The organism is Anaerobacillus sp. 1_MG-2023, assembly GCF_030547345.1.
In the GTDB taxonomy this organism is placed as follows: Bacteria; Bacillota; Bacilli; order Bacillales; family Guptibacillaceae; genus Guptibacillus; species Guptibacillus hwajinpoensis_B.
Map to the genome: position 1 here is coordinate 1 of NZ_JAUORD010000019.1, position 57278 is coordinate 57278.

The window sequence follows — 57278 nt, forward strand, 5'->3', positions numbered from 1 at the left end:
AACGCGCGCCGATTGAATATCGACACGCGTTGGCAGCGTAGTTTTTTTAGACTGTCTACTTGACAGGGGTAGGACCAGATATGCCGGGTTTTGCATTATTTAATGATTAACACGGGACAATGAGAACGCTGAAGGACCGTATGACTCACGCTTCCAAGGAACCACTCACGTAAACCGTTCAGTCCCCTGCTCCCCATAATAATAAGATCACGATTATGCTCATCTGCATATTTCACAATTTCATTTCCAGGGTTCCCTTCAAGAACCATTGTCTTCACTTTATGATTTGGTAGCTGAACGTCTAACTTCTCGCTAATTCCCTTTAGCATATCCACCGCTTCTTTTCTAAGTTCATTTAAGATGCTCGCGTAAACAACAGCAGAGCTAATTTGCGCTGTAGGGTTTAATGCAGTGACAACATCAATTTCAAGAGAGTCATTTTCTTTTGCCATGGCAATCGCTTCATTTAATGCTTTAACACTCAGGTCAGATCCATCAAAAGCTACAAGAATTTTATTATATTTTTTCATTGCAACATTCTCCTCCCCTGTTCTACTATCATTTTAACATAAGAAAAGAACTAGTCCTGTGACATTAATCACGAAGAGATGGTTATTTACGTTGCCTTTTGTAGAGAATTTGTTCTGTCAAAATAGCTGTAATGGAACCGAGAATAAGTCCGTTGTTTAGAATAGAAGCCGCAATTGGAGGTGCTTGCTGAAAGGCTTCGGGTGGAATAAACATTGTTCCAATCCCAACCATAAAGGAAATCCCTATTATAAATGGTTTTCCCTCTGACTGATCTTTCTTAAACTCATTAAAAGCAATTCCAACCATATTCACAAATACAATAAAGATAACAGCATACCCAACCGGTTCAGGTAGCGCTGCAAAGAAGCCCATTAAGGCTGGAAACAAACTAATGATAATAATAAATCCACTTCCAAGTACAAAAGGAAGTCTCTGCTTTAATCCTGTTGTTAATATAAATCCAGCGGCACCTGAGATCGGCACGCTTCCCACCGCAGAAAAAACGCCTCCAAGTAATTGATTTATGCCAGAAACAAAACCTGCTTGTCTATAGCGCCCCATTGGCTTCGTATTAGCCAACTTATTCAACACCTCTTCGACTACGCGTATACTCGCAATCATGTTGGTGAGAAGAAGCAGCGTGACTAGAAAAGCTGTGATAATCATGCCGGAATCCCATGTAGGATAACCAAATGCAAGCACCTCTGGAAGCTCAATCATTCCTCCCTCAGGAACAACGATCGGTTTGGCTAGTCCAAACACCGCAAAAATGATCCACCCTATAATTAGGATAATGAGAATACTGTATTGTTGAATCATGGCAGGCATAGAACGTGAAAACCAAATGGAGATAAATACAAGTAAAAGCGATAGTCCAGCAATTCTAAGATCAATGCCTTCTTTTAAATAACCAACGCCCATCATCCCATTTAGAAACGATCCGCTAAGTTGAGCAACAAGAAGCAAGAGATAAATTCCTGTCACGACCGGTGTAAAGAGACGAGATAACTTTTCTACTAATCCAAACGCACTAAGAAGAATGAAGATCACTCCGCTTGCGATCATCGCAAGTTCAAGTGCTTGTAGCGTCTCTATATCAGATCCGAAAAGGGTAGAGCTTAATCCCGCATAAAGCACAAACACTCCCCACCATAACCCGGCAGGACCTTCGTTAATAGGTAATCGATGACCGAACGTTACTTGAAGTATTCCCGCTACGCCAAGCACAAACATCGTTCTTTGCACGAACCCTGCTGCCATCGCAGGATCCATATTGAACAAGCTAGCGATAGCAACGGGAGCAACGATTGACCCTGCAATCATAAAAACGGCCCATTGAAGGGCTGATAAGGTATTACGCATGTAAAAGCCTTCTTTCCTTAAAACAAATTATATACCCCACTTATTTTATCAAAGTGACTGAATGAGGTCATTACGTATTTTTCCACTATAAAAAAGATCAAGGCTCTGTTATACTATTTTATTGGTGATTTGATTTAATCAAATACACGGGTGGGAGAGGGAAACACAAGTAAGAAGGGAATAAAGTGAAAACGAAAATTAATTTTGATTTTCAGGCTCACGATACTTCACTGAAGAAAGAAATTCTTGCAGGCATTACATCATTTTTTACGATTGTTTATATTGCAGCGGTTAACGCGTCAATCCTTGCTGATGCAGGAATTCCTTTCGAAGCAGGAATGATTGCAACAGTCCTGACGTCAGTGTTCGGCTGCCTGTTAATTGGTTTCTATGCAAATGCACCGATTATCCTCGTACCAGGAATGGGTGTAAATGCGTTCTTTACGTATACAATGGTTGAATCAATGGGATTAAGTTGGGAGGTGGCACTCGCTTCCGTCTTTGTTGCAGGGATTCTCTTTGCGATCACGGCGTTCACACCACTATCCGGTGTCCTTTCAAAGTCAATCCCAAGATCATTAAAAGAAGCAATTACTGTTGGAATAGGCTTATTCTTAACATTTATCGGATTACAAAAAGGTGGCATTGTCGTTTCTAGCGATACGACTTTTGTAGAACTTGGAAACCTTGGATCTGCTCATGTTATTGCAACTCTTGTGACGCTTGCATTAGCAGCCATCCTGTTTATTCGAAATGTAAAAGGTCATTTCTTAATAAGCATGCTTCTCGGCACAGCACTTGCCTGGTCACTAGGCTTAATTTCAACCGGAAAGCAGGAAAGCTTTTCTTTTTCATCATACGGATCTGTTTTTGGAGCGATGTCATTCGATGATATTCTTATGCTCCCTTTCTGGATCGCCACCTTTTCGATGGCGATGATTCTTGTTTTTGAGAATATGGGCTTGCTTCACGGCTTACTTCCAGATCAATCGAAATTCGATAAATCCTACAAAGCAAATGCCATTTCAGCTATCTCGTCTGGTCTTTTCGGCACAAGTCCTACCGTCTCAACTGTCGAGAGCGCCTCAGGTATTTCTGCAGGAGGGCGTACTGGTTTAACGTCCATCACAACAGGATTATTGTTCTTAACGTCTCTCTTTTTCATACCTGTCTTCAAGATGATTCCTGATTCTGCGATCGCTCCAGTTCTTATTATTATAGGCGGACTGATGATCACATCCATTCAGAACATCTCATTGCAGGATTTCTCTGAAGGGTTTCCAGCGTTCTTAATCATTGTGATGATTCCACTCACGTATAGTATTGTGGACGGTATTGCATTTGGTTTTATCGCCTATCCTTTTCTTAAAATTGCTCTAGGCAAAGCAAAAGAAGTTCCTGTTCCAATGTACATTATCGCGAGTTTATTTTTCATTAACTTCTTTTTGCATACGATCTAACATTAACGTTGTAAAGGTATGAATGAAACCTCCCTTGTTGGGAGGTTTTTTTATTCTCCATCACTACATCCAAATATTGTGTGATAAGCTTAGAAAAGGTGATAAAATTGACGAACACGAAAACAGCTTTTCTTTTACTATCCTTTCTTCTTATCTCTGCTTGCGAGCAACGAGAAGCCCAACACTCCTTTTCTGAAGCCACTTTCATCAAAAGATCTATTCCCTATATGCATTATGACGTGCCAACAGAACTTATCCTTACAAAATACGAAACCGTTCAGCCAAATGAATGGGGGGAACGCACCACAGGAGTCCAAACACACTTTGAAACAACAGAAAAAGAAATCGCTCTTACATTCGATGCATGTGGTGGCCCTCATGGAAGTAACGTCGATCGTGAACTTATCAGATTTTTACAAAAAGAGCAGATCCCTTCAACCCTTTTCATTAATAGCAGGTGGATTGAAAAGAACACTAAACTATTTCAGCAGCTCGCTACTAATCCGCTATTTCAGATTGAAAATCACGGCACCCATCATCAACCTCTATCTGTAAACGGAAAATCCGCCTGGGGTATTTCAGGAACGGCATCAGTCAAAGAAGTGATTGCCGAAGTCAAAGAAAACCAGGAGAAAATAGAAAATCTTACAGGATCAAAATCAACTTTGTTTCGGTCAGGAACGGCATATTACGATGAAGTGGCAGTACAAATCGCTAAGGATCTTGGTATACAAATTGTAAACTATACCATTCTTGGAGATGCTGGTGCGACTTTTACAAGCGGACAAGTGAAGAACGCTCTTATAACGGCCAAACCTGGTGATATCGCTTTGTTACATATAAATCAACCAAAAAGTGGAACGTCTGAAGGCGTGAAACAAGCCGTTCCTATTCTCCATGAGAAAGGTTTTACCTTTGTTCAACTTCACAACCAGAATTTGCAGTGACTACAATTATTCTGAATGGTCACCTTATAAATGAACAACTAATAAGGGGTGACAACACATGAGCCAATCAAAAGGCCAGCGTGAAAGACAATTTCGAAAAAGAAAAGAAGCGCAAAACCCACATGGCAAGATTAAGTCGCTTGAACAGCTCGCTAACGAAACACCGAATAAACCTTAGGTCGATTAAACTCCTTCTAATATGGGTAAAGGTTTGTAGAGTAAGAAAGGAGTTTGTGATATGAATGAAATGACGGTATCCGTATCCGGCATGAAAGGTGAAGACTGCATTCAACGCATTGAATCTGCCCTTCTCTCTTTAAACGGTATCGATCGAGCTCTCGCCGATCTGAATGAAGAAACAGTGACCATTGTATATGATGAAGATGCCGTTGATCCATCGGCAATCATGCAAACAATTGAAGACGCTGGCTATCAGCCTTCGTAGCTCCGTTAGAGTCTGTGCAACTTGCAGGCTCTTTTTTAGTGACGATATTCAACACATATCAACAAAAAAAATCGAATTCTTTCCTATGAACTTTCAATCTTCGCATTTTCATGGTGGTAAGGTATAACTATGCGCTAATGAAAAGTTAAGGAAAGGGGTGGCGTGAGTGGATCACACTAACCTGAATGTCGAAAAAAAACTCCCTCTAATGCCAGAACATTATCCATCACCTTGCTCATTAGAGGAATACAACGAGTTAATCGAGAAACTTGAAGCTTTAGCTTATGAAAATAAAACACTAAGTACTGTTCATTATCTTGTCGCAGGTGTAGCACATGAAATCAAAAACCCTCTTACCATCATGAAAGGTTTCCTCCAGCTCATTAAACCCGATTTGGATAAATTACAAAAAAACGATATAGCTGATTTACTATTATCAGAAATCCATCGAACCAATACATTGATTGAAGAATTTCTTCAAGCTGCACGTCCTATAGAACATATCAAAGAGCGTATTGATGTTGTGCCATTCCTAAAAAATATTATTCTTCTTTTCCATAGCCAGGCAACTCTGAACAGATGTGATATTACTACGAATCTAAATCACTTCTCCGAACCACTCGAAGTGACGATCGATTCAGGACAATTTAAGCAAGTGTTCTTAAATATGATTAAGAATAGTATTGAATCGATTCGTAGTAGCAATAAAGAAAACGGAAAGATTTCATTATCAATTGCAAAGCGTCTTCACTCCGTTACGATCAAAATTAGTGATAACGGAGCTGGCATGGATACGTCCACCCAACAAAAGGTCTTCCAACCTTTTTATACGACAAAAGAAAAAGGAACAGGACTTGGCCTATTCCTCTGTAAACAAATTATTCAAAACCATAAGGGAACGATTAAGGTGAGCAGTGCCCCATCGTTTGGAACAACTTTCACTATTCAATTACCACTGACTCATTAAAATCCAATTTGTTCGCTTTCTGCTGAAGTCGTTGCTCTCCTTCTGTTCTTATGGAGAAGCGCGTTTACCTCACCGCCTACGAGAAGAATGATGCCCGTTAAATAGAACCAAAGCATTAAGATAATGACACCACCAAGACTACCGTAAGTTGCTGAATAGTTACCGAAATTACTTACGTAAAAAGCAAAAGCAAGAGAAATCACTTGCCAGCCAATCGTCGCAACGACTGCTCCAATAATAACTTCTTTAAATGGAAAATGCTTATTAGGAGCAAATCGATAAAGAGCTGCCAGAATACACGCCATAATCCCTACAGCTATAACCCATCGTAAAATACGGAAAAGAAACTCAGTCGAGCTCGGAAGGTTAAGCGTCGAAGTAACAGCATCTATAATGACGTCGCCGAAAACTGGTAGAACAAGTGTGACAATAAAGACAAGTATAAGTCCAACTGTTAGGCAAATCGAAAGCAGTCTAGCTTTAATAAAAGATCTCGTTTCTTCAACGTCATATGCAAGGTTAAGGGCCCGCATCAGAGCCATCATACCGTTCGATGCAGACCAGAGAGTACCGAGTAAACCAATCGTTAAGAGCCCTCCCTGCGGCTCACTTATGATTGATAGAACGTTATCCTGAAGTATACTTCCGGTCTCTCCGGGAGCATATTTTGTGAGAAAATCCACTGCTTCCTGTTTATCAATCGATAAGTATGGAAGAATTGAAAGAATTAAAATAAGTAAAGGAAAAATGGAGAGCATAAAGTAGTATGCTAATTCTGCTGCAAGGCTTGTTACACGATCTTCTCCTATTTCTTTACCTAATTTTTTAACGAATGCAATCCCTGACATCTTTACTAGTCCCCTTTCTATAGTTCTTCCCTTCTATTCCCTATTATGACTCACTGTAATCATCAACACGAAAAGGGAGCAGACGCGATGTCTGCTCCCTTTAGGCCTTACTTTTTACTCTCAATTTAAGTTCATCCATTCCATTTAAGGCGTTGTTGAACTTTGCTCTTCTTCTATAGCATTCATATTCCCATTTGGATCGTCAATTTGATCTTCCAGGTTCAAATGAGTTTTAAGCTCCGTTTTTGCAGTCGCTAGCGACTGATCGTCCAGTTTGAAATAATAAGTCCCAGCAGGTTGAAAATCAGTACCTGTTAACTGTAGTTTTTCAATTGAATCGATTTTCGTAATAAATGGATAAAGTCCTAGAGCTTCGTTAAATGTAAAGCTCATCGTTAAGTTCTCACCTATTCGATCTACTAAGTCCCCATATTTCGGAATAGAAGATAGTGAACTGACTTTATCAATGGCCGCAGTAATAACTTCCATTTGGCGCTGACCACGCTTCAAATCTGAATCAGCCTTACGGGTTCTTGCAAAAGCAAGGGCCTCTTTCCCATTTAGCGTCTGCTCTCCTACTTCTAAGTCAATTTTCCCTTTTGATTCCTTGTATAGTTGATCTGCGATAAGCTGTGAATCGATATTAACTTTGATTCCGCCCATTTCATCAATCACTGTTTTAAAGGCATCAAAATTAACTCTCACAACTTCATCAATTGGAATTCCTAACAAACCTTCCACTGTATCAATCGTCAAGTCAATTCCACCATAAGCATGAGCGTGAGTAATCTTGTCCATTCCTCTTCCGGGAATGTTAACATAAGAATCACGTGGGATACTAAGAAGCTTCATTGATTTATCATCTTGATTAAATGTGGCTACCATCATCGAATCACTGCGCCCATTCGATGTATCCTCTTCATCATCAACACCGAGTAATAACACAGAAAAATGATCTTTCCCCATATCAACTGCACCATTTCTAAGATCTGACTGGTTTCCACGTTCTGGCTGCATTACTGATTGGTCTGATACGCTGGAAACTTTATAATAAAGGTATCCTGCATACCCACCAAAACCGACTATAATAAATAATAGAATGAATAGCGTTATTCTTAATCCACGTCGTTTTTTCTTAGGCTTATATCGACTTCGAGGTTCCATCTGTTCATCATTCATAGAAATTTATCTCCTTCAATATAAATCTTCTTTTACTACATGCATAGATCATTCGTATCCCAAACCGAATGATCGTCGGTCTTTCGCTGACCGATTCCATTGTAAAAGGTTTATTCTGAAATAATCCTAACTATAAATGTATCACTCTTTATTACGACTTTCTACCTAAATATTTTTCCAATTAGTTGGGAGTACTTTGTAAAAATCTCGAGATATATGTAGAATACAATAAGATGCTATAGAGAAAGGACAAACTCCAGTGCACATAAAAACCGAATCAATCCCCTGGATCATTATAGGAAGCTATTTTCTATTCGGCTCAGTTTGGATATTGCTTTCTGATACAATTCTGTATCACTTCTCTTCCGATTTCTTAGCGAATAAGCAAATTGGTCTATATAAAGGCTGGTTTTTTATTTTACTAACTTGTTTGTTTCTTTATTTTCTATTGAAACACCTTCTCTATAAAAATGAAGTAATGGAAAATCAGCTTCTTGAGAGTGAAGAACGATATCGGCGCCTTGTTGAATCTTCTCCGTATGCCATTTGTCTTATGGAAAATGATGAAATCACCTATACCAACCGTACTGGACTGCAAATGGTAGGTGTTGAATCGATTCAAGATCTCTATGTTAATCGTCAATCACTTATCGCTAACTTGGAAGATACTGAGAGATTCAAAAGCCTACTAAATAAAATACAAGCTCAAGAGGAACCGTCTTCTGAAACAATTGAATACCAGTTGTTACGTTCAAATAACGAAGTCATAGATGTAGAATCAACGCTGATTCCTATTATGTTCAATCACAAATCCACCACGATCATCCAAACTCGAGACATTACAGAACGAAAAAAAGCTGTGAAAGAACTATGGGAAGCGAAACAACTCATACAAGCTATCATTAGCGCTTCTCCTATCGCCACTCTTGCCCTCGACATGGAGTCAAATATTCGATTGTGGAATCCAGCTGCCGAAAAAATATTTGGATGGAAAAGCGAAGAAGTGATCGGCAAGAAAAGTCCCATTGTTCCTGTAGAGGAAAAGGATATTACTATTCCTGAAATTATTGAATATGGACATATCGTAAACAAAGAAGTCAAACGGATGCGCAAGGATGGATCCATCGTCTATACAGCTTTGTTTACAGCGCCTATCCAAGATGAAAATGGTCAGATCAATGGGATCATGGCTGCGTTTATGGATATAACAGACAAAAAGAAGACAGAAGATGCTCTGCTAAAAACAGAAAAGCTATCCGCTGTTGGCCAACTTGCCGCTAGCGTAGCTCATGAAATACGGAATCCTTTAACATCAGTCAAAGGATTCATTCAGCTTCTAAGTAGTGATAATGATTTCGCTGATAAGACGCCGTTCCTTTCCATTATGCTATCTGAGATTGATCGGATGGATTCGATCATTAAAGATTTGCTTGTCCTTGCCAAGCCTCAGGCTGAGCATTTTACATTTTTTAATGTAAACACATTGCTCTCATATGTCGTACAGCTTTTAAGTACTCAGGCATCTCTGTACAACATTACTTTTATAACAGACTTCACGGAGCGTCATGAATCTCTATACGGAGAAGAGAATCAGCTGAAGCAAGTTTTTATTAATTTAATCAAAAATGCGATGGAAGCAATGCCTGATGGCGGCGTTTTACGATTAAAGACTGTAGTAAAAGACACTAACATTAACGTGATCATTGTCGACGAAGGTGTTGGTATCCCTGAGCACAAACTAAAAACACTTGGAGAACCTTTCTACACAACAAAAGAAGAAGGCACTGGTCTAGGTTTGCTATCTAGTTTTAAAATTATTGAGAACCATCAAGGGGAAATCGATTTTGATAGTACTGTCGGAATTGGAACCACTGTGACCGTTTGCTTTCCGATTGAACGTGAGACATGATAGGAATGAATACAAAAATAGTCATTTCCGCTCGGATTTTGTCCATTTTTTGTGCTTTTAGCCATTTCTATGCTAAAATATCATTCGTCTCTTATTCTCGAATAAGCTTGACCTGAAGGAGGAAGCAACATTGCAAAAAACAAAAAGAAATGATCCCTGTCCTTGTGGCAGCGGCAAAAAATATAAAAAATGCTGTATGACATCTGAAAGTGCACAGGATCAATTAGAAGAACAGCTTTATACACAAGAACTATATACAATTCAAGCACAGCTTGTAGAGTATGCGATGAGTGAACATGATCAAAAAATGGTCTCTCTAGCAAATGATTTATTTAACCGTTTTGAAATCCCCAAAAATCTTGAGGAAGCTTATATGCACGGTATTTTCCCATGGGCAATCTTCCATCAATCTCTTAACCAGTGGAACAAAACGATTGTTAGAGAATATCTTCAACTTTATGCGCACACCTTCTCTACTGAGAAAGTTAAAGAAACCGTGAACGACTGGCGCGATGCTTACATGTCTATTTATACAGTGGAAGAAGCATCAGGCCACACAGCGGTCGTAAAAGAACTGGGGTCAAACCAACCGATCAGTGTCCTTCTACATGAAGAAGTAATCCTTACTAGCGGAGAAAGTTTAGCAGGCATTCTTCTTCCTGTCAAAAATGGTGCCATGCCATTTATTGAACTTCTTAAAATCGCACCAGATGCTATGGAAATGGTGGAAAAGAAACTTTCATCAGAAGAATCAAACTACAATGTTCGTTCTATGATGCAACGTGATTTCCCAGAAGTACTTAGTCAAATTGTGAAACACGGCAACGGTTCAGAAGAATCAAACGAATCGATTGAAATGATTTGGTCTAGAAAAGAAGATGCAGAAGTAGCTTCACTCTTTATGGAGCAGGTTAGTGAAGAGTACTCTCAGGAACAAATTCAAGAAATTCTTCGTTTTTGGAAGAAATATGCTGATGATGAAAAGCCTATTGTTAGAAAAGCTTCTATCTTTGCAGCATCTCTTGAATATCTTGCTGCCAAAGTTTATGACACTTCAATCAGCCAGAGTGCTCTTGCGAAAAAATATGGAACATCTGCTTCTAGTATTTCTAGTAAATATAAAGCTTTCCACGAACGCTTTATCCCTGCTATGAGCTAAAATTAATGATCTTACATTCAAGCTGGTTTTATCCTAAAACCAGCTTTTTCATTAATTTCGAATGAAATGTAAGATATAATAAGATAGTTACGTAAAGGAACATTGTAGTTTACAGCTCCTTTACGTTCTATAATAACCTATTACTTCGAGCAAAAACCGAGAATCAACAATAGAAACGAACTTGGCTAATAAGAAAAAGGGGGAACTGAAGTGACCGATCAAACATCTACTCAACAAGTAGGAACTTATATACTTGAGCAAGCCTTAGAGATTGCACAAAGTACATACGAACGACAGCGCCAGGACCTTGATGACGCAGATTTTAATAATGAACCGAAACTTTCCATAAAGAACACGACCTATCTTATAAAATTGATTGGTAAAAGTCTTCAAAAAGACAATTTGAACGCATTTGCAGCAATAGAAGAATTTGGAGAAGAATCTGGAGAACTTGTTCAAGACGAAAATGAGATGATCATTTCTCTTATTGTAACTGTACCTCTCATTCGAGAGGCGATATGGGAGGCAATTGAACCTGTCGTTGAAAAATTAAATATGAAACCACGGGATGTTATTCAACTACCAAGTAGAATTGACCCACTACTTGACCAGTTTGTGTATAGCTATGGGAGTTCTTATATCACTAGTAATCAACAGCTTGAAACAAAATATAACTCGACTCTCGAAGAACTTTCTACACCTATCATTCCTATTATTCAAAACCTTGCTATTCTTCCACTCGTTGGTAATATCGATACGTACCGCGCAACGCTAATCATGGAGAAAACGCTTGACCAATCTCGTAAACTTCAACTCGACCATATGATCATTGACTTGTCAGGAGTTGTGACAATGGACACGATGGTCGCAAAGCACTTGTTTGACATAACAGAAGCGCTAAGTCTTATGGGCGTTCAAGTGACACTGACAGGGATAAGCCCTTCGATTTCGATTTCAGCGGTCCAGTTAGGAATTGATTTACACAAACTAACCATCAAATCTAGTCTTCATAACGCCCTTACTGAACTAGCCGTTCTTTCAAGCCCCTCTGAATAGTTCAAAAGGCTGTTCACAAATCTGTCATTCTTATCAAAAACATCCCATAATCCTCATTTCTTTATGAAAGCCTGCTATACTTTAGTCATTCCAGAAAAGCTTTCTCCCAACCCGGAAAGCTTCTCTGGTTCCAACGTATAGTAAATAATGCATCCCTTCCCTCCCCCGGGAAACCTCCTTATTTTAGTAAAGAAGAAGGCGCGTCGAATGACGCGCCTTCTTCTTTTTGTAGCAAAAAGTATTATTGAAATCGGTCATCATTCTACCAATAAAAACTAAAGCTCATGTAAAATGTAGGAAGGAGGTGAGAAGTATTTTAACCGTAACCATTCTTCAACAAGAGCTTGAACCGCTCCAAAATCCAGAGCAAGCTAAAAAAATGCAAAAGTATATGCGAAATCAATTTCCCTTTCTCGGCATTAAGACACCAGAACGAAGGAAAGCTGTTATTAATGCGCTTAAAAGGCATGGAAATCCAGATCTTGATACCCTTAAAGAACTACTTGAAAAGCTTTGGGCATTACCAGAACGAGAATATCAGAATGCCGCCCTTGATCTTCTTGACCGAGTCAAACGTTTTCCCAAAGACTATATCGTTCTTATTGAACAACTTATTATCACAAAATCCTGGTGGGATACTGTAGATGGACTTGCTGTTCATAGTGCAGGTATTTATTTTCAACAATATCCTGATCAAATTGCACCGATTACAAACAAATGGGTGAACAGCCCAAACTTATGGCTAAACCGTAGTGCGATTCTTTTTCAACTTTCTTATAAAGATTCCACAGATTTTGGTCGACTCAAAAGATACATCCTACTACACAAAGATTCAAATGAATTTTTCATCCAAAAAGCCATCGGCTGGTCGCTCAGAGAATATTCCAAAACAGATCCAGAAACCGTGAAAACCTTTATAGAACATCAAACCTTACCTCCTCTTAGTAAACGTGAAGCGAGTAAGTACATTCATAAAGTAAAAAAATAACCCATCTGCTAGAGATGGGTTATCATTCCATTATTACTTACCAATAAATTGTTGTGTCCAAATATTACCTTCTTCTACATAACCAACACCAATATGTGTGAAGCTACCATTCATAATGTTCTTGCGGTGTCCTTCGCTGTTCATCCAAGCATTCACGACTTCTTCTGGTGTTTGTTGTCCTTTAGCAATGTTTTCTCCAGCTGATTGATAATCTACGCCAAACTGGTTCATCATATCGAAAGGTGAGCCGTACGTTGGGCTATTATGAGCAAAGTAGTTATTATCTCTCATATCTTCAGACTTTGCTTGTGCTACTTTACTTAGTTCAGTATCTACTTCAAGTGCTGGCAATCCAGCTTTTTCACGCTCTGCATTTGTAAGATTAACAACCTGCTGTTCAAATTCTGATAATCCTGTGTCTTCATTAGTTTCCTTAGCTGGTTCTGCCTGCTCTGTTTCTGGTGCAGGTGCTTCTTCTGGCTGTGCTTCAGAAGGTGTAGCTTCTTGAGCTTCGGCTTGTTTAGCAGGTTCTTCAGAAGGAGCTTCAGCTTTCTCAGTCTGCTCCTCTTGTGCTGGCTGTTCAGTCTTACCTTGCTGTTGGAAAAGCTGATCTAGATTAATAGAATCTTTAATAGAAATATTGTATTGATTTTCAAAACGATCCAGAATAGACTGCAACTCATTTATATTGTTAACCTGGAATGTTTGTGCATTAACTTCTGCTTTGACAGCGTGTTGATCACCTGTATTAGCAGAACTATTAGATGGATTTGCTGCCAGCAGGGCTGCTGCCGCTGTGACACCTAGAATAATTGACTTTTTCAATGTGATTCCTCCCTGATTGGTGAAATTTCTTACACACTGAGAATATCATAAGATTGCTAGTCTAAAAGACCATAATAACTTCCTACGCTAGTAATTCATACCAGGTAATTATTCGTATAAATCAGGTTAACTTTTCATCAAAACCCTTTTATACCAACGGTTTTGAGAAGAACCTCTTGAAATATTTGAAAATGTAAATTTGGTAATAGACCCACATTTTAGGAGGTTATTTACTGTTAACGTTTCATTTCAACTGTTTCAAAAACGTAACAAAAAAAGAAGAGCGATTACGCTCCTCTAGTTTACTTCAATTTGTTGATCTCACTTCTTTAAAAGGAAACCACACCACTTCTGCTTTTCCAACAACTTCTTCCAGCTCAATTTTCCCAAGACCATTTCGGCTATCCATACTTCTTAAACGATTATCCCCCATCACAAAAAGCTGTCCTTCGGGTACTTCAACAGGACCAAAATCTTCTGTTAATCTCATACCCATTGTTTCTGCATCAGCACGATTTCCGTCTAAGTAAGGTTCTTTAAGCTGTTTGTCGTTTACATAAAGGTTATCCTGATTCATTTCGATAATGTCTCCAGGTAATCCAATCACTCGTTTCACATAATGCTTCTCTGCATCCTCATCCTTAATAATAATAATGTCTCCTCTTGCTGGCTCTTCCTGCACATAGGAGATGAATTTATTAACGAGCAGACGATCTCCATCATGTAGCGTTGGATCCATTGAAGCTCCTTCTACAATGTATGGAGCGATGATAAACATTTTAATCACAAATGCCAGGATAATAGCAAAAAGGAGAGGTGCGCCCCAATCTTTTAGCCAATTTGCTTCTATTTCTGTTTTCATTTCACCCTCCAGCGTTCAATCAAGATTCTATATTAAGTCTAGCATAATTTTCCTATAAAGTTCCATATTAATACCACTGTCTTTCAGCCTATTTTGAGCAAAAAATTTTATCTTCCCTTCTTTTTGTGGAACACTTAATCAAGTTACATCTATAAAGGAGGATTCTTATGAAAAATATAAAGGCTTTCGTATTTGATGCATATGGTACGTTATTTGATGTTTTTTCAGTATCTAAAAAGTGTGAGGAATTGTTTCCTAGTAAAGGAGATCAAATCAGTCAAAGTTGGAGAAAAAAACAACTTGAATATAGCTATCTCAGACAAATGATGGGAAACTACCGACCTTTTTCTGAGGTTACTCGGGATGCACTTCGTTACGCTGTAGAAGAAGCAAAAACAGAGTTAAGTCATGAGAATGAAGAAATTCTTCTCGAAGCTTATCAGCAACTAGATGTGTATGAAGAGGTTCCAAAGGTACTTAAAGAATTAAAAGCACAAGGTATGACGCTTGCTATTTTTTCAAATGGTTCACACGATATGCTCGATCCGCTTGTAAAACAGTCTCCTTTATCTGAACACCTGGATTACATTATAAGCGCAGATGACATTAAACAATTCAAACCATCACCTGCTGCTTACACTCATGCACTTGATTTCCTTGAGCTTAAGCGAGAAGAAGTTCTTTTCATGTCCTCAAATGGATGGGATATATCTGGCGCCAAGAACTACGGTTTTCATACAGCCTGGATCAATCGTAATGAAAACCCTGTTGAAAAGCTAAACCTTCACCCAGATAGTATCTACCATGAGTTAAGTGGTATAACGAGCTGGTCTTAATTCTTTACTCATATTCAAATGGATATCTCTCCGTTTCGCCCGCTTGCGTCAAACTAAGAGTATTAATTATACTTATGAAAACCTGAACGAAAGTTCGGGTTTTCGTATTGACGTTTTTTCCCCATGCTTAAATCAGAAACGATAAGATCGTTCTTTTACACGAACGATACTTTAGACCCACAGCCAAATCACCCATTTACCAAAATAGGCCCATTGACCAGCACTACGCTTAGCCGTATAATCTACACATCAAAGCGTTCATTTACTAAAATTTGAGAGAAAGAAGCCAGGTACTCGAACTATGATACAGGTAAATCATTCGATTCAGAAAGAAATCATTCGCTATCAGGAACAGCTACGTTTATTTCGTATTACACTAAAAAAGCTGCCAGCTAGTACGCCGGCAGAGCATGCAACTCGAGACTTGTGTAAAGAAATAGCCTTTAAACTCGCTTCAACCGAAGATCTTGTTAGGAGCATTTTTAAGTCAAGAAAATTACCCTATCGTGAGCTTTCAAAGCAATTCTTTTATAGCGTTAGCATCCTTAAACGTAATAGCAAATACATCATAGCTCTCTTTCTGTTGAGGCATGGCAATTATCAATTGCTTAATGAACACCTTACCTGCATGCTATAGAATAGCTCTCAAAGCTTGATGCAGGTGAGCATAAGTATTCACATTATTAAAATCAATTCCAAGCTGCACAGCGGTTTGCGCAATTTCTGGCCTAATGCCCGTTAGAATCGATTCAATCCCTGAGAGTTCAAGCATTTTGATAAGCTGGAAGATTTCATTTGCTACCATCGTATCCATAATTGGCACGCCTGATAAATCAATCACAAGGTATGATAGCTGGAGCTCCGAGCTACGCTCAATTCCTTTTCTTTGAATAAGTGAAGCACGGTATGTGTCAATCGTTCCAATAAGAGGTAGAACGCCAATTTCTTTTGATATTGGAATGATTGGCACGCTTAATTCGGTAATTTTCGTTTGCTGAGCTGCAATCTGTTCTTCATTTAATTGATTTGTATAGACAGTTACCTTATGAAGAAGCAAATCAAACGATTTGTTCATGTAACTGCCCCACTCCGCTAATCGACTTGCTTCAATTAACTGATCTTCTTGTGAACTAAACTCTACCATTACATCCCAAAGAATTTGCCTGAGATAGGTTAGACTTGCCACTGACTGCTGAAGTGAGAAGGTATGATTCGAAAATATTCGCACCATTCTTTCAGCCCATTCTTGAACATCTCTGTTATTCGATTCAAGAAATATCATTTGTTTAACAAAATCAGAACAAAATGATTGCACTTCCTTTTTTAATTCTGGAACTTTAAGAACCGCCGTATCGGTTGCTTCTCTCTCATCAACCAACAGTTGAAGTCGTTTTGTCCATTTGTCTCCAATCTCTTCTAGACGCTCATGAAAATATTCGACATACATTACTTCCACTTTTTCCATTGTTATGTCTCTCCTATTTCATCATTAATAGTTCATTGTTTCCCGAAAATACCATTTTGTACACATCTGGCAAATCATTTAGAAAAACCGTGCTTTTTGTATGTTTATTCACTTAATCAAAGCACAAAAAACGGAGGCCTCACTGGCCTCCGTTTTTTATTCTCTATTTGCTTTTGGGTTTCCTTCTAAACTTCATGAAGAATTCGTACACAACAGGCACAATAATTAGCGTAAGAAGAGTTGAACTTGTTAAACCACCGATAACAGTTACACCAAGTCCTTTGGAGATGAGCGCTCCGCCTTCTAAACCGAATGCAAGTGGTGCTAATGCGCCAATTGTCGCAAGTGCAGTCATTAGAATTGGTCGAAGTCGCGTACCACCAGCTTCAAGTAGCGCTTCCCTTGTTGTATATCCTTCTTTTTCCTTATGAATCACTCGGTCAATCAGTACAATCGCATTTGTCACAACAATACCGATTAACATGAGCATTCCAATCAGTGAAGAAATACTAATTGTTTCTCCAGCAATCAACAGTCCGACAAGTCCACCGATCACGGTAAACGGAAGTGAGAACAAGATCGCAAGTGGTGCAAGACCACCTCCGAAGGTAATAACAAGCACAAGATACACAATCGCAATAGCAGCAAGCATTGCTAAACCAAGCTGAGTAAAGGACTCATTGATATCCTGAGTTACCCCACCAAGACTTACTTCTGATGAGTCCGGTAAGTCCATGTTATCAATCGCTTCTTGCACATCTGCAGAAACTTGTCCAACATTGTCATCAAGTACTTCCGCTGTCACGTTAGCATACACTTTGCCATCGCGACGAGTGATTGTGTTAGAAGACTCCCCTTCTTCAATCGTCGAAATTTCACTTAGGGGTACGTCCACTCCAAGTGGTGACGTAATTGTTGTACCTTCTAAATCTTCTTGATCTTTATATGTCTTCTCATTCACTTCAAGAACGACATTTATTTCTTCTCCATCTTTTTGAATGGTTGTAAGAACTGGTGCTTCCCCTGTGTTTCGAAGCTCCATTCCTATTTGACCAGCTGATAGCCCTAGCTCACTTAGTTTTTCTTGATTTGCTACAATCGTAAACTGATCGTAGGATTCAGAAATACTAGAACTAATATTTGTAAGATCCTTTTCTTTCTCTAGAATGGCCGTTACATCTTCAACAACTGGACCAAGGTCATCCATTGTTTCTCCATTCACAACTAAAGTGATCTGGTTACTTCCTCCAGAAGCTGAGATGTCCTGATAGCCCCATTCACCTTTTTCACTCATTTGTTTCAAATCTTCGAGCACGTTTTTGCGTTCTTCCTCAAATCCTTCTGCTTCTTCATCATAACTTACGAAGAAGAGAACCTGGTTACTTGCACCTGGATTCATTGGGTTTTCTCCACCAACTGAGAACTGAATTGTATCAACATCTTCCTTATCAAGGAAATAATCTTCCGCTTTAAGAGCGAGATCATTGATATTTTCAGTCGTTTCACCTGGCTCTGGATTATAGGTCGCTACAATCATTTTCTCTTGATCGGAAGGTAAAAAGCTTACGCCAACGATCGGTGCAAGGAAAAGACTTCCTACTAATACAAGTACACTTGCTCCAAAGGTAATCAGCTTATGATTGAGTACCCAATTCAGCATCTTCTTATAACCATTCGCAAGACGACTAGTTCCTTCTTCTTTATGCGAAGGTTTTCCAGATTTTTTCACAAGCCCTTTTTTAAAGAGAGAGTGAGCCATCGATGGCACAATGGTAATCGCAACAAGCAATGATGCAAGTAGTGCGAAAACAATCGTTAGTGCAAATGGTAAGAATAGTTCACCTACTGGTCCCTGCACTAGGCCAAGTGGAAGGAATACGGCAATCGTTACAATGGTAGAAGACATAATTGGAAGGAACATTTCCTTCGTAGCTTCTGTAATGAGTTCTTTCCCTCGTAGCTCCTCGCCTTCAATGGCCATACGTCGATATATATTCTCTATGACAACAATGGAATCATCGACAACACGACCAATCGCAACCGTCATCGCACCAAGCGTCATAATGTTCAGTGTAATATCTAATTGATTTAAAACTAACAATGCGATTAATAAACTCAGCGGTATTGAAATAACTGAGATTAAAGTTGAGCGAATGTTACGTAAGAACAATAGGATAATTAGTACTGCGAAAATCGCTCCAATAATGGCTTTATTCAACATTGTACTAACAGATTCTTCGATAGGTTCTCCTTGGTCGAATATCGTCACAATACTAATGTCGCTATTCGAATCTTCAAGTGATGCAATTTTATCTTTTACACCATTTACAACATCAACAGTGTTAGCATCTGCGCTCTTTGTAACTTGGATACCAATCGATTCTTGACCATTCGTACGTGAAATGGATTCCGCTTCACCAACTAATTCAATGTCTGCAATGTCCTGAAGCTGAACGGTTGGAACTTTCGGTTGTGCTTGAGCTTCGCTAGCTCCTTCAGCAGAAGCGGACGGGGCTTGTGCACCATCAGTTGATGAAGGTGCTTGAGTAGCTGAGCCTGCTTGAGCTCCCTGACCCTGCTGTGATGGAATGACTGGAATTTCAAGTTCTTTTAAATCTTCTAATGACGATACATTACCGTCTACAACAACTGCTTTTTGATTATCGTCAAAGTTATATAGTCCAAGAGGAATGTTAACAGCAGAACCTTTAATGAGATTCTTAACAGTCTCTTCGTCTAAACCGTACTCTTCCATTTTCTCATCTTTAAATGAGAAGGATACTTCTTCGACTTCCTGCCCAGCAATCGATACAGAAGAAACACCTTCTACTCCTTCAACAGCTGGAAGTACTTCATCTTCTACACGCTGGGTTAATTCTGTAAGTGAACGATCTTTCTCTGAAACGCTTAGAGACATGACTGGAAAAGCATTAAAACTTAGTCGTGACACGTCTGGGTCTTGCGTTTCTTCAGGTAATGAAAGTGACTGAATGGTTTCCCTTACTTCATCTTCAGCTTCATCCATGTTTTTACTGAAATTATATTCAATTTGTACATTCGAAGCATTTTCAAATGAAGATGAACTAACGACCTTCACTCCTGGAAGACTTTCCACTTTGTTTTCAATTGGTTCTGATACTTTATCAGACACTTCTTCTGGTGTTGCACCAGGATACACTGTCGTCACGGAAACGAGCGGGGTATTAATATTTGGAATGGTCTCCATCTTCATATTAAACCCTGAGTATAATCCGGCAGCGGTTATGATAATCGTTAATAACCAAACTGCAAACTTATTATTTAATGAAAATTGAATCAGCTTTCTCAAGCAGCTTCCACTCCTTTTTTCTAGTTCTACTATGACTGACCGGTCATTACACAATAACTATACTTAATTAACCATTATAATTCAAGTTATTTTGTTTACAAATCCCTGTAAAATATACGTAAAAAATGAGGTTAGGAAAAAAATCTTGAACATGATATAATAGATGTGACCAATTGGTCATCAAAACCCGGTCAGTGAAATTACTGGCGAACAGAGGTGTAAGATGAATGAATGATAAAAAGAAAGTGATCCTTGAAACGGCGATGCAGCTTTTTGCCAAAAAAGGATTCCATTCCACGTCTATACAGGAAATCGCTAATGAAAGTGGAATTTCTAAAGGAGCCGTTTATCTCCATTTCCAATCTAAAGATGATGTGCTTTATTCCATTTTCGCTTATTATTATGAGAAATTAAAAAAGAAAATATCAGAAGCGAAATTAGATTCCTTCACCCCTGAAGAACGGCTAGAGAAGCTTCTATACGTTCAAGCACAAGAAATTTTGCATCATAAAGAGTTTATTATTATGCAATTCCGGGAACAAGCTATTTCGATGAACAAAGAAATTGACGATTTAATTCTTAAGATAAGAATGGAGTCCCTTGAAACGTTAGCGAGTAGCATTCAAGACTTATATGGCGATCGGATTACTCCGATTCTCCCGGACTGTGTTTTGCTCCTAGATGGTATGTACTCCTCCTATATCAAGTTAATTGTCTTACAGAATGCTGACCTAGACCTGGAGTATCTTCCACGCTTTATATTAAGTCGCTTGAATGACATGGTAAGCGGTATGTTAGAAAATAACACTGCCCCCTTCCTCTCATTGGATCATGCCTCTGCAATCTTCCAGAACATGAGTCATTCAGATGGATGCGAGCGAAAATCCCCTTCTCATATATTGAATGAAATGGCTACGTTGATTAATCGAATGAACATTCAAGAAAATCAGCGTAAAGAGTTGCTTGAAACCATTCAATTTTTGAAGAAGGAAGTAAGTGATCCAAACCCGCGTCGCTTTATCTTTAAAGGAATGCTACACCAGTTTGAAGGATTCTCCGAACTTGACTTATATAAGACTGCACTTATTGACGCATTGGAACTTGATCAGTAATCCAAAATTAGTGGAGGTGGAAGATTGTGAAAGAGCCGCTCCTAACAAAAGAAGAGTTAAGACGTATTGTCCGCGAACTTCAATTAAAAGGAATTAATGCCCAGCTTTGCTATCGAAAAGCATAAGTCCTCTCCTCCGAAAACGATCTAATCTTAGATCGTTTTTTTATGTTTCTTTAAGATTTTGGTATACCGAATCTGAAAAAGGAATGATTGTCTGTTAGGGAATTATAAGTGTGCCTGTACTCCCCATCTCCACAAGCATGAAGTGATGTACATATTAATTCTCCTATACGAAACTCTAAGTTTGCTCATATGACTCTTCCCCCTTATTAACGTATCGTCTGATTTACCGGCGGAATAAAAGTAAGGTGCACCTGATTACAGGAGAAAATTTCATTGGAAGATAGCGTATTTGAAGATTTGGTTGAACAATACATGCCACTCATCAAAAGTCAGATTAAAAAGCTTCACCTCACGAACCATTATATTAGATATGAACAGGTAGCCATGATCGCCCTATGGGAATCTGCCGAAAGCTATCAAAATGGAAAAGGAAGTTTTTCATCTTACGCCTACATGAAAGTCCGAGGCAAGCTAATTGATGAATGTCGCCAAGAAACACGATTGTCTAAACAGCTCTCTCTTCACTCAGATTGGAGTGAATATGAAGAAAGGCTACCATTTCATCAACAAACTCTATTACCTGAACTTGACTTAAGTAATCTTACAGAAAATCAGAGTAAATGGGTGGACATGGTCGCTTTGGGTGGGGAATCCCTGAAGACATTAGCAGGTGTTGAAGGAGTGAGCATTGAAGCAGTAAAATCCTGGAGAAAAAGTGCATTATCAAAGTTACGAAAACAGCTTTCATCGTCTTGAGAGTTTCATAAAAGCTCCTATCACTTTTATCGTTTATTTTGAGTAAAAAAAGAAAACACTCCTGGGAGTGTTTTCTACTTTTATTAGCGGTTGTATTTCTTTTTGAACTTTTCAACACGACCACCAGCATCGTTAAAGCGCTGCTGACCAGTGTAGAATGGGTGAGATTCAGAACTAATATCAACTTTGATTAGTGGATATTCGCTACCGTCTTCCCACTCAATCGTTTCGTTAGATCCCATAGTAGAACCAGTTAGAAACTTAAAACCAGTACTAACGTCTAAAAATACAACTTGCTGGTATTTTGGATGGATTCCTTCCTTCATTGCTAGACCTCCTTTATCAATCAAATCATCATTTACGTTAAATGAATGTTATAGAAATAAACAGAGGTTTGGGGCCACATAATAATGGGCACCAAAACCCGTCCTTTCTAGTATATAATTTTTGAGCCATTTGTTCAAACATTGTATGAAAGTTTTTTTAAGAAATTAATAAACAATATGTAAGTCATACAACTAAAGTAGTTCAAAAGACCTAATTTTACAGAAAATAATGAATTTTTCAAGAACATTTGAACGATTTTAAGGAAAAAGGATTGACGATTAAGTATCTAATTTGTCATGATTGGGTGTATAAACTGAATCTCGAGGAGGATGTTGAAATGAACGATGCAGTTCGTGAGGAAATCATACTAATTCAACAAATTCGTGATTGTATTCGTGAGTTCCAAAACGATTATCCACCAGTCGTTAAGGAAGCCATTTTTCACTCGATCCAAAGGTTAACTTCTAAGTTGGTTGACGGAGGTCAAACGTTGATACGAAGTTAGTAAATCATCCAACTCCTGACTACACTGTAAAGTTTCTTGATGTGATATCCCTTTAGTTGTGCCAATCTCAATCATTTCCTCTTGCTTACGCTTTATCCAGTGAAGCAATTCTTCTTTTGCGTCCTGTTTAACATATAACAAGGTTCGTCACCCCTCCTATCCATTTAAGTACAAGCTCTATTATCCAAATTATTCTATGTCTTGTGAAGGCTTTCGCCAAAACTAGACAAAATGACTCTATTTCTTTATTAAAACGTTCTTTACACTATTCGAACAAGTTCTTAATATAAGACCATTCATGAATAAAAATAACAGCTTCTATATAGAAGCTGTTACAAACTAACCTTTGTAGTTAATCGTTGTAATTTATCTCTCGTTATTGAAAGATAATAGTAGTACAATTCTGTTTGGGAGCACTCATATAATTGCTTGTGCTTCACTTTATATATTCCACGATCTAGAAGAAGCACGATTAGCTCTTCTTTTGATCGGAACGATCTTTCTTTTTCCATAACATCCTCCATTGTGCTATTCAACTTCAGAAATGCCATCTTCATAGTAATCAAGCGTTAACTTTCCATCAGAGTGAAGCTGCGCAAGAAAAACATCTTCTACTACAACCTCTTTGTCTAATAGGTAGCTTCTCAACCACTCTTCGCTCTTCCCTACTTCATTAAGCATTTCTTTAATAATTTCCCCATCCATAATCACGGTTTTTGGCTCTTTCTCTTCAGGTAGACTAAGCCAGATTTCAGTTGGCCGTATCATCCGATAATCTCGCTTCAATAAAACGCTGAGCTCACCATCCGCTTCAAATAGTGCAAACTCTACTTCATTTACAGAAAAGACGCTTTTTTTGCGGAGCATTTCTAGCAGTTCATCAATTGTAAAACGCTCTTTCTTTAAGTTACCCTCAAGGATCTTTCCATCTTTTATAAAAATTCGTGCTTTTCCTTCCACGAAATCTCTTACTTTTTTATTTTTCATTGATAAATAGCTGAGTAATACAGATGCGAGCGTCCATATTAAAAGGCTTGTAGTTCCATGAAGGACGCTTACCTCGATGTCCATTGATAAACTACCGGCAATGTCACCAATAATGATGCCAACAATATATTCAAAATAGGAAAGCTTTGATAATTGCTTTTTCCCTAGAAGCTTTGTAATGAAAAATAGTCCGATAAGAATAAACAAAGATCTTATTATAACTTCAAACCAATCCACCATACTCATGTTCCCCTTTGATTACGCTTAAAAACCACTTTTTATTTGCACATTCTACCATTTTGCCCATTTCCTAAACATTTATCCTCTAATAATACTGAAAGAACGATTGATGAATGCTTTCATTAATCTTGTTCATTAACCCTTGCAGTGATCACTTCCATTTTGAAAGAATCACGGAGGTTGTCTATACACAATTCAACGGGTACGGTAAGATGAGAAAAGCAAACGAACTTCTGACGAACCAGAAAGGAAGATACGATGCTCCAACAAGCACGAGAACAACTTAAACATCATTTTGGGTATGATCAATTTCGAGGTGGACAGGAACAGATCATTTCAAGTGTTCTATCTAACTATAATACGCTTGGCATTATGCCTACTGGTGGAGGAAAATCAATTTGTTACCAAATTCCTGCTCTTCTATCAGATGGATTAACGATCGTCATTTCACCGCTAATTTCACTAATGAAAGATCAGGTTGATGCGCTTGCCGGATACGGTATAGAAGCTGCCTATATTAATAGCTCACTTACAGAGACTGAAATTAGAGACCGTATGGCTGAAGCTGAAAGTGGAGAAATAAAATTACTGTACGTAGCTCCAGAACGCTTAGAAGCACCAACTTTTCAGCGGTTGCTTAAGCGGACTAAGATTTCGCTTATTGCCGTAGATGAGGCCCATTGTATTTCCCAATGGGGGCATGATTTCAGACCTAGTTATATGAAGATTAGCCAGATGCTTCATCACTTTGAAGTGCAGCCTCCCGTCGTTGCTTTAACCGCTACGGCAACACCTGAAGTTATTCAGGACATCCAGCGAATCTTAAACATAACCCCAGAGCAAACCTTTATCTCCGGATTTGCCAGGGAAAACTTGCACTTCTCTGTTATTAAAGGAGAGAAGAAAAAATCATTTATCGATAAATACCTTAGCCAAAACGCTTCTGAGTCCGGTATTATCTATACCGCCACTAGAAAGGAAGCAGATCAACTTTACGCTTCCTTACAAAAACAGGGCATTAAAGTAGGCAAGTACCACGCTGGTATGACAGAAAAGCAGCGCAAAACAGCGCAAGAAGAATTTTTGTTCGATAACATTTCAGTGATGGTCGCAACTAATGCTTTTGGGATGGGGATTGATAAATCGAATGTTCGGTTTGTGATTCATCATAATCTTCCAAAGAATATGGAATCCTACTACCAGGAAGCTGGACGAGCTGGGCGTGATGGAGAAGAAAGTGATTGCTTCGTTCTCTTTTCCCCTGGTGATATTCACGTGCAGAAGTTTCTCATTGATCAGAACCAACATGAACCTGAACGTAAATCCGCTGACCTCGCCAAATTAAAAGCGATGGTTGATTATTGTCATACTGAAAAATGCCTCCAAGGAACCATTCTTCATTACTTTGGAGATGAGCGGCCGGGCTATAAATGTGGTAAATGCAGCAATTGTATTGACGACAGAGAAGCGGTTGACATTACCCGTGAAGCGCAAATGATTTTCTCAACGATTAAACGAGTGAATGAGCGATTTGGGAAAACGATCATTGCACAGGTACTGAAAGGATCGAAATCAAAGCGTTTGAACGAACTACGACTCGACAGCGTCTCAACCTTTGGTTTATTAAAACATCTCACACAGCAAGATATTGTGGATATGATTGATTTTCTAACAGCCGAGCAATATATTCTTTTAACTGATAGTAAGTACCCCACCCTCGTTCTACAGGAAAAAACGTTACCTGTGTTAAAAGGACAAGAAAACATATATAAGAAAGTAGCTCGTAAACCAGTAGCGATTGAAGAGGATGATCAACTCTTTACACAGCTGCGAACGCTACGGAAGCAAATTGCCGATCGAGACAACGTGCCACCTTACGTTGTGTTTGCCGATAGTACATTGCGAGAAATGAGCGCAAAAACACCTTCCACACGTGAAGAAATGCTTGAGATCAAGGGCGTCGGGGATATGAAGTTTGATAAATACGGCGAAGACTTTCTTGAGCTACTCTCATCGGCGAAATCGGCGAAACCAACCTCTTCAGAGGATGCGAGTCATAAAGCTTCATTAAAATTATTTGATGAAGGTAAAGACATTCCAAACATCTCAGCAGCGCGTTCATTAAGTCCAACCACCGTCGAGAGTCATCTACTAAAGGCAATGGAAGAAGGTTTACTTGAAGATACGAGCCGACTCATCGATCAGGAAACAGAACATAAGATTCTTGAGAAAGCGGCAGATGTAGGGTTTGATAAACTAAAGCCAATTAAAGAAGCACTACCCGAATCGTTTACTTACTTTCAAATTAAGGTCGCTTTAACAAAACATCGTCAAACTTCGAATAGTTAACGCAAAAAAGAGGATGAGCCGGCTCATCCTCTTTCTTATTATTCATAACGAAGGGAATCAATTGGGTCTAACCTTGAGGCTTTGTTCGCTGGCAATAAACCAAATACAATTCCAATCAGCATGGAAAAGACGACGGCACCTAAAACGACCTGCCATGAAATTAACGATGGCCAGTCTGCAAAAAAGGAGACAAGGTAAGCCGTACCAGATCCTAGCAATATACCAATGATTCCTCCAATTAACGTTAAAATAATGGATTCGACGAGGAACTGAAGCAAGATTTGCTGCCTAGTCGCACCTAAAGACTTGCGAATTCCAATCTCACGCGTTCGCTCTGTTACAGAAACGAGCATAATGTTCATCACACCAATACCACCTACAAGAAGCGAAATTCCAGCAATACTCCCGATGATCGTGGTCATAATGGTCGTTACCTGACCAATTCCCTGAGCAATTTCTTCCATATTGATGACTTGATATGAATCTTCTGTATCGTGTAGCTGATTTAATAACAACGTTGCACGGTCTCCAATCGGTTGGATATCATCAGCGTTCTCGACTTGAAGCGTCACCTGACTGTAGTTACTCGTTCCAAGCATATTTCGCATCGCCGTCCAAGGAATGTACGTTTCGACTGAACCGAACGCAAAAAGCCCTGTTGGTTTTTCAAGTACCCCAATCACTTCAACAGGCTGAACACCAATACGAATGATTTCTCCAATTGGTGATTTACCTTCGAATAATTCTTCCTGCATCGCTGCACTTACAACGGCTACTCTTCGACCACCAAGAAAATCCGCACTTGTAAATGAACGACCTTCTTCTACTTTTAGTTGGTTCACATCTAAATAAGCTTCATTGATACCTGTAATCGAAGTTTCGGCTTCCTCTTCTCGAAGTCGAGCCGTGGAAAACTCGGAGGAAGAGGCCACAACATTCGAGACCTTTTCCACTCCCTCTAACTGACGGATGTCTTCCTGTGTAAAGGGATTATCTTCCCATTTCCCCTGCTGCATTTCTTCTTCAGAAGGCTGGTAAAATACTTCAATCGTGTTTCCATCACCAGCAATTTGAGACTTTAGCATCGCCTCTCCGCCCTGCCCAATAGCGACAACAACAATCACGGCAGCAACACCGATGATAATGCCAAGCATCGTTAAGATGGAACGCATCTTATGCGCTTTGACTGATGTCAAAGCCATTTTGATATTTTCCCAGAGACTCACGTTGTATGCCCCCTGTTCGAAAGAGGATTCTGCCCGAGTAAACCGTCCCGTACGTAGATCACACGGTTTGCATACTCGGCTACTTCTGGCTCATGTGTGACGACAACAATCGTCGTTCCTTCTTGATTAAGCTGAACGAACAAATCCATAATTGCAACGCTAGTAGTCGTATCAAGGGCTCCTGTAGGCTCATCAGCAAGAATAAGAGACGGGTCATTCACGAGTGCTCTTGCAATAGCGACACGCTGTTTTTGGCCGCCTGAGAGTTCATTCGGAAGGTGTTCTACCCGATCCTGTAGTCCGACCTTCGTCAAAGCATCTCTAGCGCGCTCTTCTCGTTCTTTTTTTGTAGCCCCAGCATAAACCATGGGAAGCTCCACATTTTTGAGCGCTGTTAGTCTTGGTAATAATTGAAACTGTTGAAACACGAAACCAATGGATTGATTTCGAACTTTCGCTAGCTCCTGATCTTTATGTTTCGACACATCTTCTTCATTTAAGAAATAAGATCCAGTTGTTGGGCGATCAAGGCAACCAATTATATTCATTAAGGTTGATTTACCTGATCCAGAAGGGCCCATAATGGCAACAAATTCACCACTATTAATTTCCAAACTAATTCCTCTAAGAACATTGACCGATTCCTTACCAAGGGTATAGCTTTTTGTAATCTCATCAAGTTGGATCATTGTACGGTCACTTCCATATTGTCTTTAAGCTTATCCGGCGGATCGATAATAACTTGTTCCTCCGTAGAGACCCCTTTCGTAATTTCAATCCGCTTCGTTGTAGAAGAACCTGTTTCAATCTCGCGTTTCACAGCTTTTCCATTCTCCACAATAAAGACAAATGATTCTTCCCCATCTTGCTGAACCGCTTCAAACGGAAGTGTTAATGCTTCATGTGATTCTGTTTCAATTTCAAGAATCATCTGGAATCCTGGCTTTAAATTCAACTCTTCTGGCTTCTTTAATTTAACCGTAACAGGATATTGAACAGCAGAAGCGTTTGATTCAGCTCCCGAGGCTTCTGGTAAATAGCCTACATCCATTACTTCCGCTTCCCATTTTTCGTCAGGTAGCACATCTGTTGTAATGGTAACTTTTTGACCTGATTCAATGTTCAACGTATCGTATTCAGAAAGTGTTCCTTCGACGATAAGATTTTCCATGCTTCCAATCCGCAAAAGAGGCTTTTCCACTTGAGTCGACTGCGGTGCGCTTGCATCATTGGCTTCTAGCACAACACCGCTAATGTCACTTGTTACTTCAAGATCGCTTATTTTCTGCTTCAAACGATCTTGCTGCAATAATGCCTGACGTAAATCAAGATTCGCCATCCGCTTATCCATTTTCACTTGATCAAGCTCTGCTTCCATTGTTTCGTCTGCTTCTTCTTCTCCAACATCATCAGCTAAGTCGCTTTTTTTCTCGTTTAAACGCTTTTCTTGTTTATCAAGTGAATTGATTCGTAGATAAAGCGACTCGATGTTAATATCGTTCTGCTCTTTCTCCATTTCTAAATCCTGATTCTCGTATGTAAGTACTGAATCTCCCTTTTTCACGGAGTCTCCTTCTTTAACAAGAACCTCCTTCACTTCACCCTTAGCAGGATCCTGATAAAGGGTGCTTTCATCAGCCATCGCTAACGTACCAGGAGTCATAACTGTGGAGTTTATTTCTTCTTTTATAGCTTTTTCAGCTTCAACAGTAGCCGTGCTATCCGCATAAGTCCGATAAATGTTCACACCTACTACAATAACAATGACTATAACAACAGTGATTGCAATCCAAATTTTCTTTTTCATTGCTTATATTCCTGACATGTTATTCGTTACACCAGTGATTACGGCGCCACCGATTGTAAAAAGAAAAAGGATAATAACGATTGTCCATACGAGTGCCTTTGGCCATTGAGCTGTAATACGAAGACCTAGAGCCGTCAGGATAATCGTCCAGATACCAAAGATCTCAATTCCATTCAGAAAACCACCTAGAAATCCTTCTCCACTCACTAAACTACCAAGACTTGTGTAGAGCTTATCAACTGTGCCTCCAACAATAGCTATAATAAGTCCGTTAAGAACAGCACCTATTGCTCCTATAAACCCTATATACGTATTCATCGAAAAGAATTGTTTGAACGTAACTTCTGAGCTTGTTGCTTTGTTAATCAACCAAAGAATAAAACTACCAACGAGGATGGATAATACCGGCCCAACTCCAACAGAAACGATTGTAATAATTTTAGTAAATAAAATAAGACCGTCTACATTTTCTCCTTGCAAATCCCCTGTAGCGAATTGCTCTTCGAATCCTGGCCCAAGTATCATCAACCACCCGCCGATTAATGATAGTACCGTAACAACGATTAAGGGCAACCATACTTTAGGAGCCTGTCGAATGCTTTTAAACTGTTCACCAGGACTCCAAATCATTCCAAGTAGTGATGGCTTTGCTGCATTTCCTTTTTCTTCATAATCTTCGTTCATTATGTACACAACCTTTCAAAATAATGTCATCTCTTTCTACGAGTCTAACAGAAAAAGGTTCCATTATTTTTGAAAAATAGTTATTTTTTCTATAAGACGTCATATTTTAAAACACAAAAAAAGCTGATTATTTCATAATGAAATAATCAGCCTCCAGCTATAGTGATAGCTGCTCTCTTAATGAACAAGGTTCATCTAAGAGTTACATGCCCTAATAGTGGCTCTACAACGCATAACGTTACGTCTAGCTATAGTGCAAACGCAGCTTCCTGATGTAATCGACATCACCAAATTCGAGAGATTCTAAGATCTCTTCTTCTGAGAATCCAGTAGCGGTCGCGATCGTCCTGATGTACGGTTTCTTATCAACCTTTAAGCATCGTGCCCTGGCTTTCTGTGTCTGGTAAAGGACTTGCGAATAGCGATTGTTAGAGATCATTCGCTTCACTGATTTCTCCTTTCACACCCATAATGCATGCTCGCAACGCTATGGTTGAAGTGCCATGGGCATGTAACATTCTATACCCCGGTATCAAAGAAAAGAAACAGAATTTAATGTACTGAGCAGCACCAAAAAACCTATTTCTCATCATATTAAAGAATTTTTTTGATTTCATATGTTATCATCCAAATAAGATGATAGCAAGATAGTTTTTTATTCAGAAAATCCTCCTAGACACTAAACGATAAAAAAAGACGCTCAGCTAAGAGCATCTTCTTCTTGATGGAGCATTGATTTGATCATATAGTGATAGCGATCGATGATTTGTTTCTTTGTAAGAGGAAGGATACGGACAAAGTCTTCCACGACTTCCTTATCAGAACGGAGCCACGCATGATAAGAGCGTTTGACGTATCGTTCTGCATCCTCAAAGTGTTCGAAGTCATTCTTTTCAACCTCGCCACGGCACATGATTTCCCATTGGTCTTCTCGACCAGGACGAATGTAGATGGTCTTTCCTTCATGATTCTCATAGAAAGTACCACTTTCACTGTTTCGCTCATTGAGCTTATTCCGTTCAGGATCTTTACGAAGTGGCTTGAGAGCGAAGGATGGCGCTACAAAAATCCGAAAGGTCTCCTCATTCATTTCACAACCGGAAGCTTTAGGGTGGCCTCCGCCTCCATAACGTGATGCAAATTCAGAGACATCCGCTTCATCATGAATCGTTCGAAAACCAAGTCGTCGGCTTCCATCATTGATGATCGTAATGAAATCAAGATGTGGATTTCGTTTATTTAACTCATTACCAAGTTCTGAATGGTACGATTCAGCATGAACAAGACCGATACAGTATTCATCCACTTCCATTTGAACGAGCTGACGATTTTTCTGATGAATGTAACGCTCAATTTTCCGCTCCTCTAGATCAAGAATCATTTCTTCTGATTCATTGAAAGCAAAGGAATCGGGATCTCGCGTTAAACGCCTCAGCATCTCGGATTTAAATGTTTCTCTTCCCATAATGGAAAATAGATCATTCAATCGTTTCGCATCGACCTCATTATCCTCTTCCCATTCCCAAGTATCGTACTTTCGCACAAGCTCAAGAAACTGTTCTAATGATTCCAAACGCTCGATTTTCTCTTTTTCCAACAGAAACTGATAAAAAAGTGTTGCGGCACACGTTTTTTTATCATCACCTGGATCAACATAGCCCCAATCGTAGTCGTTAAAATGCATCGCTGTAGCATGATGATCAATCATTTGGACATGACTTCCTTTTTGAAATCGTTCCTCCAAGCGTTTTTCAACATGCTCATTCACTGATAAATCAGTAATAAAAATCGGATCACCGCTGTTTTGTAAAAGAAAAGCTTCTACCCTGTCATCTAAATTGCGATATGTACAATGTGTGGTCTCAGCTTCATTCTCAAATGCCAACTCGGCAATAAGAGCACAGGCCGTTCCATCAAGATCACTATCCGTAAACAATTTAATCATGAGCAACTCCTCCTATTCGATGTTAGTATGTACGCCATTTCAAAATTCATGAATACACGATTCATTGAAAAAAGCGAGCAAATGCCCGCTTCCTTCTTACAATTTTTCAATTATACAGGTCTTTTACAACCCCTGTCCAATATAAAAGAACAAAATCATTTCACATGTGAATGAGCCCCTTATCGAATGATCAACCATATTAGCTAATAAAGTCTCAAAGGGCCCTCCCCTAGCTGACCTTAACGTTTAGGAACCATTTGTTTCAACTTGATACTTTTCTCGCAAGCGAAACTTTTGAATTTTGCCACTAGCATTTCGCGGAAGTTCTTCTAAGAATAAATATTTTCGAGGACGCTTATAGTCAGCAAGGTTTGGACTTTCTTTACAATAACGATCGAGTTCTGCCTCTGTTAACCCTTCCGCTTTCTTCACAATAATAGCGGTGACAATCTCTCCCCACTTCTCATCTGGCTGCCCTAGTACCGCCACATCTAAAACTCCTTCATGACCATGGAGAACATCTTCCACCTCTCTCGGGTAGACGTTCTCCCCACCTGAAATAATCATATCATCCACCCGATCCGAAACGTAAAGGTAGCTATCTTCATCCATATAGCCGAGATCTCCTGAATGATACCACCCTTTATACATCGCTTCGTTCGATGCATCAGGACGATTAAAATACCCCATCATCATACATGGTCCTTTTACAATAATTTCACCTACTTCCCCAGGAGGAAGCACATCATCAGGTTCTGAAGGACCTCGTTCATTCGGACGAACAACTCTTACTTCATGGTTTAAGGCTGCTCTTCCTGCAGAACCTACTTTTGTTAACTGTTCGTGCTCATCAAGAAATGTGACAGCCGGCCCCATTTCAGTCATGCCGTAAGCTTGAATTAAATGAATACCAAGCTTTTCTTTTACCGAAACGACTAGGGAAGGCGCCATTGGGGCAGCACCATAAAGGCCGACCCTTAAACTACTTCGATCATATTTAGCGTAATCTTCTTGAAGAATCATATTCCACATCGTTGGAGCCGCAAAGAGAACTGAAACTTTCTCGTTCTGAATGACTTCAAGTACTTTTTTCGGTTCAAAGTGATGAATAATGATATTCGTTGCACCAAAATGAACTCTTGGTAAGAAGTTACAGTGCAATTCTGCACAGTGGAACATTGGCGCCGCCACAAGTCCCCGATCGGCTTGTGTGAGCTTTAATGATGCGCCACATAAGATGCTTTGCTCTATCATATTACGATGACGATGCATGACACCTTTAGGTCTACCGGTCGTTCCACTCGTATACATAATCGCATACGTATCATTCTCATCTACCTCAACTATGGGCTCATGATCGTGCGAAAGACGAACATGTTTCTCGTAGCTCTCTGCGTAAGATGGCTCATGATCATCGATTGACCAGAACGAGACATCCGGATACTGAGACTGTATCTCTGAAACAATCGGTTCCAGAGCACGTTCAAATATGAAAATAGATGGCTTCGCATCTTCAATGATGTAAGCGATTTCATTAGATTTCAATCTGAAATTAATTGGATTAATAACAGCTCCGATTTTTGCACTCGCAAAATAAAGCGTAGCTAATTCCACAGTGTTAAATAAGAAGGTCGATACGCGATCTCCCTTTTTAACTCCTGCATCTAGTAAAGCATTCGCGAGACGGTTCACCTCGTTATTCCATTCCCTATACGTCCATCTTATGTTTCGATCTACATCAACAAGCGCTTCTTCCTTACCATACTTTTTTACCGTTTGAAGGAACAAAGAACCGATGGTTATATACATTTAGAAACCTCCACATCTTTCTTCTCTTAGATTTGGTTTGCGTATGTATAGTTCCATTTTCACAGAGGTAATCCCTTCTTTTTTATCTGAATACTTAATTAATTTAGGTGTGTTTCCTTTTTGAATAAACAATCCTACTTTAAAGTATAAGAAATCACAAAAAAATACCGGAATGTCCGGTATTTAAATGCGATCACTTATATCATCCTGCTTCCATTTATTCATCATAGGAACCGAATGTCGACTTATCATAGCTACAAGTTTCTCAGGGTTTTCTTCTGTAAGCAACGGCTCCATATATTGCTTATGAAGAAAGCCTTCCTCTACCATGTGTTCAAGCATGAGATAAAAGCGATCATAATAGCCTTTTGTATTCAAAAGTCCAATCGGTTTATTATGATATTCAAGCTGATACCAGGTGAATATTTCCGTTAATTCTTCAAGGGTTCCAATTCCACCAGGTAACGCTATGAAAGCATCTCCTAACTCATACATCTTGGCTTTACGTTCATGCATTGTATCGACTATAACTAAATTCGATAGCTCTATGTGGGTCACATTATCATAAATTTTGCGAGGAATGATCCCTGTCACTTTGCCTCCAGCTTTTAAAACCGATCTTGCTAGTGCCCCCATTAACCCGACATTGCCTCCACCGTATACCACTTCAATCTCCTTCTCTGCAAGCTCCTTGCCAAGCTGCTCGACGGCTTCAAAATAGTGGTTATCAACATTCTCACTGGATCCACAAAAAACTGTCATTCGTTTCAATTCGTTCATTTACAGATCCTACCCCCTTATATCAATCAGACAATAACGACTTTGGTTGTAAGCTTTTCTTCATATTTATATTTGTTGTTTTAAATCCTAAACGCTCATAAAGTCGAATCGCTTTTGTATTATGACCAAAAACATGAAGTGAAAGTCCTTCAATGTCTTTTTTCTCTAACAGTACTTCAAGTGCCTTTATGGCTTCTGTTCCAAAGCCTCTACCTTGTTTATCTTCATTTATAGCAAACTCATAGATAAATGCTTCCTTTGCTTCGTTATCCACCTTCACCCATAAGCTTCCTAGCTTTTCCTCTATAGCTTGATTAACAATGGTATACAGAAAATGATCTTCGGTGTGTCTTCCTTCAGGCAATAATCGCTCGAATTCCTGCTTGGACTTTTCATATGCCTCTTCTTGTTTCCAATTCCCCGATGAAGCTTTTTCCTCTGCATAGCTATCAATCGATACTTCCAGAAATTGTTTGAAGTCATAATCATTCATTGGTTGTAATACTATCAAAAACTGCCATCTCCTTTCCATCTCTTTTTATCTTACTATTAAATATGTTTGAAAAATAGTGTCAATTCGACCATAAAAAAACACCGATATGTATCGGTGTTTTTTTGTCTCCATGTGCTATTGTGACTTAGCTTCAGCCAGATTATTTAGAACCTTGCCTATTTTTTCATGTATAACAAGGTCAGCTGCGCTGTCATACCCCGTTTCCTCTTGATTAACAATAACCAACTTAGCACCATTTCGTTTCGCTTCCATCGGGAAAACGTTCGCGGGTGATACTTCAAGTGAAGAACCTAGAACGATAAAAAGATCAGCCTTCTTCGCTTCCACTTTTGCCTGATGAATCGCGTTCATTGGAAGGGGTTCACCAAATAATACAATGCCAGGTCTGTTAAATCCTCCGCAGTGGCAGACAAAATCATCATTCATGTATCTTTCACTTGAAGCTTTTTCTCCACATTCATCACAATAGATCGATCGCAATGAGCCATGCATTTCCGCAACGTTTTGACTACCGGCCAACTGATGAAACCCATCAACGTTTTGAGTCAGAATACAGCCAAGCTCTCCGCTTCGTTCCCAATCAGCAAGATGATAGTATCCTTTATGAGGAGAAGCTTCATTTAACTTTTGTATTCGTTGCTTATAGAATCGAACAAATAAATCTCGTTCGTATTTCATCGCATCTCTGCTAGCAAATTGAAGCGGGTCTACCTCATTCCACATTCCATCAAGTGCAGATCGAAAGTCAGGCAAACCGCTTTCTGTACTCATCCCTGCCCCTGTTAAAACAACAGTATGTTTGGATTTATTAAATAGTTCCGTAAGCATAGAATCACCAGCTTTCATTTATCCAATAGTTAACCATTCACATATTTTCCGCTTTCTAAACCACTTGTCCCGTTTTTTGTTATCTAATCGTAAAGTCGTTTTATCTTTTTTTACAATTTCATATGAAAGAATGATTACATCAACCTTTCTAAAAACTGCCCTTCACATGGCTGTGAAGGGCAGTTTCACTTAAGACATATTCACTAAATCGGCTAGCGCTCGCTTTAATGTTGAGTAGGTGTTAGCTTGACCAAAATTTGTTTCTAACTTTACAACTGATAAGGCTATTTCTGGTTTGATGCCACTAATTCTTGCTTCTACTCCTACTAACTTAAGAGCTTCTATAACTTGAAAGAGCTGTTGAATGACAAATGTATCAACGATGGGAACCCCTGAGAGATCGATCACAAAATAATTAAGATTGAGATTCACAGATTGATGAAGTGATTCTTCCATGATTAACTTCGCCCGGTATGTATCTATCGTTCCAATCAAAGGTAGAACGGCAACACCATCCATTATTGGCACGACTGGCGCTGACAATTCAAGAATCTCCTTACGTGATTGTTCAAGTAAATTTGTTTGATAGTTAACATAAGGAACACTAAAGTAATAAACGACCAAATTCATTGTATAATCTAGCTTCGTAATCATTCCATAAAGCTCTTCAATACCCATGTCTTGCTCAATCGCATATCCCTTCAATACTTCACCTATAAAATTGCGATAGTGAGGCACCTCACTTAACATCGCATCAAGCGTTGTTCCAATTCTTGCACACTCTTCCCCAGTCTCAATACCCCACTCCTTAATCTTCTGCTCACTCTCAACGTCATCAAGCGCTAACGCTTTAGCATAGACGGTGACCAATTCAATACGCATTGGGAGCAGTTCATTAGATAGACTCTCCAACTGATCTGGGAATTTCTTATTTTGCTCTACTGTAATTAAATGGGCAATTTCCTCTTTTAGCTCGAGGACTCTTTCACTTGCAGATTGCAATCTCACCGTCATCTTCCATCCCTACTTATCCATAATTTCCTATATGCCAAATCATTTTATAACGACGGGGGGGAAAAGTAAAGATTGAGCGATAGACACCTGAGTTTATGAATGAAGATAGTTAAATTTTGACTTAGTTACGATTAATGTTAATCAATTCAATGAGTCAAATAAGTATAAGCAAAAAAAGAGACGATAAGAAAATCCTTATCGTCTCAAAACTTTACTTTGTAGCAGGCGCAGTTGAATCTGTAGGTTCAGAACCTGCTTTCTTTTCTTTTCGTTTTTCTTTTCGGGGCTTTGGATCTTTCGCCACTAAATATTTCTCTTTCTTTAGAGCTTTATAGAAGGACACGGTCATTAATATCATAATAATGGAGAACGGCAGAGCAGCGAGAATCAATACGTTCTGCAACGCCTGTAGTCCACCAGTGTATAGAAGTACCGCAGCCATAGCTGATTGTGTAACCCCCCACGTTAACTTCACGCTTGTACCAGGATTTAAGGAACCGTATGTTGTTTGCATTCCAAGAACAAACGTAGCGGAGTCAGCTGAAGTAATAAAGAATGTACCGATTAGGGTTATGGCTATAATTGATAAAATAAGCCCTAGAGGGTAATTCTGGAACGTACCGAAGAGTGATTCTTCTGTTGCTAGTGATGCAATATCAGCAATTCCCTGCTGTTGAATGTTGATTCCTGAAATCCCAAATGTTGAGAACCATAAGAATCCAACAATCGAAGGAACAAGAAGCACAGTTACGAGAAACTCTCGGATCGTTCTTCCTCTTGATACGCGGGCAATGAAAATCCCTACGAATGGTGACCATGAAATCCACCAGGCCCAATAGAAAATTGTCCAGTTATTAATCCATTCACGGTTCTCTGGATTTAATGGCGCAATACGGAAACTCATTGCCATTAAGTTCGTTAAGTAAGAACCGATTGTATCTGTAAACATATTCAGAATATAAACAGTAGGTCCTAGAATGAACATCGCTAGGAAAAGAACTCCTGCTAATCCTATATTCGCATTACTTAAGTATTTGATTCCTTTTCCGATCCCTGACCAGGCTGAAATCATGAATAGTACCGTAACAACACCGATAATAATCAGCTGTGTACTAAAGCTATTTGGTACATCTGTTAGGAACGATAAACCACCGTTAATTTGAACGGCACCAAATCCTAATGTTGTCGCAACACCAACGATTGTTGCAAAAACCGCTAGCGTATCAATAACTTTACCAAAAAGACCATTCACGCGCTCACCAAAAATTGGATATAAAGTCGCACTAATTAAGCCGGGACGATCATGTCTAAATTTAAAGTATGCAAGAACTAACGCCACAATGGCATAAATTGCCCATGCATGAATACCCCAGTGGAAAAATGAATACTGTAAAGCTTCCTTAATAGCAGCGGGTGTGCCAGTTTCTGCAGTAGGAGCATTAACAGCGTAATGAGACATCGGTTCTGCTGTACCCCAGAAAACCAGTCCAATACCCATACCAGCACTAAACAGCATGGCAAACCAGCTTAACCTTGTGAATTCAGGCTTCTCATCGGGTTTTCCTAGCTTAATTTTCCCGTACGGTGTGAAAATAATAAACACACAAAAAATAACTAACAATGTTACAAGAATTAGGTAATACCACCCAAACTTATTCGAAATAAATGATTGGGCACTTGCCGTCAACGACTGTAATGTGTCTGGAGAGATCGCTCCCCAAGCAACCATTAATAAACTTATAATGAGCGTGCTCCAAAACACGGAGGATACTTTTCCCCTCATACACTTCACCTCAACTTAAAATAATTTTCTTTTCCTATAGCATAAGAATTAGTACCTTTTTACCTATATCTACATATACCACTATAAAAAATGTCGAAACGCCGAATTTCGAATCCAAACTAACTCATTTTCGAGATTTTTCAATTAACGTTGCATTTTATAAGGATTTTAAATAAAAAACCGACTTGAAAATTTATTTTTTCTGCTTTCGACTGTTTGCCTTCTTCGTTTTAACACTCTTCGTTCCTGGCTGTTTTTTTATCCACTTCAAATAACGACGAATTCGATCGTCTTCTTTGAGCTGTGTGATCGTATTGAGCCTAATAGCAAGCTCCTTGTTCGTATAAAGAGCATGGATCTGCTTATGACAAGGCACACATAGCCAGGCGGTTGGTTTGAAAGAACCGCCTTCTTCTCTAGGGGTTAAATGGTGCAACGTGCATTTGGTAACCGTTCTTCCGCATAATTCACACACATCCATCTTAACACCCCTCTATAAGGTAGTGTTTGTTACTTTAATAAGGGCTATTCAAACCAATTAAAACCCTTAAGTTCTAGCGATTAAATGCTCAGAATATCTTTTATTTCATCTTCAGATAGACTAGAGATCATCGTTTCTCCAGGTTGGATAACTTTCTCAATGAGTTCTTTTTTCTTTTGCTGAAGCTCATAAATTTTCTCTTCAATGGTCCCCTGGGTAATTAACCTCATGACTTGAACAACTTTTTTCTGTCCAATTCGATGAGCTCGGCCTGCAGCTTGTTCCTCAACAGCTGGATTCCACCATAGATCATAAAGAATAACCGTATCGGCACCAGTTAAATTTAATCCTGTTCCTCCTGCTTTCAATGAGATAAGAAAAATTTCATTCTCACCATCATTGAATCGCTCGGTCATTTCAACTCGATCTTTCGAAGGCGTCTGACCATCCAAATAGAAAGCGGAATAGCCTAGATCCGTTAGCTTTTGATGAATGATCTTTAACATGCTCGAGAATTGCGAAAAGATCAAGAGACGTTTCTTGTTTTCGATTGATGTCGTAACAATATCTAAAAGCTGCTCAAGTTTACCCGATTGCCCCTGGTAATTCTCAACGAATAAAGACGGATGGCAGCATAGCTGCCTTAAACGAGTAAGTCCAGCCAGTATTTTCATGCGATTTTTTTGGAAACCATCGCCAGCAAGGCTTTCTTTAGTTTCCTGCTGAATACGGTGCAAGTAGCCAATGTACAGTTCTTTTTGCTGTTTTGTAAGCTCTGATACTTGAACCGTCTCAATCTTATCAGGAAGCTCTTTAAGTACATCCTTCTTCACACGTCTTAGAATAAATGGCTTTACCATTCTCGAAATTCGCTCATGTGGTAAATTTCTGAACGTGGATTGATCCGGGAAGAAACCAGGCATAATCGAGTGAAAAAGTGCCCAAAGTTCATCAAGTGAATTCTCAATTGGAGTTCCGCTGAGTGCAAACCGCTTCTTAGCACTTAATTGTCTCACAGCTTGTGAGGTCTTTGTGGCAGGATTCTTAATTGCCTGAGCCTCATCAAGAATAACGGAATCAAATTGAATGGTTTCATAATGGGCAATATCCTGCCTGAGCGTCGGATATGAAGTTATCCAAACGTCTGGCTGAAGCCCTTGACTTAGAAGCTCTTTACGCTCAATAGGCGTACCAGTATTCACTTCAATCTGAAGTCCAGGAGCAAATTTCTCAAACTCCTTTTTCCAGTTATAAATAAGTGATGCTGGTGCGACAACAAGCGCCATCGCTTCTGGATTATCTTTTTTCTCAGACAGCAAGTAGGCAATGCTTTGCAATGTCTTACCTAGTCCCATGTCATCTGCAAGAATCCCACCCAACTGATAATGGGCAAGTGCTTTTAGCCATTGATATCCCGTCATCTGGTACGAGCGAAGATCAGCTTCTAGCCCTGTTGGAAGATCAAACTGAAGGTCCTCCGGGTGCTTTAAACGAGAGATAAGATCTCGAAAAGCCTTGCTATAACGTGAAGCGTGCTTTCCACCGCTCATTCTTTCGTCGAGCTGGAGCCCTCTATAGAGTGGCAGATGGAGTTCTCCTCTTTCAATATCTTTTTCTTTTATATTCAGGTCGTCGAATAGCTGACTAACATGTTGAAAATCTTCATTTTCAATTGAAACGAAGGCACCATTCGCAAGGCGATAATAGCGATCTTTTTCGATCACAGCTTTAAGAATATGAGAGATTTCTTCTTCATCTAATCCCTTCATGTCAAAGCTTACATCAAGCCAATTTCCACTATGATCCATATCTACTGATGTTACCGGAGCCGATGATTCATCCAATAACCAACCTCGAGCAGATTCTGTCAGAAACACATCAGCAAGGTCATTTAGTTCTGGAATCGTCCAGTAAAGAAAGTCAAATATCACCGCTTCATCTTCTGCATAAAGTTCTTTACCGTTGAATTTTAGTGATGCTTGTTCAATAAGAGACATAATGGTCTGTTCCTTTTCACTGTCTCTTAAGACAATGCCTCCCTGGTCATTTACGATCCGGGAATCATCTTTAAAAGGATTAATCACATCTTCGCCATATTCATATTCAACGTTAACTAGAAGTCGCTGTCCTTCTGCATTTACATAGACTCTCGCACGCAAATCAGGATTGATGATTTTTTCATTGATCTGTTCAGAGATCAATACATCCCCAAGCTTTTTGAGACCTGGAACGACCTGAGAAAGAAATGGTTCAATCTGCGTTTGTGAAATGGATAAGTCACTTTTTCTAGCCGCATTTCGAAAATGAGACAGATCCCTTAATAAGGACTGCTGTTTTTTCGACAGTTTATAAAGCTTCTCATCGTGAAATAACCACCCATAAGTAGGAAAATAAGCTGCGCTTTGAAATCCATTTAACTGAAGTACGTAATCATCTTCCCGCTGTTCAATCTCAAAAGAAAATGGTAACCCACCATCGAAAAGTTCAGTCTCTTCATAAAGCGTCCGATTGTATTCAAAACGAATCAATCTGTTTTGCTTTAAAAACTCTGAAAGAAACTCATTCGCTGTCAATGGAGGTAAAATCAATTCACGGTTTTCAGTAAAACGCCCCCAGTTATCAGGTAAATCCAAATAAACCTTCTCATTCCTTCTTATTGCGAGTAGAAGTTGAATAAAAGGCTCATCGAGTTCATGAAACGTATGTTCATCTGGTTCATAACTGAACTTTTTCGTAAACAAATAAGATTGCTCATCAAGAATCGCATCAAGAAATGCGCGAATATCTTTCACAACATATAAACGGTTTACCCCTACTTTAAGTTCAAGAGTCCACGGAGAATCACCTTGAGATTTACGAAGCGTCGGGTAAGAGCTCGCTTTCAATGTAAACTCAATCTTCAACTCATCCGCTCTCAATCTTGAGCGGTTCACTTCGGGTTGATAATCACTTAACACTTGAATGAGCTGATTTGTTTCACTGTAGCTTCGTGGTGATTGAGGTACCTGTGATGGTTTTTCCTTTTCACTTTCTTCCGGCCCTTTCTCGCTGATTGCAATAAGCACAGCAGCAAGATGCTTACAAGTGCCATATGTTTCAAATGCTTGACACTCGCAAGACCCAAACCAGTTATCACCAAGTAGCTCAATTAACACGCCATATTCAGAACTTCCGTTTACATAAGCTCGATAAGACTGATCTTCTTTATCATATGTAAGCTCAGATACGCGCCCATTCTGAAAATAGGTGAGACCTCTTTGATAGAAGCTCACTGGAAAACGTTCTTTTATTTCACTTTTAGTAAACATAGAAAAATGCTTCATATCCACATCACATCAATTCCAATGGTAGTAGTAACCTTCATTATACAATTTTCCACATCTTCTTCAAAATATTGCGCGACCCAAAAGAGCATAATAGCATATTTTTCCCTAAATTCAAAATGAGACTTCTAATTCAGACCGTTTGGACATGTATTAAAGAAAGAGGAATTCCTTATTTCAAGGTACATTCATTACGAGAAATGATCTCTAGATGTTTGACTCATTCGAGTGAACCCTTCACTTCATTCGAATAAATCAACTATCTATCCACTCCAACAGCCTGCTCAAAAGTATTTATCTTGAATCAGAATACATAGATAAAAGGAGATTGCTCGCCATGCTAGAAATTGCTATTGCTCACATTATCCTAGGCTTATCCATTGCTGCTCCGCTCGGTCCAATTAACATCGAAATCATGAAGCGAGGAATTCATAAAGGGTTCTGGTCTTCTCTCTTCGTAGGAGCAGGTGGAATGAGTGCAGACCTTGTACTCATGTATTTGATGTATTTCGGTATTGCAACTTTTGTTAAGTTGACTATTGTCCAAATTAGTTTAATGATTCTCGGAGCCATTATCTTAACGATTTCTGGGATTCAAGGCTTTCGATCTCAAGTAAGTCTTGATGAAGACGAGGACAAAGAAAAAACGGGCTTATTTCATTCCTACGCAGCTGGTTTCATGATCGCTGCATTTAATCCGATGAACCTTCTTTTCTGGCTCGGTATTTACGGATCAGTGCTTAGTGTTTCACTGCAACAGCCAGACAAATGGCAAGCCTTTTTCTTATCTGCACTCGTTTTCATCGGGATCGGCCTTTGGAATGTCAATCTTTGTATGACCGTCCACTTCGGAAAATCACTAATGAAACCTCGAACGCTCCGCGCGATTAGTGTAACCGCCAGTCTCGTATTATTATTTTTTGGATTACGGTTCGGCTACCTTGCAGCTGAAATGATTTTCGTTGCTTCAAAATAGGATTGGCTATGCAGCCAATCCTATTACGTCTTCATTTATGACAACGAATGTTTTTGAGACAGCATTCTTGTTACAATGACGCGTTTACGTAAAATAAACATAAGCTGCGATTCCTGCTATAGCAAGAACGCTTACAAGAAGATAAATAGCGGAAATGGTAACCGTTGTATTCTTCGCTTTCTTCCCATACCCAGGATCACTTTTTCCGGCAACCATTAGCGTACCAATTAAAATAATAACAAGAAAAATAATAATAAGCGTTGTTGCAATTGTGATCATCCCCATCCCTCCCTACCTTTATCATACACTGTCTCCTTTCTGTAATAAACCTGCAAAAGTGTGACACATTTGTTATGATAGAAAACATGTGCGTTTTCGCACAAAATATAAGAAAGAAAAAGGAGAGTATTTATGAGGAGAGGAATCTTAGTCCTAGTCATTGCAGCACTTTCAATTTTAGCAGCTTGTGGATCTGGAGAAAGTGAAGAATCGAAAGGAACGGTTACTTTTGGATTAAACAACTGGGCTGAAAACATCGCCGTTTCAAATATGTGGAAAGTGATACTTGAAGAAAAAGGATATGATATTGAACTCAAATCAATGGAAAAATCACCTGTTTGGGCTGGTATTTCACAAGGCGACCTTGATGTAGCAGCAGAGGTTTGGCTACCAACAACAGATAAACCGCTATACGAAGAGTATAAAGAAGATGTTGAGATGCAAGAAACATGGTATGAGGGTACAGGTCTTGGGCTAGTTGTACCTTCGTATATGGATATCAATAGTATTGATGAACTGAACGACAAAAAAGACGAACTTGGATTAGAACAAATTGTTGGAATTGATCCGGGCGCTAGCTTGATGGAAATGAGCAGAACGGCTGTTGATGAATATGAATTAAATTATGACCTTGTCGATAGCTCTGGTCCAGCGATGATGAGTGAGCTTAAGAAAGCTTATGAAGACGAAGAACCTATTATTGTCACGCTGTGGAATCCTCACTGGGCTTTTGCAGAATATGACTTAAAGTACCTGGAAGATCCCAAAAATGTTTATGGTGAAGCGGACGATATTTACTTTATGACAAGAACAGATTTCAGTGACGATCACCCTGAAATCGTTAAGTGGATGAACAATTGGAAGATGGATGATGATTCACTCGGTAGTCTAATGGCAACGATTAAGAATGCTGACGACACCGAAACAGGCGCAAAACAGTGGGTTGAAGAGAACGAAGAACTTGTCTCTAAATGGACTGAATAACGGCCTGAACTCATCTTCGAATTCTTTATCTATTCGCTCTCATGAATGGCTTTATTTTTAGTTCATTTGATTGACTAATCAATATGAAAAGGAACCCGAATGGGTTCCTTTTCATTATCCAATGTTATATTTAAGAATGTCCCAAATCATTTTCTGCAACAACTTTGCCAATCGTCTTTCCTGATTCAAGTCGTGCATGAGCGTCACCGATCGTAGTAAAAGTAAAGCTTTGTTCATCCAAAACCGGCTTTAATATGCCGTGATCTACCATATGCGCTACGCGGTTTAGAATGTCTCCGTGATGCTCTCTGCCTTCATTCGTTAACATCGGAACGAGCATTAAAACACCATGGTACGAAGCACTTTTTACATAAAGTTGTGTCATGTCGTGTTCACCACTGCCAACAATACAGGCAACGTCTCCGCCATTTTTCACTGCTTGAAATGACTTTTCCATGTTATCTCCACCTACAGTATCAAAAACAGCATCGAAACCTTTTCCATCTGTATAGTCATTAACATATTCTTCGACAGACGTTTCTTTATAATTGATCGCGTAATCAGCACCAAGATCTTGACCTATCTTCATTTTCTCATTCGTTGAAGCTGTCGTATAGACGATGGCACCTAGTGATTTAGCAATCTGAATAGCGATGTGCCCAACGCCGCCTGTCGCACCGTGAATAAGAACATTTTGTCCTGGCTTTACATTGATTCGATCAATGAGTGCTTCCCACGCCGTGATAGATACGAGCGGTAATGCGGCAGCTTCTTTCATAGATAAATGCGCTGGTTTCTTAGCCACAAGCTTATGATCAACAATCATTTGTTCACGGAGTGCTCCATCGAGGCCTTTTACCCCGCCTGCACAAGCAAATACCTCGTCACCTTTTTTAAACGCGCTTCCTTCATATGCTTCCTCCACAATGCCCGCTACATCTCCATGTAGAACGGCTGGAAATGTTGGAGCAAACGCTTCTGCTTGACCAGATCGTATTTTCATATCCACTGGATTAACGCTTGTTGCTTTCACGTTAATTCTCACTTCACCAGCTTTTAATTCTCTTGATGAGAGCTCTTCTACACGAAATTTCGATGGTGCTCCAAATTCGTTAATCACAACTGCTTTCATGAATAAACACCCTTCCTGGATCTAATTCAAATTACCTTGTTTATTCTTCTGCGTTCCCCGATATCTTTCTAAACAAACAGGTATTTCATTCAGAATTTATGACCAAACTCATTATACAGCCGGTCATTATCTTTTCATAATAAAAGGTGCTGTCAGATGACCGGCCTATCAATGCAAGTCATTGAAGAAGCCCTTCTCATACGTATGAGAAGGGCTTCTTCACGTTCTTTGGATATGGTTAGTAAGCTGGATGTATCTTGATTACGAAATCCTATTGATGATGTTATTTACCTCAGAGACGCTATATCGAATTATTTCCTCCGCTGATTTCGATGTACTCAACCGTGGATTTTGCCCCGACCACAATGACATCCATTCAGGATGATTTTGCTCAGCTGCTTGTTTACGAATCTCTTTCGTTAATGTGTTTAACACTGGGTATCCAGGCAACATTGGTAAGTTAGATGCAGTCATTTCGGTAATAAAATCATTTTTTATACCACGAGCAGACTTTCCACTAAATACGGGTGTGATCATTGTTTGTTCTTCCGTACTCGTTAATATCGCTTGTTTGTGAAGAGGGTGAGCCCCACTTTCTTGACATGTCACAAATGCTGTTCCCATCTGAACAGCTCCAGCTCCAAGAACCAGCATACTGAGAACACCTCTACCATCCATGATTCCACCAGCCGCTATAACAGGAATCTCTATGGCATCAACCGTTTGTGGGATAAGAGAGGAAATACCGACAAGGGACGAATCAACTTCACTTTCAAAAGTGCCGCGATGTCCACCAGCTTCTGCCCCTTGCATCACCACAACATCCATTCCGCTTTCTTCATTTATAATGGCTTCATTTACCGTCGTTGCCGTTCCAATAAGGATCATTCCATTACGCTTTAGTTGCTGGACATCCTCTTTTGAAGGAATTCCAAAAGTAAAGCTACATACAGGTACATTTTCCTCTATTAAAATCTTAAGCTTTTCTTTGTATTCTTTTTTTACAACCGAAAAAGGCTTCTCATTATAACTATAGTCTTCTATACCAAGTTTTGTAGCATAGCACTGAAGCACCTGCTTTGTCTGCTCCACCACTTCATTTGAGGAGTGATCCTCCTCAGGAATAAACAAGTTAACAGCAAAAGCCCTTGACGTGTACTGTTTAATGTCCTTGATCGCGATTCGCATTTGATCAGGTGTCATGTACCCAGCCCCTAAGCTGCCTAAGCCTCCCGTATTCGATACAGAAGCAACTAATTGAGGTGTTGTCACCCCTCCGGCCATTCCTGCCTGTACGATCGGGTATTCGATGTTTAATATGGAAGTTACGAGAGTTTCATTCCACAAGACTACCATCTTCCTTTCTATTTCTTCCTTTGCCCTTTCAAATACTTCTTTATAAAAAGAATGACTCCTTTCAAATACGCTGAGGAATCTATCTTGCAATTCAATTGATCTATCGCTATGATAATGTTAACCACATATACATAATCAGTTAACATTATTATAGCAGGGGGAATGAGTCTTGAAAGAAAACTCTTATTTGCCTGAAGAATGGCATGTTGTCGTGGAAGAAGCAATGGAAGCTTATATCACTAAAGAAGAATTCCAAGCATTCTTAATAGAATATACCCTACAAAAAGCGTGTATCAAAAGCCAGGAGTAAATTCTCCTGGCTTTTGAGTTGCCAAGAACAATGCTATATAACTGGATACTTTAGAATAACCTGAGGCCCTGAGCGCCCGTTCTTTTTCTTATTAGTAGAAATAAACCCCGCTCCTAAATATACCTTCTTAGCTGCTTCATTGTCTTCATTAACCCCGAGAACGATTTCATCACAATTAGGGAGATGCCTTTTTACAAACTGTTCTAGCTGCTGTAAAGAGGCTTTCGCAATCCCTCTTCCTTGCTCAGATCGATTGATTGAATACGCTCTTAACAGAACGGCGTTGATATTATCTGAATACGAGAAAATATCATCTCCACGATCTAGAACGAAAAATCCTACTGGCTGATCCTTTTCCATAATCACCACAGGAAAGCGATCATGATCGATCTGACATTTCTCATATGCTGGGACTGGCATCGACGTGAAAGCGAGCTGACTATCATCTAGAGTGAATGATTTCAACGCATTAATATGATCGTTTTCAGCTTTCACAAGATAGATGTTTTCTTCATTAACTCTCAAATGAAAGACTCCTCTCCAATCTAACTCTCTTTTTATTATTACTCGTCAACCAAAAGAATCCAATATGACAGTAAGATAAAGAAGCGCTCCTAATCTTAGGAGCGCTTCTCTTATTGCTTTTCGCGTCTAGCAAAATCAACAAATCTAAATTTATCAAGCCGGTGCCTTGATTCAGTATACTCAATTAATGTGGTGTCATTTAGATAAACGTAGTTTCGAACCACGACAACATGATTGTAATCATGCAAATCCAGGTAGAGACGATCCTCTTCATCCGCCTCTTCCACTACAATTTCCTTTTTAGCATAGCTTACGACAAGGCCAAGGTCATTCTCTAAATAATCATAGATCGAATTCTCACAAATTGTTTTTGTGAGCTCTGGAACAAATTCTACTGGAAAATAATCGCGATCAAGTATAATTTTCTCTCCATCTATTTCACGAGCTCTTACAACATGCCATACTTGTGCATTGTCTTTTAGCTCCAACTGCTCACTAACCCATTTCGATGGAAGTTTTTTTTCTAGATCATGAACGATGGTACGAGAAGAGCGATTCATTTTTTGAGAGATTTCCTTAAAGCTCACAAGTCCAGAAACCGGAAATTCATAGCGGTTAAGGTCGAGAACGACAGATCCTCGCGCTTTAATTTTCTGAATCAAACCATTTTGAGAAAGCAAATTAAGAGCTTTACGAATCGTCTCTCGAGATGTTCCGTACGCTTCCGCTAACTCGTGTTCTGAAGGTAATTTAGTATTCGGTTGATAGGTACCATTTTGTATATTCAGAGAGAGATCATTATATATTTGCTGGTACTTGGTTTGCTTCATAGACTCACCTTGCCTTAGTTAGATGATAAGCAATCGACTCATATGGTCGCAATGACACTTTCTTGAAAGTGTTAGGAGTGTCTTCATAATTTGATAATAAAACCTCTGCATGATAACCGTTTACTTCCACATCTTCCGGAAGTTCAAACGTCACTTCACTTTCATAGAAATTATTGATCACAAGAAGCTTTTCATTTTCACCGTTCCTTACATAAGCGAAAAGCTGTGGGTGTTCAGCTAAAAGAAGCTCATAGTCACCGTATGTGATCAAATCCATATTTTTTCTAAGTGCGATTAGCTTCTGATAATGTTCAAATACTGAATGTCTCTCATTAAGAGTATCTTCGACGTTAATGCCTTCATAGTTTTTCGCAACGGGTATCCATGGTTCTCCTGTTGTAAACCCAGCGTTAGCTTCTGAATTCCATTGAACAGGCGTTCTTGAGTTATCTCTTGATTTATGACGCAAAATCTCGAGTACTTCTTCTTCACTATACCCTTTTTCCTCTTTAAGAATGGAGTAAATATTCAACGACTCTACATCACGATAAGATGAGATCGCATCAAACTTTGGATTCGTCATCCCAATTTCTTCTCCCTGATAAATATACGGAGTACCTTGCATCAGGTGCATTGTTGTCGCTAGCATTTTGGCTGACTCACGTCTGTACTCCCCGTCATTCCCGTAGCGTGATACGATTCGGGGCTGGTCATGGTTACACCAGAAGAGAGCATTCCAGCCTCCACCTTCATACATTTCCGCCTGCCATGTTGATAGAATTTCTTTTAGCTTTAGGAAATCAAAATCGGCTACAGACCACTTTTCGCCATTAGGATAATCGACTTTTAAATGATGGAAGTTGAACGTCATGCTCAATTCATTTCGCTTAGGATTAGAGTATTTAATGCAGTTGTCAATCGTTGTGGAAGACATCTCCCCAACCGTCATGCTGTTATATTTCATAAATACTTTGCGATTCATTTCATTCATATACTCATGCACTTTTGGACCATCTGTATAGAATTTACGTCCGTCTCCTGGAGCTACAGAACCATCATCATTTGGGAAATTCTGATCTTTCGAAATAAGGTTAATCACATCGAGACGAAACCCATCGACACCCTTTTCAAACCAGAATGTCATCATATCATACACTTCATCTCTTACTTTTTCATTCTCCCAGTTAAGATCAGCCTGTGTGACATCAAAAAGATGTAAGTAATATTGACCTGTTTCTTTATCAAACTGCCACGCATTACCACCGAACTTTGACTGCCAGTTTGTTGGTTCTGCTCCATTTACGCCATCTTTCCAGATGTAATAGTCTCGATAAGGATTATCCTTTGATTTACGAGACTCGACGAACCACTGATGTTCGGTTGACGTATGATTTACAACGATATCCATAATGATCTTAATGCCTTTTGCATGTGCTTCTTGAAGGAGACGATCGAAATCCTCCATTGTTCCATACTCTTCATAAATACTAAAGTAGTCTCGAATATCATATCCATTGTCATTCTGAGGTGAATCATAGATTGGTGTTAGCCAAACGACATCAACTCCAAGTTCACTTAAATAATCCAGTTTTTCGATAATGCCTTGAATATCCCCCGTACCGTTACCAGTTGTATCGTTAAAGCTTTTCGGGTAAATTTGATAAACGACTGACTTCTTCCACCATGGTTGTTGCATATCATTCAACTCCTAATTGTATACTTGAAAAAACAAACAAAGGCGATACCATCGGAGCAGCTTAAGTGCCTGATGATATCGCTCCTTTTTATTTACTCACTTACTTTTCTAACTTTCCCATACAAGAATGTTAAAACAAATGGTACGACGAGTGCGATGGCCATCCCCATAAAGAAAGCACCCCAGTATTCTTTAAAGATTGAAAGGAAGCCAGGTATACCACCTACACCGATCGATGTCGCTTCCACACCACTAACCGTAATAACAAGACCAGCCACAGCTGAACCAATAATCGCTGCAAAGAACGGGAACTTAAAGCGTAAATTCACACCGAATAGCGCAGGTTCAGTGACGCCTAGGAAAGCAGAGACTGCTGAAGTACCAGCAAGTCCTTTCGTTTTCTCATTACGAGTAATCAGCATCATCGCAAGTGCCGCTGCACCCTGTGCGATGTTGGAAAGTGCCAGCATCGGCCATAAGAATGTGCTTCCCGTACTGCCGATTAACTGCAAATCTACAGCAAGGAACGTATGGTGCATTCCCGTGATAACGAGTGGCGCATATAAAGCCCCATACACTAATCCACCAATAGCTGGTGCAAAATCAAATAATCCAATAAAACCATCCGTTAAGAGATTCGCAATCCAGAATGTCACTGGCCCAATAAGAGTAAACGCTAGGAATCCAGTTACGAGCAAGGCAACAGGAGCCACAATGAGCATTTGAATGGAATCTGGAATCCGCTTATTAAGAAACGTTTCAATTTTGGCTAATATATAAGCTGACACAAGAACAGGCAAGACTTGCCCTTGATACCCAATCTTCTCTATTTCAAGTCCGAACAAATTCCATGTTGGAATATCGTCGGCTTCTCCATATGCCCAAGCATTAAGGAGATCGGGGTGAACAAGAATAAGACCTAGAACAATACCGAGCAATGGACTTCCGCCAAATTGCTTCGCTGCTGACCAACCAATTAAGCCAGGTAAAAAGACGAAGGCTGTGTTAGCAATCAGGTTAATAATACTCGCTAAATCTGCCCACTGTGGATACACCTCTACAAGTGGATCACTAAAGAAGATATCCGGTGCTGTGAGAATATTATTAATCCCAAGAAGCAAACCAGCTGTTACGATTGCAGGTAAAATCGGAATAAAAATATCAGCAAGTGTTTTCACTCCGCGCTGGAGAATATTTTGTTTACTTGCAGCGGCATCTTTCACATCCTGTTTGGACGCGCTTTCAATATCTGCCATCTCAGCAAAGATCTTAAATACTTTATCAACGGTTCCTTGACCGATGACTACCTGAAACTGTCCATTCGCCGAAAAAGAACCTTTGACAAGCTCGTTCTCTTCAAGTGCTTTAGTATCTACTTTACTTTCATCATGTAAAACAAGACGCAGACGGGTTACACAATGTGTTGCGGTCGAAATATTTTCCTTACCGCCTATGGCTTCCAGGATCTGTTCGACAGACTCTCGATTAATCGCCATGTTTTCTTCCCCCTTAGAAATAATCTAATTGTTCCGAAGAGAGTTGATATATAGCGTACTCTCTTCGGAAGATCAAAACTTTATCCTTTTACTTTGGTTGTCATAATTTCAGTCTCATTTGAAGCGCCGACTGTATATTTCTTCTCAACATTTTCAAGAACATCAGCATTTGTAATAATCACAGGCGTAATCGTACTCGCTGCTTTCTCCTTAACAAGATCAAGATCAACTGTGATGAGAGGATCGCCAACTTTTACCTTGTCGCCTTCTTTTACGTGACCTTCAAATCCTTCTCCACCCATGTTAACTGTTTCTAAACCAACGTGGATCAAAATTTCAAGACCTGATTCAGATTCAATTCCAACCGCATGTTTCGTATGGAAGAACTGGATTACTTTCCCGTTGACTGGCGAAACGACTTTTCCGTCTTTTGGCTCAATCGCAACACCGTCTCCCATCATTTTTTGTGAAAATGTTGGATCTGGAACTTTTTCAAGTTCAACAACGTCTCCGTTTAAAGGAGCGTATATAACCTCTTCTGACGGCTTTTCTTTTTTACCAAATAGTTTTTTCAACATAAGAACATTCCCCTTTCAACCGCTTTCATTTATATTCTATCTTGTCTATACAAGTTTATCTTACACATGCAGTTTATCTTGTATAGACAAGTTAGTCAACTAAAATACTCATCTTTTAAATCACATTTCTAAGGGGGAAGATGTGATTCGATACATAAATTCCCTGATTGTCATATCCTAAACGCTGATACATGTTTCAAATTTCTCGAAAACGTATACAAAAGGACTAAGGAGTGATCATATGGAAAAGCACCAAATAAAAACGATAACGTTTGAAGATGATGGTAACATTCCAAACAACCCGTTCCATCCGCTTATTCTCTATCCAGGAGCGCTAGATCATCCCGATAATTGTATGAAGATTTTCAAAGAAAACAATTGGACTAATGCGTGGGAGAATGGCGTCTTTTCTTATCATCATTATCACAGCAACAGCCACGAAGTACTTGGAGTGATTAAAGGAGAGGCTTCTATTACATTTGGAGGAGAAAACGGAAAAACGGTTGAAGTGACAGTAGGAGATGTTGTCGTCATTCCTGCTGGTGTGGGACATAAAAAAGAAGCATCCTCGACCGATTTCCGCGTAGTAGGGGCTTATCCAGCCGGTATGCCCCACGATCTTAGAACAGGAAAAGCCGATGAACGAAAAGATGCCATCGATAACATTAAGAATGTTCCATTACCTGCAACGGATCCTATTTTTGGTGTTAATGGACCATTACTTGACGTTTGGGGCCGCTAGAACATAGCAAAAGACGCCTTTATAGGCGTCTTTTTTAGGAAGAAGTATATTCAGATTTCTTAAATCCCGGAACCGTTTTTTCGTAAAAGTCCAAGTTATCAGGATGATGCGCTATACGGCTGTCAGAATGAAGAGAATCGATGGAAACCATCTCTTCATCAGTTAAATTAAAATCAAAAATAGCTGCATTCTCTTTAATCCGCTCGCTATGGGAGGACTTCACATTCAACAAAATCTGATGCTGAAGACACCATCTAAGAACAATTTGTGCAGGTGTTTTACCATAACGTTCGCTAACTGCTTGAATCACCGGATTCTTTAACACCTGACCTCGTTTTAACGGTGACCATGCCTGGACCTGAATTCCTTTTGATCGACAGTAATCTCTTAGTTCACCCTGTATTAATTCAGGGTGTAACTCAATTTGATTGAGAACAGGTTTAACGGTTGAAATACGAGAAATGGCTTCTAGATGGTGCGTCTCAAAGTTACTAACACCAATAGCACATACCTTTCCTTCATGATAGAGCTTCTCTAGCGCTTGCCATGTTTCAAGAAATAAGTGAGGAACTGGCCAGTGAATTAAATACAAATCAAGATAATCAGTGCCCAATCGTTCCAGTGATCTTTCAAAAGCAGCAAGCGTTGCATTATAGCCCTGCTCATCGTTCCAAACTTTAGAAGTAATAAACAGCTCTTCGCGTGGAATTCCTGAATCCTTAATCGCGCGACCCACTGCTTCTTCATTCTCATAATAGGAAGCTGTATCAATGCCGCGGTACCCCGTTTCAATGGCAACTTTAACAGCGCTGTAGGCATCTTCCCCTTTTAGTTTAAAAGCACCAAAACCAAGATAAGGCATTTTAACACCGTTTGATAGAACAACCGTTTTCTCAATCCCCATCTTATTTCGCCTCCTTCTTCAATCACCTTTATCTCTAAAGAAATCTGACTCCCTTCTCTACACTATTTCTTAAGACGCTATGCTATTCCTTACACAAGCTTGCGGTACTCATTAATAAAAACTGTGGGATCCTTTTTGATAATAAATGATTCAACACCACTATTTGTATGAAGATATAGGAAGCCATAAAGCGTCGATTGAAATCGATAGGACATATCAAAGACATCTTTGATCGCAAAATGTTTATGTCCAACAACTATCCGATCTTCATATAGTTCTAAATCGTGCTCCTGCTCTAGCGTTTTCTGTTCCGTACGTTCCATTTTTCTAATTACCTTGATAAATGGGTGAGATAAAATAAATTTCAAGTTCATCATCCTATTCTTCTATCATTCTACATATTATCACTCAGTTCCTCTTTAAGAGAAAGGGTAATAAAGAAAAAGAGCAGACCTTTACTGGTCCGCCCCCTTCTTTCGTATCAGTTAATGATAAGCATTAAGCTCAATCATTTTATCTTTTCTTTATTTGCCTTCAATAGCTTCAATAATTTTATTTGCAGCACTTTCACTTGATTGTGGATTTTGTCCTGTAATTAAATTACCGTCACGAACGGAATAAACTGACCAGTTCTCGCCTAACTCAAAGTTAGCACCTTTTTCACGTAATTTGGTTTCAAGCAAGAATGGCATTTGTTCAACAAGCCCCATTTCTCGCTCTTCAGAATCAGTAAAGGCACTTACTTTCTTCCCTTTTACAAGAGGTGTACCGTCTTTATAAGTTACGTTCACAAGTCCTGCTGGACCGTGGCAAACGGATCCGATAATTTTATCTGCTTCAGCTTGTTCCTGAAGGATATGTTGAAGAACTTCGCTATCAGGGAAGTCAAACATCGTTCCGTGACCGCCCGGTAGAAAGACAACGTCAAAGTTGTTTGCATCTTCTTTTGTTACCTTAGTTGTATTTTTCAGTTGGTTTTGAGCGTCTTCCCATTCTTTCGGATCTTCTTCTGGGATACTATTTGGATCAAGCTCTACTTCGCCACCTTGAATGGAAGTGACTTTGATGTCATACCCTTTTTCCTTGAAGATGTTATAAGGGACAGCGAACTCTTCAAGCCATAGTCCTGTTTTGTGCTCTGAATCGATTTCTGTATGGTTTGTTACGACCATTAATACTTTAGTCAATTGAATTCCTCTCCTTTATCTTCTAAGTACTTGTTAGTCTTTATGACCACTTTAGTACAATACCCGATGTTCAAAAAAGTATTCATGGGATTGAAGAATCCAGAAAATTTACTAATATAACAATTGAGGGATAATGAAAAACAAATAGAACACATTGAGAAAGATAGCACTCATAACAAGAAGAGTGTTTTTCTTCTTAATTTGCAGGATATAAAGAACGATCCAAAGAACAAATAATCCGATTGGAACGAACAGATAGTTATTATTTTCAGCTAACTTTAAAACACCGAGGAGTTCTAAAATAGAGTATGGAACAATAATGACTCCAAGAATAATATTGATAAGATGAATCCATTTTCTTTCAAGAGCTTTCACTAGAAATGTATCTCCTTTCTGAAAGAACCGATTTCACTAACTATTCTATTTTCCATCTCTATTGATGAAGAGTCAACGATCAATTTGACGAAGGCTTTTCAAACATAGTCCTTCTTTTCTTCACTCTTTCCATTCCATTATTTGGGCGTTTTCTAATCATATCGTCGGGTATTTGATCAAAATCGTCGAATAGACTCCTTTTCCTCCGAATGCTGTCTCTTGTATAGGACAATCATTCAAGGAGGAATAAAGATGAAACACAAAATGAAACTCGTAGCAGCGCTACTTATTTCTAGCATCATTTTTGTAGCCACGCCTTCATTTGCTTCTGCAGCATTTGATCGTGTCAACCAACAAGGCGACTCAGGGGGAGAAGTTAAGGAACTGCAAGACTATCTTATGACGAAAGGGCTATTCCCCTACCACACTGCAACAGGCTATTACGGAGAGATCACTGAAGAAGCCGTGAAGGATTTTCAGGCGAATCGCAATCTCCAAGTAGATGGGATTGCAGGACCAGAAACAAAACAAGCCCTTCAAGTCCTAAGACGTGGAGACATCGGGAAACAAGTCATACATATACAAAGCCAGCTTAATCAAGCGGGATATGAGAGCGATGCAGATGGGATATATGGTTCAGGTACAGCTACACTTGTAGAGGAATTCCAACGAGACAATGGCCTTTCAGCTGATGGGATTGCAGGACCGTCCACACGTGGAGCGTTAGATCAAATGGCTGCACCAGGTTCAGCTGCAGGGAAAGAATTCACGGCAGAAAGCACCGCTTATACAGCCGATTGCACCGGGTGTTCTGGTGTTACTAAGATGGGAATCAATTTAGACAAATACCCGGACGCCAAAGTGATCGCAGTTGATCCTGATATGATTCCACTTGGCTCCATTGTGGAAGTTGAAGGATATGGCACAGCCATTGCTGCAGACATTGGTGGCGACATTAATAACAATCGTATTGATGTATTTATTCCAAGTCAGCAAGGCGCCCTCAATTGGGGACGAAAAGATGTTAAGATACGCGTCATTGAATAAGAAAAAGAACAGGCATTCCATATTGAAGTGACCCCTGTCAAGTAGACAGGAATTAAAAAGCATTTTTAAGCAGCCTGAGCTCTATACTTATAGGGGCTC

Annotated in this window: 57 protein-coding genes; 20 read left to right on the plus strand and 37 right to left on the minus strand. The window is 39.4% G+C overall.

The features are described from left to right. Nucleotides 1-95 precede the first annotated feature (95 nt). Nucleotides 96-530, minus strand: a complete 435-nt coding sequence (locus Q4550_RS21465) for a universal stress protein (protein ID WP_194221064.1) — start codon at nucleotides 528-530, stop codon at nucleotides 96-98. An 82-nt stretch (nucleotides 531-612) separates the two neighbouring features. Next, nucleotides 613-1893 carry a purine/pyrimidine permease gene (locus tag Q4550_RS21470; RefSeq protein WP_303535893.1) on the minus strand — a complete coding sequence of 427 codons (1281 nt, stop codon included), beginning with the start codon at nucleotides 1891-1893 and terminating at the stop codon, nucleotides 613-615. 185 nt (nucleotides 1894-2078) lie between these two features. On the opposite strand from Q4550_RS21470, the gene Q4550_RS21475 reads away from it, so the two are divergent. The 5 genes from Q4550_RS21475 (at nucleotide 2079) to Q4550_RS21495 (ending at nucleotide 5712) form a co-directional block, all read left to right on the plus strand. Further along, nucleotides 2079-3353 (plus strand): NCS2 family permease, encoded by a 1275-nt coding sequence (locus Q4550_RS21475; protein ID WP_303535896.1) that lies wholly within the window; start codon nucleotides 2079-2081, stop codon nucleotides 3351-3353. 107 nt (nucleotides 3354-3460) lie between these two features. Next, on the plus strand, nucleotides 3461-4300 hold the full coding sequence (locus Q4550_RS21480) for a polysaccharide deacetylase family protein (protein ID WP_303535897.1): 840 nt from the start codon (nucleotides 3461-3463) through the stop codon (nucleotides 4298-4300). 58 nt (nucleotides 4301-4358) lie between these two features. Further along, on the plus strand, nucleotides 4359-4478 hold the full coding sequence (locus Q4550_RS21485) for a DUF6254 family protein (protein ID WP_226612411.1): 120 nt from the start codon (nucleotides 4359-4361) through the stop codon (nucleotides 4476-4478). A 60-nt stretch (nucleotides 4479-4538) separates the two neighbouring features. Further along, nucleotides 4539-4745: a heavy-metal-associated domain-containing protein gene (locus tag Q4550_RS21490; protein WP_194221061.1), complete on the plus strand. Its 207-nt coding sequence runs from the start codon at nucleotides 4539-4541 to the stop codon at nucleotides 4743-4745. 166 nt (nucleotides 4746-4911) lie between these two features. Continuing rightward, on the plus strand, nucleotides 4912-5712 hold the full coding sequence (locus tag Q4550_RS21495) for a sensor histidine kinase (RefSeq protein WP_303535903.1): 801 nt from the start codon (nucleotides 4912-4914) through the stop codon (nucleotides 5710-5712). Here the strand turns inward: Q4550_RS21495 and Q4550_RS21500 are convergent. Together Q4550_RS21500 and Q4550_RS21505 are read right to left on the minus strand one after the other, a co-directional pair. Beyond that, nucleotides 5709-6560, minus strand: coding sequence for a YihY/virulence factor BrkB family protein (locus Q4550_RS21500; protein ID WP_194221059.1), 852 nt, complete (start codon nucleotides 6558-6560; stop codon nucleotides 5709-5711). The two genes, Q4550_RS21495 and Q4550_RS21500, sit on opposite strands and share 4 nt — an antisense overlap. Before the next feature lie 144 nt (nucleotides 6561-6704). Then, nucleotides 6705-7739: an LCP family protein gene (locus Q4550_RS21505; protein ID WP_303535907.1), complete on the minus strand. Its 1035-nt coding sequence runs from the start codon at nucleotides 7737-7739 to the stop codon at nucleotides 6705-6707. Nucleotides 7740-7998: 259 nt separating this feature from the next. On the opposite strand from Q4550_RS21505, the gene Q4550_RS21510 reads away from it, so the two are divergent. The 4 genes from Q4550_RS21510 (at nucleotide 7999) to Q4550_RS21525 (ending at nucleotide 12851) form a co-directional block, all read left to right on the plus strand. Further along, a complete protein-coding gene (locus tag Q4550_RS21510; RefSeq protein WP_303535909.1) occupies nucleotides 7999-9648 on the plus strand; it encodes a PAS domain-containing sensor histidine kinase in 1650 nt (549 codons plus the stop codon). Nucleotides 9649-9778: 130 nt separating this feature from the next. After that, entirely contained in the window at nucleotides 9779-10807 is a 1029-nt protein-coding gene (locus Q4550_RS21515) for an SEC-C metal-binding domain-containing protein (RefSeq protein ID WP_303535911.1), read from the plus strand. A gap of 210 nt (nucleotides 10808-11017) precedes the next feature. Next, on the plus strand, nucleotides 11018-11863 hold the full coding sequence (locus Q4550_RS24610; protein WP_303535914.1) for an STAS domain-containing protein: 846 nt from the start codon (nucleotides 11018-11020) through the stop codon (nucleotides 11861-11863). A 304-nt stretch (nucleotides 11864-12167) separates the two neighbouring features. Then, nucleotides 12168-12851 carry a DNA alkylation repair protein gene (locus Q4550_RS21525; RefSeq protein WP_303535917.1) on the plus strand — a complete coding sequence of 228 codons (684 nt, stop codon included), beginning with the start codon at nucleotides 12168-12170 and terminating at the stop codon, nucleotides 12849-12851. Between the two features lie 33 nt (nucleotides 12852-12884). Here the strand turns inward: Q4550_RS21525 and Q4550_RS21530 are convergent, their stop codons facing one another. Together Q4550_RS21530 and lepB are read right to left on the minus strand one after the other, a co-directional pair. After that, nucleotides 12885-13676: a CAP domain-containing protein gene (locus tag Q4550_RS21530; RefSeq protein ID WP_303535919.1), complete on the minus strand. Its 792-nt coding sequence runs from the start codon at nucleotides 13674-13676 to the stop codon at nucleotides 12885-12887. A 307-nt stretch (nucleotides 13677-13983) separates the two neighbouring features. Further along, nucleotides 13984-14538 carry a signal peptidase I gene (lepB, locus tag Q4550_RS21535; RefSeq protein WP_303535920.1) on the minus strand — a complete coding sequence of 185 codons (555 nt, stop codon included), beginning with the start codon at nucleotides 14536-14538 and terminating at the stop codon, nucleotides 13984-13986. Nucleotides 14539-14705: 167 nt separating this feature from the next. Between lepB and Q4550_RS21540 the strand changes: the two genes are divergently transcribed. Beyond that, nucleotides 14706-15374, plus strand: a complete 669-nt coding sequence (locus tag Q4550_RS21540) for a haloacid dehalogenase type II (protein ID WP_303535921.1) — start codon at nucleotides 14706-14708, stop codon at nucleotides 15372-15374. A 301-nt stretch (nucleotides 15375-15675) separates the two neighbouring features. Further along, complete coding sequence (locus Q4550_RS21545) at nucleotides 15676-16011, plus strand: hypothetical protein (RefSeq protein ID WP_303535922.1); 336 nt, start codon at nucleotides 15676-15678, stop codon at nucleotides 16009-16011. Here the strand turns inward: Q4550_RS21545 and Q4550_RS21550 are convergent. Both Q4550_RS21550 and Q4550_RS21555 read right to left on the minus strand, forming a co-directional pair. Beyond that, complete coding sequence (locus Q4550_RS21550) at nucleotides 16006-16839, minus strand: STAS domain-containing protein (protein WP_303535924.1); 834 nt, start codon at nucleotides 16837-16839, stop codon at nucleotides 16006-16008. The genes Q4550_RS21545 and Q4550_RS21550 overlap by 6 nt on opposite strands. 163 nt (nucleotides 16840-17002) lie before the next feature. Further along, a complete protein-coding gene (locus Q4550_RS21555; protein ID WP_303535926.1) occupies nucleotides 17003-20167 on the minus strand; it encodes an efflux RND transporter permease subunit in 3165 nt (1054 codons plus the stop codon). Nucleotides 20168-20394: 227 nt separating this feature from the next. Here Q4550_RS21555 and Q4550_RS21560 point away from each other — a divergent pair, with 227 nt between their 5' ends. Both Q4550_RS21560 and Q4550_RS21565 read left to right on the plus strand, forming a co-directional pair. Next, complete coding sequence (locus tag Q4550_RS21560) at nucleotides 20395-21279, plus strand: TetR/AcrR family transcriptional regulator (protein WP_303535928.1); 885 nt, start codon at nucleotides 20395-20397, stop codon at nucleotides 21277-21279. 398 nt (nucleotides 21280-21677) lie between these two features. Next, entirely contained in the window at nucleotides 21678-22160 is a 483-nt protein-coding gene (locus Q4550_RS21565; RefSeq protein WP_303535931.1) for a sigma-70 family RNA polymerase sigma factor, read from the plus strand. Between the two features lie 83 nt (nucleotides 22161-22243). Here the strand turns inward: Q4550_RS21565 and Q4550_RS21570 are convergent, their stop codons facing one another. Then, nucleotides 22244-22486, minus strand: coding sequence for a type B 50S ribosomal protein L31 (locus tag Q4550_RS21570; RefSeq protein ID WP_048310190.1), 243 nt, complete (start codon nucleotides 22484-22486; stop codon nucleotides 22244-22246). A 338-nt stretch (nucleotides 22487-22824) separates the two neighbouring features. On the opposite strand from Q4550_RS21570, the gene Q4550_RS21575 reads away from it, so the two are divergent. After that, a complete protein-coding gene (locus Q4550_RS21575; protein ID WP_194222344.1) occupies nucleotides 22825-22992 on the plus strand; it encodes a hypothetical protein in 168 nt (55 codons plus the stop codon). Here the strand turns inward: Q4550_RS21575 and Q4550_RS24650 are convergent. The 3 genes from Q4550_RS24650 to Q4550_RS21585 form a co-directional block, all read right to left on the minus strand. Next, nucleotides 22945-23067, minus strand: coding sequence for an aspartyl-phosphate phosphatase Spo0E family protein (locus tag Q4550_RS24650; protein WP_194222263.1), 123 nt, complete (start codon nucleotides 23065-23067; stop codon nucleotides 22945-22947). The two genes, Q4550_RS21575 and Q4550_RS24650, sit on opposite strands and share 48 nt — an antisense overlap. Before the next feature lie 257 nt (nucleotides 23068-23324). After that, nucleotides 23325-23504: a Fur-regulated basic protein FbpA gene (gene fbpA, locus Q4550_RS21580; protein ID WP_303535944.1), complete on the minus strand. Its 180-nt coding sequence runs from the start codon at nucleotides 23502-23504 to the stop codon at nucleotides 23325-23327. Between the two features lie 16 nt (nucleotides 23505-23520). Next, a complete protein-coding gene (locus Q4550_RS21585; protein ID WP_303535947.1) occupies nucleotides 23521-24219 on the minus strand; it encodes a DUF421 domain-containing protein in 699 nt (232 codons plus the stop codon). A 258-nt stretch (nucleotides 24220-24477) separates the two neighbouring features. Here Q4550_RS21585 and recQ point away from each other — a divergent pair, with 258 nt between their 5' ends. Beyond that, on the plus strand, nucleotides 24478-26568 hold the full coding sequence (recQ, locus tag Q4550_RS21590; RefSeq protein ID WP_303535950.1) for a DNA helicase RecQ: 2091 nt from the start codon (nucleotides 24478-24480) through the stop codon (nucleotides 26566-26568). A gap of 38 nt (nucleotides 26569-26606) precedes the next feature. On the opposite strand, the gene Q4550_RS21595 is transcribed toward recQ, so the two are convergent. From Q4550_RS21595 to Q4550_RS21655, 13 genes are all read right to left on the minus strand, one after another. Further along, nucleotides 26607-27794, minus strand: coding sequence for an ABC transporter permease (locus tag Q4550_RS21595; RefSeq protein WP_303535952.1), 1188 nt, complete (start codon nucleotides 27792-27794; stop codon nucleotides 26607-26609). Then, nucleotides 27791-28483 carry an ABC transporter ATP-binding protein gene (locus Q4550_RS21600; protein ID WP_303535955.1) on the minus strand — a complete coding sequence of 231 codons (693 nt, stop codon included), beginning with the start codon at nucleotides 28481-28483 and terminating at the stop codon, nucleotides 27791-27793. Before Q4550_RS21600 ends, Q4550_RS21595 begins: the two co-directional genes overlap by 4 nt. Then, a complete protein-coding gene (locus Q4550_RS21605) occupies nucleotides 28480-29601 on the minus strand; it encodes an efflux RND transporter periplasmic adaptor subunit (protein WP_303535957.1) in 1122 nt (373 codons plus the stop codon). Before Q4550_RS21605 ends, Q4550_RS21600 begins: the two co-directional genes overlap by 4 nt. Nucleotides 29602-29604: 3 nt before the next feature. Continuing rightward, nucleotides 29605-30285: a YknW family membrane protein gene (gene yknW / locus Q4550_RS21610; protein ID WP_303535959.1), complete on the minus strand. Its 681-nt coding sequence runs from the start codon at nucleotides 30283-30285 to the stop codon at nucleotides 29605-29607. 700 nt (nucleotides 30286-30985) lie between these two features. Continuing rightward, complete coding sequence (locus Q4550_RS21615; protein ID WP_303535961.1) at nucleotides 30986-32230, minus strand: DHH family phosphoesterase; 1245 nt, start codon at nucleotides 32228-32230, stop codon at nucleotides 30986-30988. Nucleotides 32231-32476: 246 nt separating this feature from the next. Then, the gene (locus Q4550_RS21620; protein WP_303535964.1) at nucleotides 32477-34039 is read right to left on the minus strand and encodes a fatty acid--CoA ligase; all 1563 of its coding nucleotides are present in this window, start codon (nucleotides 34037-34039) and stop codon (nucleotides 32477-32479) included. Between the two features lie 183 nt (nucleotides 34040-34222). Continuing rightward, on the minus strand, nucleotides 34223-34819 hold the full coding sequence (locus Q4550_RS21625; RefSeq protein ID WP_303535966.1) for an LOG family protein: 597 nt from the start codon (nucleotides 34817-34819) through the stop codon (nucleotides 34223-34225). Nucleotides 34820-34841: 22 nt separating this feature from the next. After that, the gene (locus Q4550_RS21630) at nucleotides 34842-35330 is read right to left on the minus strand and encodes a GNAT family N-acetyltransferase (RefSeq protein ID WP_303535968.1); all 489 of its coding nucleotides are present in this window, start codon (nucleotides 35328-35330) and stop codon (nucleotides 34842-34844) included. Nucleotides 35331-35447: 117 nt separating this feature from the next. Next, on the minus strand, nucleotides 35448-36161 hold the full coding sequence (locus Q4550_RS21635) for an NAD-dependent deacylase (RefSeq protein WP_303535970.1): 714 nt from the start codon (nucleotides 36159-36161) through the stop codon (nucleotides 35448-35450). Nucleotides 36162-36350: 189 nt separating this feature from the next. Next, on the minus strand, nucleotides 36351-37175 hold the full coding sequence (locus Q4550_RS21640) for an STAS domain-containing protein (RefSeq protein WP_303535973.1): 825 nt from the start codon (nucleotides 37173-37175) through the stop codon (nucleotides 36351-36353). 211 nt (nucleotides 37176-37386) lie between these two features. After that, nucleotides 37387-38958: a glycine betaine uptake BCCT transporter gene (locus tag Q4550_RS21645; protein ID WP_303535976.1), complete on the minus strand. Its 1572-nt coding sequence runs from the start codon at nucleotides 38956-38958 to the stop codon at nucleotides 37387-37389. A 193-nt stretch (nucleotides 38959-39151) separates the two neighbouring features. Then, complete coding sequence (locus tag Q4550_RS21650) at nucleotides 39152-39439, minus strand: HNH endonuclease (RefSeq protein WP_303535978.1); 288 nt, start codon at nucleotides 39437-39439, stop codon at nucleotides 39152-39154. Between the two features lie 80 nt (nucleotides 39440-39519). Continuing rightward, nucleotides 39520-42762 (minus strand): DEAD/DEAH box helicase, encoded by a 3243-nt coding sequence (locus Q4550_RS21655; protein ID WP_303535980.1) that lies wholly within the window; start codon nucleotides 42760-42762, stop codon nucleotides 39520-39522. 337 nt (nucleotides 42763-43099) lie between these two features. Between Q4550_RS21655 and Q4550_RS21660 the strand changes: the two genes are divergently transcribed. Then, nucleotides 43100-43738, plus strand: coding sequence for a LysE family translocator (locus tag Q4550_RS21660; RefSeq protein ID WP_303535982.1), 639 nt, complete (start codon nucleotides 43100-43102; stop codon nucleotides 43736-43738). An 84-nt stretch (nucleotides 43739-43822) separates the two neighbouring features. Here Q4550_RS21660 and Q4550_RS21665 read toward each other — a convergent pair whose 3' ends face one another. Beyond that, complete coding sequence (locus Q4550_RS21665) at nucleotides 43823-44017, minus strand: hypothetical protein (RefSeq protein ID WP_303535984.1); 195 nt, start codon at nucleotides 44015-44017, stop codon at nucleotides 43823-43825. A 132-nt stretch (nucleotides 44018-44149) separates the two neighbouring features. Between Q4550_RS21665 and Q4550_RS21670 the strand changes: the two genes are divergently transcribed. Further along, a complete protein-coding gene (locus Q4550_RS21670) occupies nucleotides 44150-45001 on the plus strand; it encodes a glycine betaine ABC transporter substrate-binding protein (protein WP_194221030.1) in 852 nt (283 codons plus the stop codon). A 130-nt stretch (nucleotides 45002-45131) separates the two neighbouring features. On the opposite strand, the gene Q4550_RS21675 is transcribed toward Q4550_RS21670, so the two are convergent. Together Q4550_RS21675 and Q4550_RS21680 are read right to left on the minus strand one after the other, a co-directional pair. Continuing rightward, nucleotides 45132-46133 (minus strand): zinc-dependent alcohol dehydrogenase family protein, encoded by a 1002-nt coding sequence (locus Q4550_RS21675; RefSeq protein ID WP_303535988.1) that lies wholly within the window; start codon nucleotides 46131-46133, stop codon nucleotides 45132-45134. Nucleotides 46134-46394: 261 nt separating this feature from the next. Further along, nucleotides 46395-47489, minus strand: a complete 1095-nt coding sequence (locus Q4550_RS21680; RefSeq protein WP_303535991.1) for an NAD(P)H-dependent flavin oxidoreductase — start codon at nucleotides 47487-47489, stop codon at nucleotides 46395-46397. 169 nt (nucleotides 47490-47658) lie between these two features. Between Q4550_RS21680 and Q4550_RS21685 the strand changes: the two genes are divergently transcribed. Beyond that, on the plus strand, nucleotides 47659-47799 hold the full coding sequence (locus tag Q4550_RS21685; RefSeq protein WP_303535994.1) for a hypothetical protein: 141 nt from the start codon (nucleotides 47659-47661) through the stop codon (nucleotides 47797-47799). 33 nt (nucleotides 47800-47832) lie between these two features. Here Q4550_RS21685 and Q4550_RS21690 read toward each other — a convergent pair whose 3' ends face one another. The 5 genes from Q4550_RS21690 to Q4550_RS21710 form a co-directional block, all read right to left on the minus strand. Further along, on the minus strand, nucleotides 47833-48324 hold the full coding sequence (locus tag Q4550_RS21690) for a GNAT family N-acetyltransferase (protein WP_303535997.1): 492 nt from the start codon (nucleotides 48322-48324) through the stop codon (nucleotides 47833-47835). 110 nt (nucleotides 48325-48434) lie between these two features. Continuing rightward, on the minus strand, nucleotides 48435-49154 hold the full coding sequence (gene treR / locus Q4550_RS21695; RefSeq protein WP_303535999.1) for a trehalose operon repressor: 720 nt from the start codon (nucleotides 49152-49154) through the stop codon (nucleotides 48435-48437). Nucleotides 49155-49158: 4 nt separating this feature from the next. Continuing rightward, nucleotides 49159-50850 carry an alpha,alpha-phosphotrehalase gene (treC, locus tag Q4550_RS21700; protein WP_303536001.1) on the minus strand — a complete coding sequence of 564 codons (1692 nt, stop codon included), beginning with the start codon at nucleotides 50848-50850 and terminating at the stop codon, nucleotides 49159-49161. 92 nt (nucleotides 50851-50942) lie between these two features. Next, on the minus strand, nucleotides 50943-52346 hold the full coding sequence (treP, locus tag Q4550_RS21705) for a PTS system trehalose-specific EIIBC component (RefSeq protein WP_194221023.1): 1404 nt from the start codon (nucleotides 52344-52346) through the stop codon (nucleotides 50943-50945). Nucleotides 52347-52426: 80 nt separating this feature from the next. Continuing rightward, nucleotides 52427-52924 carry a PTS sugar transporter subunit IIA gene (locus Q4550_RS21710; protein ID WP_226612363.1) on the minus strand — a complete coding sequence of 166 codons (498 nt, stop codon included), beginning with the start codon at nucleotides 52922-52924 and terminating at the stop codon, nucleotides 52427-52429. 241 nt (nucleotides 52925-53165) lie between these two features. On the opposite strand from Q4550_RS21710, the gene Q4550_RS21715 reads away from it, so the two are divergent. Continuing rightward, nucleotides 53166-53666, plus strand: a complete 501-nt coding sequence (locus Q4550_RS21715; protein WP_303536005.1) for a cupin domain-containing protein — start codon at nucleotides 53166-53168, stop codon at nucleotides 53664-53666. 34 nt (nucleotides 53667-53700) lie between these two features. Here Q4550_RS21715 and Q4550_RS21720 read toward each other — a convergent pair whose 3' ends face one another. The 4 genes from Q4550_RS21720 to Q4550_RS21735 all read right to left on the minus strand — a co-directional run bounded on the left by Q4550_RS21720 (nucleotide 53701) and on the right by Q4550_RS21735 (nucleotide 56132). Next, nucleotides 53701-54570: an aldo/keto reductase gene (locus Q4550_RS21720; RefSeq protein WP_303536007.1), complete on the minus strand. Its 870-nt coding sequence runs from the start codon at nucleotides 54568-54570 to the stop codon at nucleotides 53701-53703. Between the two features lie 89 nt (nucleotides 54571-54659). Continuing rightward, nucleotides 54660-54938 carry a hypothetical protein gene (locus Q4550_RS21725; protein ID WP_226612359.1) on the minus strand — a complete coding sequence of 93 codons (279 nt, stop codon included), beginning with the start codon at nucleotides 54936-54938 and terminating at the stop codon, nucleotides 54660-54662. A 156-nt stretch (nucleotides 54939-55094) separates the two neighbouring features. After that, nucleotides 55095-55757 carry a type 1 glutamine amidotransferase domain-containing protein gene (locus Q4550_RS21730; protein WP_226612358.1) on the minus strand — a complete coding sequence of 221 codons (663 nt, stop codon included), beginning with the start codon at nucleotides 55755-55757 and terminating at the stop codon, nucleotides 55095-55097. Nucleotides 55758-55868: 111 nt separating this feature from the next. Continuing rightward, complete coding sequence (locus Q4550_RS21735; RefSeq protein WP_194221019.1) at nucleotides 55869-56132, minus strand: hypothetical protein; 264 nt, start codon at nucleotides 56130-56132, stop codon at nucleotides 55869-55871. Nucleotides 56133-56384: 252 nt separating this feature from the next. Between Q4550_RS21735 and Q4550_RS21740 the strand changes: the two genes are divergently transcribed. After that, nucleotides 56385-57179 carry a peptidoglycan-binding protein gene (locus Q4550_RS21740; protein WP_303536014.1) on the plus strand — a complete coding sequence of 265 codons (795 nt, stop codon included), beginning with the start codon at nucleotides 56385-56387 and terminating at the stop codon, nucleotides 57177-57179. Nucleotides 57180-57278 lie beyond the last annotated feature (99 nt).

Coding starts and splice junctions, on each gene's coding strand:
- treC (WP_303536001.1), bottom strand. CDS start 50,850: ATGCAACAACCATGGTGGAAGAAGTCAGTCGTTTATCAAATTTACCCG.
- Q4550_RS21740 (WP_303536014.1), top strand. CDS start 56,385: ATGAAACACAAAATGAAACTCGTAGCAGCGCTACTTATTTCTAGCATC.
- Q4550_RS21490 (WP_194221061.1), top strand. CDS start 4,539: ATGAATGAAATGACGGTATCCGTATCCGGCATGAAAGGTGAAGACTGC.
- Q4550_RS21560 (WP_303535928.1), top strand. CDS start 20,395: ATGAATGATAAAAAGAAAGTGATCCTTGAAACGGCGATGCAGCTTTTT.
- Q4550_RS21635 (WP_303535970.1), bottom strand. CDS start 36,161: ATGCTTACGGAACTATTTAATAAATCCAAACATACTGTTGTTTTAACA.
- treP (WP_194221023.1), bottom strand. CDS start 52,346: ATGGCGATTAATCGAGAGTCTGTCGAACAGATCCTGGAAGCCATAGGC.
- Q4550_RS21680 (WP_303535991.1), bottom strand. CDS start 47,489: ATGGTAGTCTTGTGGAATGAAACTCTCGTAACTTCCATATTAAACATC.
- Q4550_RS21715 (WP_303536005.1), top strand. CDS start 53,166: ATGGAAAAGCACCAAATAAAAACGATAACGTTTGAAGATGATGGTAAC.
- Q4550_RS21550 (WP_303535924.1), bottom strand. CDS start 16,839: ATGGAAAAAGTGGAAGTAATGTATGTCGAATATTTTCATGAGCGTCTA.
- Q4550_RS21505 (WP_303535907.1), bottom strand. CDS start 7,739: ATGAATGATGAACAGATGGAACCTCGAAGTCGATATAAGCCTAAGAAA.
- Q4550_RS21545 (WP_303535922.1), top strand. CDS start 15,676: ATGATACAGGTAAATCATTCGATTCAGAAAGAAATCATTCGCTATCAG.
- treR (WP_303535999.1), bottom strand. CDS start 49,154: ATGAAGCAAACCAAGTACCAGCAAATATATAATGATCTCTCTCTGAAT.
- Q4550_RS21720 (WP_303536007.1), bottom strand. CDS start 54,570: ATGGGGATTGAGAAAACGGTTGTTCTATCAAACGGTGTTAAAATGCCT.
- Q4550_RS21675 (WP_303535988.1), bottom strand. CDS start 46,133: ATGAAAGCAGTTGTGATTAACGAATTTGGAGCACCATCGAAATTTCGT.
- Q4550_RS21625 (WP_303535966.1), bottom strand. CDS start 34,819: ATGAACGAATTGAAACGAATGACAGTTTTTTGTGGATCCAGTGAGAAT.
- Q4550_RS21650 (WP_303535978.1), bottom strand. CDS start 39,439: ATGGATGTGTGTGAATTATGCGGAAGAACGGTTACCAAATGCACGTTG.
- lepB (WP_303535920.1), bottom strand. CDS start 14,538: ATGAAAACAGAAATAGAAGCAAATTGGCTAAAAGATTGGGGCGCACCT.
- recQ (WP_303535950.1), top strand. CDS start 24,478: ATGCTCCAACAAGCACGAGAACAACTTAAACATCATTTTGGGTATGAT.
- Q4550_RS24650 (WP_194222263.1), bottom strand. CDS start 23,067: ATGATTGAGATTGGCACAACTAAAGGGATATCACATCAAGAAACTTTA.
- Q4550_RS21585 (WP_303535947.1), bottom strand. CDS start 24,219: ATGGTGGATTGGTTTGAAGTTATAATAAGATCTTTGTTTATTCTTATC.
- yknW (WP_303535959.1), bottom strand. CDS start 30,285: ATGAACGAAGATTATGAAGAAAAAGGAAATGCAGCAAAGCCATCACTA.
- Q4550_RS21665 (WP_303535984.1), bottom strand. CDS start 44,017: ATGATCACAATTGCAACAACGCTTATTATTATTTTTCTTGTTATTATT.
- Q4550_RS21500 (WP_194221059.1), bottom strand. CDS start 6,560: ATGTCAGGGATTGCATTCGTTAAAAAATTAGGTAAAGAAATAGGAGAA.
- Q4550_RS21540 (WP_303535921.1), top strand. CDS start 14,706: ATGAAAAATATAAAGGCTTTCGTATTTGATGCATATGGTACGTTATTT.
- Q4550_RS21670 (WP_194221030.1), top strand. CDS start 44,150: ATGAGGAGAGGAATCTTAGTCCTAGTCATTGCAGCACTTTCAATTTTA.
- Q4550_RS21605 (WP_303535957.1), bottom strand. CDS start 29,601: ATGAAAAAGAAAATTTGGATTGCAATCACTGTTGTTATAGTCATTGTT.
- Q4550_RS21570 (WP_048310190.1), bottom strand. CDS start 22,486: ATGAAGGAAGGAATCCATCCAAAATACCAGCAAGTTGTATTTTTAGAC.
- Q4550_RS21575 (WP_194222344.1), top strand. CDS start 22,825: ATGAACGATGCAGTTCGTGAGGAAATCATACTAATTCAACAAATTCGT.
- fbpA (WP_303535944.1), bottom strand. CDS start 23,504: ATGGAAAAAGAAAGATCGTTCCGATCAAAAGAAGAGCTAATCGTGCTT.
- Q4550_RS21615 (WP_303535961.1), bottom strand. CDS start 32,230: ATGATTAAATTGTTTACGGATAGTGATCTTGATGGAACGGCCTGTGCT.
- Q4550_RS21620 (WP_303535964.1), bottom strand. CDS start 34,039: ATGTATATAACCATCGGTTCTTTGTTCCTTCAAACGGTAAAAAAGTAT.
- Q4550_RS21485 (WP_226612411.1), top strand. CDS start 4,359: ATGAGCCAATCAAAAGGCCAGCGTGAAAGACAATTTCGAAAAAGAAAA.
- Q4550_RS21600 (WP_303535955.1), bottom strand. CDS start 28,483: ATGATCCAACTTGATGAGATTACAAAAAGCTATACCCTTGGTAAGGAA.
- Q4550_RS21470 (WP_303535893.1), bottom strand. CDS start 1,893: ATGCGTAATACCTTATCAGCCCTTCAATGGGCCGTTTTTATGATTGCA.
- Q4550_RS21645 (WP_303535976.1), bottom strand. CDS start 38,958: ATGAGGGGAAAAGTATCCTCCGTGTTTTGGAGCACGCTCATTATAAGT.
- Q4550_RS21465 (WP_194221064.1), bottom strand. CDS start 530: ATGAAAAAATATAATAAAATTCTTGTAGCTTTTGATGGATCTGACCTG.
- Q4550_RS21655 (WP_303535980.1), bottom strand. CDS start 42,762: ATGAAGCATTTTTCTATGTTTACTAAAAGTGAAATAAAAGAACGTTTT.
- Q4550_RS21640 (WP_303535973.1), bottom strand. CDS start 37,175: ATGACGGTGAGATTGCAATCTGCAAGTGAAAGAGTCCTCGAGCTAAAA.
- Q4550_RS21660 (WP_303535982.1), top strand. CDS start 43,100: ATGCTAGAAATTGCTATTGCTCACATTATCCTAGGCTTATCCATTGCT.
- Q4550_RS21710 (WP_226612363.1), bottom strand. CDS start 52,924: ATGTTGAAAAAACTATTTGGTAAAAAAGAAAAGCCGTCAGAAGAGGTT.